Source organism: Actinacidiphila sp. bgisy167, from assembly GCF_057707665.1.
This window is the reverse complement of record NZ_JBYIQP010000037.1, coordinates 1-55,134: the sequence shown is the minus strand read 5'-3', so window position 1 is coordinate 55,134 and position 55,134 is coordinate 1. Positions and strand designations below refer to the sequence as shown.

Genomic DNA, 55,134 nt, shown 5'->3' with positions numbered 1-55,134 from the left:
CCCCCCCCCCCCCCCCCCCCCCCCCCCCCCGTCGCTCCGAGCCGATCAGGCGAGCAGTTCCACCTCCGCCAGGGTCGACTCGGCGTCCAGGACCAGGCGGTAGTGCGTGTAACCGCCCGGCGAGGCGACCGAGAAGGCCCGGGTCTGGCGGTCCCAGGTGAAGGACTCACCGGAGCGCCTGTCGAGCGTCTTCCAGTGCTCGCCGTCCGAGGAGCCCTGCAGCGTCCAGCCGGTGGGCGCCTTGGCGCGGTCCGCCGACGAGGTCAGCGTGTACTGGACGGCCTTGGTGCGCCCGGCGACCGGGAGGTCGACGGCGGTCACCGCGGCGGCCGTCGCCGAGGTGTTGTCGAACAGCGCGCCGTCGCCCGTGACGGCGTCCGCGCGGGGCGCGGGCACCTTGTCGTCCTGGGTGATCGAGACCGGCGCGTCCTTCTTGCCGGTGCCCCAGGAGGAGGGCTTGGGGCCCATGTCGAACTCCAGGACGCCGCCCTTGGCGAGCAGCGAGTGGGGCAGGGAAGTCGACTTCCAGGGGCGGCCGTCGACCTTGAGCCCCTGCACGTACACGTTGCGCGTGCTGTTCTTCGGCGCCTTGACGACCAGGTCCTCGCCGTTCTCCAGGTGGACCGTCGCCTTGGTGAACAGCGGGGAGCCGACGGCGTACTCGCCGCTGCCCATCACCAGCGGGTAGAAGCCGAGCGAGGAGAAGAGGAACCAGGCCGACTGCTCGCCGTTGTCCTCGTCGCCGTGGTAGCCCTGCCCGATGTCGCTGCCGGTGTAGAGGCGCGACAGCACCTCGCGGACGTTCTTCTGCGTCTCCCAGGGGCGGCCCGCCGCGTCATACATGTACGTCACGTGGTGGGCCACCTGGTTGGAGTGCCCGTACATGCCCATCCGCACGTCCCGCGCCTCCGTCATCTCGTGGATGACGCCGCGGTAGGAGCCGACGAACTCGGGCGAGGCGGTCTCCGGGGTGGAGAAGTAGGTGTCGAGCTTCTTCGCCAGGCCGTCACGGCCGCCGTACAGGTTGGCCAGACCGCGGCTGTCCTGCGGGGCGGTGAAGGCGTAGCCCCAGCCGTTGGTCTCGGTGTAGTCGTAGCCCCACACCCGCGGGTCGTACGTCGCGGAGTCCACCCGCCAGTTCCCCCCGGCGTCGCGCCCCTGGAAGAAACCGGCCTGCGGGTCGAAGAGGTTCACGTACTCCTGGGCGCGGTTGAGGAAGTACGCCGACTCCTCCTTGTAGCGCTTCTCGCCCGTCTTCTCGTAGAGGGCCTTGCCCATCTCGGCGATGCCGTAGTCGTTGAGGTAGCCCTCCAGCGCCCACGACAGGCCCTCATGGGTGTCGGTGCTGGTGTACCCGAGGAAGGGGGAGGTGTCCATGCCCTTACGGCCGACGCCCGACTGCGGCGGGACGACCGTCGCGTTCTTCACGGCCGCGTCGTACGCCGCCTCGGCGTCGAAGTCCACGCCCTTGACGTAGGCGTCGGCGAAGGCCACGTCCGAGGACGTGCCCGTCATCAGGTCCGCGTAGCCGGGGGACGACCAGCGCGACGTCCAGCCGCCGTCCTTGTACTGCTGCACGAAGCCGTCGACCATCTCGCCCGCCTGGCCGGGCGTCAGGAAGGAGTACGCGGGCCAGGTCGTCCGGTAGGTGTCCCAGAAGCCGTTGTTGACGTAGACCTTGCCGTCCACGATCTTCGCACCGGTGTGCGTCGGGGTGTCGGGACCGGTCATCGCGGTGAACGGGGACGCGTACTGGTACTTCCCGCCCACTTTCTCGAAGCCCGAGTTCGGGTACAGGTACAGCCGGTAGAGGCTGGAGTAGAGCGTCGTCAGCTGGTCCGGAGTGGCGCCCTCGACCTCGACGCGGCCCAGGAGATCGTCCCACTGCTTCTGCGCGCGGGACGTGACCGCCTCGAAGGAGGTGCCCTGAGGGATCTCCTGGCGCAGGTTGTCCTTCGCCTGGTCGACGCTGATCAGCGAGGTGGCCAGGCGCAGCGTCACGGTGCGGTCCTCGCCCGCGTCGAAGCGCAGGTAGCCCTTCACACCGCTCGACGTGCCCTCCGTGACCGGCGCGTCGAACTCCCCGTACACGAACAGCCGGGTGGCGCCTGTGGACAGCCCCGACTTCACGTCGGAGTAGCCGGTGAAGGTGCCGGTCTCCTTGTCGAGCGTCAGGCCGGCCTGCTCGGTGACGTTGTCGAAGAGCACGCTCGCGTCGTCACCGGGGTAGGTGAAGCGCATCGCGGCCGCGTGGTCGGTCGGCGCCATCTCCGTCTTCAGGCCGTTCTCGAACCGCACCCCGTAGTAGTAGGGGCGGGCGGTCTCGTTCTCGTGCCGGAAGGGCAGCGCCCGCGCGCGGCGGTCCGTGTCCGGCGTCCCCGAGGCGGCGGACGGCATCACCTGGAAGGTCTGCCGGTCGCCCATCCAGGGGCTGGGCTCGTGGCTGGCGCTGAACGCCTGGATCGTGGGCAGGTTGTCGGCGTTGTTCGCCTTGGCGTAGTCGTACAGCCAGTTGAGGGTGCCCGCGTTGGTGACCGGGGTCCAGAAGTTGAAACCGTGCGGCACGGCCGTGGCCGGGAAGGTGTTGCCGCGCGAGAAGTCGCCGCTGGAGTTGGTGCCGCGGGTGGTCAGCGCGTAGTCCGACAGGTGCGCCTTCCGCTTCGGCTGCGGGAGCGGCTTCAGCGCCACGTCGTCCAGCCAGCCGCGGAACTGCGACGGGCCCTTGGGGGAGTCGTACGCGAGCACGATGCGGTCGACGGTCTTGCCGGCCGCGACCGACCCGATCCGGGAGACGACGTCGTTCCACTGGTTGACGTAGAGCACCTTGGACGCGCCCTGCCCCTGCGGGGTGAGGGGGAAGCCGTGCTGGTCGGTGGCGCCCAGGCGGCTGAGCGAGGTGCCGTCGGTGAAGACCAGGTCCACCGCGACGTTGGTGGCGTCGTAGTCGAGCTCGCCGTCCGCCATCGCCGGGTAGATCCGGTACGACAGCGCGGTGTCCCGGCGGACGGGCACGTCGACGTCGAAGACCTTGTTGTACGAGTACGCACGGCCCTCGGCGGTGTGCCGGCCCGCGTAGCGCAGCGCCCGCTTGCCGGTGAAGCCGGCGCCCGACTTCGCCGTCGGCGAGCCGATCGGGCCGCGGTCGACGAGCGAGAGCATGTCCGGCGGCACGGGCACATTGTCCTTGCCCGTCGAGAACTGCAGGTCGGCGAGCTGGATGATGTTCGTCGAGCCGTTGTTCTTGGTGATGTCGATCCGGAAGTGCTGGTACTCGGCGGGCGCCGCGAGGTCGTACGAGTTGGTCTTGAACCGCTCGGAGAAGGACTCACCGGAGCGGGTGTCCAGGGTCTTCCAGTCCTTGCCGTCGGTGGAGCCCTGCAGGGTCCAGTCACGGGGGTCGCGTTCGGGGGCGTCGTTGGCCGACGTCAGCGCGTAGCTGACGACCTTCGCGGGGGCGTCGAGGTCGAACTCCACCCAGCCGGTGGTCGCGAAGACCAGCCACTTGGTGCCGGACTCCGCGTCGACGAGGTTCTCCTTCACCTCGCCCGCGTCCGTGTACTCGTCGTTGGCGCGGACGGCCTTGACGTGGTCGTTGAGGTTGCCGGGTATGCCGGTGCTGTAGCCGCCGTCCACGCCTGAGGCCCGCTTGGACCCGTCCGGCGCGGTGTCCACCGTGTCGCGCCAGTCGGGCGCGGGGTCACCCGACTCGAACGACGAGGTGAAACTGCCGACGTGCGACGGGGGTTCGGGAACGGCGACCGCCGCCTGCTGCGTGGCCGCGGCCAGAGCCAGTGCGGTCGCCAACACGACCGCCGAGGAACTCCATCTGTACCGGGCAGCTCTCTGCTGCATATGCACCCTCTCTGCGCCTGGACAACGTTGTCAAGTTCGCTGTGCAAGGGCTAGTAGGGGGTCAAGGGGCGTTTGATGTCAAGGGTGTTGATGCGATTCCCGGGCCGGCGGTGGTATATGGGCGGTTGTGAGCTCGCCACCGGGCCGCCGACGGGCCGTGGCGCGCGCCGACGTGGGCGGTTCGGTGGACCCAGGGCCGGGGTCGCGGGTGCGGCGCGGGACGCCCGGCGAACCACTCCTCCAGTGCGCGTCCACGTGGTGACGGCTGCCGCCGGCAGCCCCGAGGCGCAGACACCCGTGCCCCGCCCGCGACGGGCGCCGACTGGTAGCCTGAGGTCTTCGCCGGTCACCCGGACGGAGTCCCCGACAGGTCCTGATGTCCCGTCAACTGTCACTTCTGAGCGCGCTCGACGCCCTGGACCTCGCCTTCGCCGGCGAAGCGCCCTTCCCCGTCACCGGGTGCCTGCGCTGCTACAGCGAGCACGATCTCGCGCTGCTCTCCGGGCCACTGCACGACATACCTGACGAGCTGGTGGTTTCGGTCGCGGTGAAGACGCCCGACCACTGGGCCGACTTCCCGCGTCTGTACCGCCGTCTTGTTCCCCGGATCGTCCGCCCTCTCGTCACCGGCCGACACCACATCGATGCGGAGATCGTCGCGTCCCGGCTGCTCCATGCGGAGTGGACCATCTGGGACGCGCGTCTGACCGAAGTCCTGGGCGACGTCTGGGACGTCCGGTGGGAGACTTCCTTGCACGCCTGCCCCGGTCCCGTGCCGATCCGGGCAACGCTCGGCGTCGTCACCGTGGTCACCGGCGGGCTGTCCCCCTGGCTGGACGATGGACCGGCGTCCGCACCACGACCGCGGACGCCCAACTGACCGCGCTCCTCGACGACGTGCTGGTCGAGTCCCAGTTCGCCGACCTGAGCTTTGGCTTCTACGACGAGTACCACGCCACCGCGGAGCTCGTGGAATGGCTTGTCACCGATGTGCGCGAGCGCGTCGCCCGCGTCCGCCCCGATGCCCTGCGCCGCCTCGAGTGCTTCCGCTCCGGGTCGTGGTCCGACGCTGCTCCCCCTGCCGATGGCGAAAGCTGAAGCGGCCGGCGGACCTCGTCTCACCTCCGCCGCCCACCACGACCCGCTGATGACCACGACTCCCCACGGGCCCTGGTGACGGCGCACGCCGCCGGCGCCCGGTACGGACCGGGCCCCGGCGGCGTGCGGGGGAGCGGGGGGTGTCAGACCAGGTCGGGGCGCTGCCACTCCTCACCCAGGACGTGGTGCGCCAGGAAGTTCAGCACCGTCGTATACCACAGCCGGACGTTGTTGGGCTTGAGGATCCAGTGCCCCTCGTCGGGGAAGTACAGGAACTTCGCCGGGACCTCGAACCGCGCCAGGTCGTTCCAGAGCGCCAGGCCCTCGCCGATCGGCACGCGGTAGTCCTTGTCGCCGTGGATGACCAGCATCGGCGTGGTGATCCGTGCGGCCCGCAGGTGAGGGGACTCGCGCTCGTACCGCTCGGTGGTGACCAGCGGGTCGCCCTGGCGCCGCATCCAGTACGCCGGGAAGTCGGTGACCTGCGCGAAGCTGTACATGTTCCACAGGCTCGCGTGGGTGACGATCGCCTTGAAGCGGTCGGTGCGGGTGGCGATCCAGTTGGCCATGTAGCCGCCGTACGAACCGCCCATCATCGCGGTGCGCTCACCGTCCAGGTCGTCCCGCAGCAGTGCTGCGTCGGTCAGCGCCATCACGTCGTCGTACGGAGTGCCGCCCCAGTGCGTCCAGCCGCGCTCGTGCATGTGCTGGCCGTATCCGGTGGACAGGGCCGGGTCCGGCATCAGGACCGCGTAGCCGGCGGCCGCCGCCACCCACGGGCTCCAGCGCCAGGACCAGGCGTTCCAGCTGTTCTGCGGGCCTCCGTGCACCCACAGCAGCAGCGGCGCCGGGTTCTCGGGGCCCGCGCCGTCCGGCAGCACGAGCCAGGCCCGCAGCGCCGTCCCGTCCTCGGCGGTGGTGTGCACCTCGGTGAGGCCGCCCGGCAGGACCGTGTCCTGCCCGGGGCAGGGCAGGGCGACGGGCTGCTGCCCGGCCGCCGCGGCGTCGAGGCGCACCGGAGTCGGCGGACTGTCGACGGCGGAGCGCAGCGCGTACACGGTGCCGCCGTCCGGGCTCACCACGACGTCCGAGTACGTTCCCGAGGCGGTGAGCGCGACCAGCTCGCCGCTGCCGGCGGAGAGCCGGAACACCGGGCCGTGGCCGTTCTCGTCGGCGGTGAAGTACACCACCGGGGCGCCGTCGTCATCGGGCACCGGGGAGACGACCGGCGCGCCCGGCCACTGGTCGAAGTCGGGCAGCAGGTCGCGTCCGGCGTCCTGCTCGTCCGTGGCGCTCGCCAGCCACAGCGTGACGTCGCCTGGGGCGTCCCAGGTCACCCGCCGGCTGCGGGAGCACACCAGGTCCCGGCCGTCGGGGGTGAACGCCGGGGCGTCGAACTCCGCTTCGGGGGACTCCAGCATCCGCAGCGGCTTGCCCGTCTCGGCGTTCGCGACGACGACCACGGAGCGGATCTCGTCGGGGAGCGAGCCCACCGCCGTCGCGTACGCCACCAGGGACCCGTCGGGGGAGAGCGCGACGCCCTGGGCGATGGCGGCGCGCCGCGCGCCGCAGTCCACGGCGGCGGCCCCGCCCTCGGCGGCGTCCGCGACGGTGAACATGTGCGGGACGGCGGGACCCAGATCCTGGTCCCAGTACCTCACCGGCACCGACTCGTGCAGGATCGCCGACACCTTGGCCTTGCGGCGGGCCTCGCGCAGCCGCTCGTCGTGCTCCGCGTCCGTCGCGCCCGGCAGGAGGGAGGCCCCGAAGGCGATACGCGCGGAGCCGGTGGCCGTGGTGTACTCGCCGATCCCGCCGGCCCTGGCCAGGAGCTGAGACGCCTCGCCGCCGCCCGCCGGCAGGCTCCACAGCGCCGCCTCCTGCTTGTCCTCCTCGCCCTCACCGGGGTCGGCGACCGGACGCGAGGACAGGAAGAGCAGCGTGCCGTCGGGCAGGAACCGGGGCGCGGACTCGCCGCGCCCGGAGCGGGTGAGCCGCCGCGCCGGGCGCTGTCCGGCCGGATCCACCTCCCACAGGGCGCCGACGAACCGCGTACCGTCGGCGGACAGCTCCTGAACGGCGGTGACCAGACGCGTCCCGTCGGGTGACAGCGCCAGCGAGGAGACGCGGGGCAGCGCGAGGAACGTCGCCAGGTCGTGGAATGCAGTGGATTCGGCCATGAGGATCATCCTGCTTCTTCCAGGCGGCCCCGCACCAGTGCTTTTGCCGGCAAAACCTGGTCAAGGAGGCGGAGCGCGGCCTCTCGGGAGGGTGCGCCGCACCGAGGCCGCCCGGCGCCCGAAGGGCCGGCACGGACGAACACCTTGTGTCGCCGGCCGGACACACCTGGCCGCGGGTGACCGACGCGACCGCGAGAGACGCCGAGGGCGGCCCAGGAGGCCGAGGAGGATCTCCTGTGCGTGCGGCTTCCTGCTGAGGTTCTGCCTTTCGAGGCCACGACGGGCGCCGACCTCGTCATGGACGGCGGCCGCCGGTGTCGAACGCGGCGTCCGGGCCGGGGCCACCCCAGGCCGCTGCGTCCCTCGATCGAACGTCCCGTCGAGCGGGCCACTTCGGCGGCCGACCGCACCGGCCGCCGCAGCCCGCGCAGCGGCTAGCATCACTCCCATGCCGACACCCGAGGGGAACGGGCGCGCCGAGGGGGCGGACCCGGGTCCGTGGCGCGTCGCCGTGATGGACCGTCGCAGCGAGGTCGGGCGGCCGCCGTACCCGTCGCCGCCCGACGGGCGGCCGCTGGCGCGCCGGGACGACCTGCGCATCCAGGGGGCGACCGGGAGGATCAGCTGTGTCGACGCCTCCGGACGGACGCGCTGGACCTATGCCTTCGACGGACGCCCCAACGCCGCGCACGTCTCCGGGGGCAGGGTGCTGGTCACCACCGACTCCCTCGAGTACACGCCCTGGGGGTTCCTCGGCCCGGCCCTCCTGCTCGACCTCGCGGACGGCACCCTGATCGCCGAACTGCGCGGTGCGCGCGGCGCCGCGCTGCGGGGCGGACGCTTCCTGCTCGGGCTGGAGGGCTACGACTTCTTCGACACCTGGGAGCACGACCGCGACGGCGCCACCGTGGACTCCTGGCGCAGCTACGGCCACTACGTCGTCGGAACCGGCGTCCGTGTCGTCGAGGCCGACCGGAGGCATCCCACCGGGAGCCGCGTCGTCCGTCTGCTGCCCGGAGGCGGGATCGAGCGGGGTCCGCGGCTCACCGCCTCGGTGGTGCCGCGACCGGTGGTGCTGGAGGACGGCACGATCCTGGTGCTCGACGCGGGAGTGCTCCGCGCCGTCGACCGCGGCCTGGCGGGCACCGTCCTCGCCGAGCTGCTGCCGCTCGCCCCCGACAGGGCGTCCGGGTGCATCAGCTCGCTGCGGCGCGACGGCGACCGCCTCACCGCGGTCATCGCCGAGCCCCGGCCGGGCCACCCGACGACGCACACCGTTCACACCTGGACCCTCGCCCTGACCCGGCCCTGACCACGCGGGCCGGGAAGCGGCGTCAGCAGCGGGAGGCAGACGCGTGTCGGCCGTCACCCATGGACAGGCCCTCGAACGTCTTGAGAGGGGCACGCTCGCGCTTGCTCCGCGGTGTCGCGGGGCGCCCTGCCCCTGCGGGCGTCCGTGATCCGGGGGCGGCGGCGAAGGCGCCCGGCGGGAGCGGCGCCGGAGCCGGTCGTGGCGGCCGGCGGGTGACCGATCCCGCCGGCCGGCCTCACCCGTCGGGTTCAGAGTTCCGCCGCGCATGCCTCCAGCCTGGCGAGCAGCCGCGCCAGCGCGGCGTTCCACCGCTCGGTGCCCCGCTGTTCCTCCAGGAGGGCGCACAGCGCCCGGACCTCGTCGGCGGCGAAGGACTCGCGACCGGGGTTGTACTCGAACTGCAGGAACGCCACCCGCAGCTCGAAGTACCGGCAGGGGTCGACGTCGCGGAGCCAGCGGTGCAGCGCCAGCGCGGCGACGCCTTCCGCCCGGGCGCACCGGAGGCTGACCGACGGTTCCAGGACGAACTCGACCGTGGTGACGCCGTCGCGTGTGATGAGGCACATCCGCGCCGGGTCCGCCCCGCCGCGGTCCACGTCGAACCCGGCCGCGTACCCCGGGTCCTCCCGTCTGTCAGCCATCTCTTCCCTCGCCTCTTCCGATCCGGTGGGGGCGGGCGTGTGCCGTACTCCGGCGTGCGGCACGCGCTCTCGCACACCTCAACAACCGGGAACGCCCGGGCATACCCGATGTGGCGGAAGAGATCGCAAAATCTGCGAGGCTCCGCGGAAGCACCGTGCCGACGATTCCGTGCGGCCTCAAGCACGGGCTCCTCGCGGGCCCGCCGCGGAGACCCGGGCCCGGCGCGGACTGCCCGGGACCGCGCGGGCCCGGCGCGCTCAGGAGCCGCTGAGCCGGCCGGCGAGTGCGGTGACCTGCCGGCGCGCCGTCTCCCACGCCGCGGGGCCGAGCGCGGCGAGGTCCGTCTCCTCCAGCGCCCGCAGGGCCGCTTCCGTGTCGCCGTCGAACGGGACGCTGCCGCAGCGCACTTCGTAGCCCTCGCGGGTGGCCACGCGCAGGCCGCGTCCGCCGCCGTCGACGTGCACTGCGGAGGCGACGACCGGGGGCGGGGGTCCGCCCGCCTCGCCGGGCGCCTTGTCGTAGGCGCTGACCAGTGGCTCCCGCCAGCGGATGCCGAGCAGGAGGTGCTGTTTGGCCACGGCCTCGGACAGGTCGGTCTCCTGGGTCCGCTCCGGCTCCAGCGTGACCGCTCGGGAGTCGAGGACGAGCGCGGCGGGCAGCAGGCAGCGCAGAGTGCTGCCGACGAGGTTGCCGCCGACGGTGGCCGTCCGCCGCACGGCGCCGGTGCCCACGCCGGCGGCCGCCCGGCGCAGCGCCTCGGGAACCCGGTCGTCTATCCGGTTCAGGACCACCGCCGCGCCGAGGGCCTCGCGTTCGATCACGCCCGCCTCCGGCAGGTCGCGCAGCGACATGGCCCGTTCGGGGAACCCGTCGCGCTGCCAGGTGGCCCATACGAGCGTCGCCCCGCCGACGGGCACCGCCCCCTGGGCCATGAACTCCTGAGCTTCGGACACGGACGTGGGCAGGTGCAGCAGCACGGCGATCGCCCCGCCTTCCGGGAGCCGGTGACCGGACGGCGAGCCTTCCGGTCGCGTGGGTGTGTGGGTGGGCGCCACGCATTCTCCCCGTACGGGCGGGAGCGCGTACAGGGCTCAACCGTTCTCCTTGTGCGCCCGTTCGTGCGGGGAACCGCCGGATCCGCGCGTGGGACGGCGGGGGAGCCGCCCTGACCCGTGGCGGCGGTCAGGCGCCCTCGTGGCGTGCTTCGTGGCGTGCTTCGTGGCGCCAGAAGCCGGAGAAGGTGATGCGGTCCTTGGGCAGGCCCGCGCGGTGCAGGTGCCGGCGGCCCTTGGTGGCGAGGCTCTGCTCGCCGACGACGAAGGCGTATCCGCTGGGCTTCGCCGGTGTGTGCCGCCGCAGTTCGGCGAGGGCGGCCGCGCCGGGAACGGCGTGCGGGTCCTCGCGCACGACCCAGGTGACGGCCATTCCGGCGGGGGCGTCGAGCTCGCGCCGGTCGTCGGGGGTGGGCACCTCCTGGATCAGCCGGCCCACGGTGGCGCGGGGGAGGGAGCGCAGGATGCCGGTGGCGGCGGGCATCCCGCTCTCGTCGGCCACGACGAGGACATCCGAGGCGTCCTGCGGGCAGTCGAACATCACGCCCTGGTCGAGGAGCGCCAGCGCGTCCCCGGGCCGGGCGTCGCAGGCCCATAGCGCGGCGCGGCCCTCGAGTTGGCCGTTCGGGGCGCGGTGCACGACGAACTCGATGTCCATTTCAGGGGTTTCGGGCCGGAACGCGGCGACGGTGTAGTTCGAGTAGTGCGGGCGCTCAGCCGTGGGGATGGCGAGGTAGGGCTGCCACCACCGCGCTCCGGAGAACTCGGGCAGCCTCAGGGTGTCCTGGTGGGGGAGCTGCATGAAGAGGCGGAACCAGTGGTCGTAGCCCTTCCACGGGAAATCGGCGAGGTCCGGGCCCGTGACCGTCACGCGGTGAAGGGAGGGGGTGACGCGCTCGGTCCTGACGACCTCGGCGCGGAACATCCTGGGGTTCTGCGGCATGAGCCGCGGGGTCTTCGCCATGTAGGAAGGTTAGCCTAACTTAACGTATGCGGGAGGGGTGGTTCATGGAGTTAGTTAGGTTAGGCTAACCTTCCTTCCGTGAGTTCTTCGGAAGAGACCGCCACGGTCCGCGTCCCGCGCGGACTCGGGCTGGCGGCACACGGCGTGACCGCGGCGTACGACGGGACCGACGTGGTCCACGACGCGTCGATCACCCTGCGGCCCGGCCAGGTGACCGCCCTCGTGGGCCCCAACGGCAGCGGCAAGTCGACGCTCCTGCGTACGGTGGCGCGCCTGCAGGGCGCCCGCCGCGCCACGCTGACCCTCCACGCGCACGACGGGACGACCGCCGACGGCCTCGCCCTGACGGCGCGCGAGTTCTCCCGCCGCGTGGCCATGCTGACGCAGGGTCGCCCCACGCCGAGCGGGCTGACGGTACGTGACGTCGTGGACTTCGGCCGCTACCCCCACCGAGGCCGCTGGGGACGCCCCGACCCGGGCGGCCCGGCCGCGGTGGACCGGGCGCTGGCGATGACCGGTGTCGCGGACCTCGCCGACCGCGGCGCCGAGCACCTCTCCGGCGGACAGCTCCAGCGCGTCTGGCTGGCGAGCTGCCTCGCCCAGGAGACCGGCGTGCTCCTTCTCGACGAGCCCACCACCTACCTCGACCTGCGCTACCAGGTCGAACTCCTGGACCTGGTCCGGGACCTGGCCGACCGGCACGGCATCGCCGTCGGCGTCGTCCTGCACGACCTGGACCAGGCGGCCGCCGTGGCCGACCGGATCGCCCTGCTGCGGGCCGGCCGGATCGTCGCCGACGGCCGCCCCGAGGACGTGCTGACACCGCGACTCCTCACCGACGCCTACGGGATACGGGTCGACGTCGACACCGACCCCCTGACCGGCCTGCTGCGCACCCGCGCCGTCGGCCGCCACCACGCACGCAACGAAAGGCCCCTGACCACCCCATGAGCCGCTCCATCGCCATCACCGCCGCGGCGTCCGCTGCCGCCGTCCTCGTCCTCGCCGGCTGCGGCACGACCGAGCCGGCCGCGGACAGCGCCGCCAAGGACACCCGGCGCATCACCCTCACCGACGCGAGCGGAACGAAGGTCACCCTCGACAAGCCGGCCGAGAAGGTCGTCGGCACCGAGTGGAACGTCGTCGAGTCCCTGGTGACGCTGGGCGTCGACCCGGTCGGCGTCGCCGACGTCAAGGGCTATAGCGCGTGGGACTCCGCCGTCCCCCTGAAGAACCAGCCGAAGGACATCGGCACCCGCGGCGAGCCGAGCATGGACACCATCGCCTCGCTCTCCCCGGACCTGATCGTCGCCACCACCGACCTGCCGACCGCCGCCGTCAAGCAGTTGAAGAGGATCGCCCCGGTCCTGGAGGTCCGCTCCGCCGACGCCTCCGACCCCGTCGGGCAGATGAAGGAGAACCTCGACCTCATCGCCGAGGCGACCGGCACCGCCGCCGCAGCCGACGCGGCGAAGAAGGCCTACGACACCAAGGTCGCCGAGGGCCGCAAGGCCCTCGCCGACGCGGGGCTGGCCGGTGCGCGGATCGCCTTCGCCGACGGCTACGCCGCTTCCCACCAGGTCTCCGTCCGCCCCTTCACCAGCGGCTCCCTCATCGGCGGCGTCAACACGGCGCTCGGCCTGGAGAACGCCTGGACGGTCAAGGGGGACAAGGACTACGGTCTGGCCACCACCGATGTCGAGGGGCTCACCGAGCTCGGCGACGCGCGGTTCGCCTACATCGGCAACGACATCGAGGGCCGCGACGTCTTCACCGACGACCTCGCGAAGAACTCCGTGTGGAAGTCGCTGCCCTTCGTCAAGAAGGGCGAGGTGCACCGACTGCCCGACGGGATCTGGATGTTCGGCGGTCCGCGGTCGATGGAGGCGTACGTCGACGCCCTCGTCGGCGCCCTGACGAAGTAGCGCACCGTGGCCGTCACCGCTACGACCCCCGCCACCCGTCCGCACACGGCCGCCTCCCGGACGGGAGCGGCCGCGGTGACGGCCGCGCTCGTGCTCCTGGTCGCCGCCCTCGCGGTCGCCGACATCACCCAGGGCACCGCGGCCGTCGGCCCCGCCGAGGTCTGGAAAGCTCTCACGGGCGGGGCCGCCCCGGGCGACGCGTCCGTCGTGATCGCCTCCCGCCTGCCCCGCATGACCGCCGGACTGCTGGTCGGCGCGGCCCTCGGCATCGCCGGGGCGTCCCTGCAGGCCGTCACCCGCAATGTGCTGGCCGCGCCCGACACGCTCGCGGTGAACGCCGGTTCGTACCTGGCCCTGGGCGTCCTCATGGTCACCGGGACGTCCCTGCCGCTGCTCGCCTCCTCCGGTGTGGCGTTCGCCGGCGCACTCGCGGCGGCGGCCGTCGTCCTGTCGCTGTCCGGACCGGCCGCCGGCACCGTACGCCTCGTCCTGGCCGGCAGCGCGCTGACCCTGGGCCTGACCTCCGTCACCGAGGGGCTGATCCTGCTCTTCCCGCAGCAGACCGACGGCCTCTACCAGTGGAGCCAGGGCAGCATCAGCCAGAACGGCTTCGACGGCGTGGCGCAGATGGCACCCGTCGCCACTGTCGCTGTCGCCGGACTGCTCCTGGTGGCGCCCCGCGTGGACGCCCTCGCCCTGGGCGACGACGCCGCCCGCGGGCTCGGCGTCCCCGTCCGCGGCACCCGGATCACCGTCGTGGTCCTCGCGTCGCTGCTGTCCGCGGCGGCCGTGACCCTCGCCGGCCCCGTCGGCTTCGTCGGCCTGTGCGCGCCGGCCCTCGTACGACCGCTGGCCCGGCGCCTGCGACCGCTGACGCGCGGCCGCTCCGCACTGCCCGTCATGGGCCTGGCGGGCGCCGGTCTGGTGCTCGGCGCGGACGTCCTGCTGCGCGCCGTGATCCCGGCGCAGACCGCCGTCGCCGTGCCCACCGGAGTCGTCACCGGCCTGCTTGGCGCGGTGTTCCTGGTGGTGATGGCGCTGCGCGCCCCGGACCCGGCGGGGGTGAGCGCGCCGGAGCGGACGCGCATCCCCGGACGCGCCGCCTTCCTGACGACCGTGGGCCTCCTGGTCGCCGCCCTGGTGGGGGTGACCGCCGCCGGAGTGCTGCTGGGGGACACCGCGCTGCTCCTCGGCGACGTTTTCAACTGGGCGCGGGGCACGGCCGGCCGGACGGTCTCCTTCGTCCTCGACACGCGGGTGCCCCGGGTGCTCGCCGCGCTCCTCGCGGGGGCGGCCCTCGCCCTGGCCGGCACGCTGGTGCAGGCCGTCACGCGCAACCCCCTCGCGGAGCCCGGTGTCCTCGGCGTGTCGGGCGGCGCGGCGCTCGGCGCGGTGCTGTTCGTCACGACCGTCCCGGCCGCGGGGGCGTGGAGCGTGGCGGGCGCCGCGTTCGCGGGCGCCGCGGTGACCGCCGGCCTCGTGTTCGGGCTCGCGGCGCGCGGCGGCTTCCGGCAGACCCGACTCGTCCTCGTCGGCGTCGGCGTGTCCACGGCCGCGGCGGCCCTGATCAGCCTGCTGATCGTGCTCACCGACCCGTTCAACGCGACGAAGGCCCTCACCTGGCTGTCCGGTTCCACCTACGGGCGGACCGTGCCCGACGCGCTGCCCGTGGCGGCCGCCCTCGTGCTGGGTCTGGCTGTCGCGGTCGCCCGCCGCACCGAACTCGACCTGCTGGCGCTCGACGACGACACCCCGGCACTGCTCGGGCTGCGCCGAGGGCCGGCCCGGCTCGGATTCCTCCTCACGAGCGTGCTGCTCACAGCGACCGCCGTGGCCGCCGCGGGCACCATCGGTTTCGTGGGGCTGGTCGCCCCGCACGCCGCCCGGGCTCTGGTCGGGCGCCGGCACGTCAGGGTCGTCCCGGTCGCGGTGCTCCTGGGCGCCGCGCTGGTCTGCACGGCGGACCTCCTCGGGCGCACCGTCATCGCCCCGGCCCAGCTCGGCGCGGGACTGATGACCGCGGTCGTCGGCACGCCGTACTTCCTGCACCTGCTGCTGCGCACCCGGCGCGCGGCCTCGCCGGGGAAGTAGCGCCGGGACGCGGGGAGGAGAGACGCCCGAACCGGGGGCGCCTCCTGCCGGCGCGGGGGGCGGCGCGGAGCCGTCGGGCGGGCTCCTCCATGCCCCCGGGCGTCATCAGGATGCGGCGGCGCAGCACATGCGACCGGTCGCGGGCGCCGGCCAGTGTCTCGACGAGGAAGCTCTGGTCGGCCGGCTCGATGACGGTGTCGCGGTACGGGTCGACGGCGGCGATTCGATGCCGTTCTCGGCGGCCTCGTCAAGGCCGCCCTCGTCTGATGCCGCGGGCAGAGCGGCGCGGACCGAGGGGCGCGGGCAGGAAGAGCGCTACGCCCTGGGGGCCGCCGGCCGACCGGCGGCCCCCGAAGCCGTTTCAGACGCGGGCCGCGGCCGCCGCGGCCGCCTCGTCCAGGCGGGCGGCGAGCGAGGCCAGGATCTCGCCGGCCCGGACCGCGGTGGTCGACAGCAGCGTGGAGGACAGCCCGTGCGTGTGCTCGGTGCCGCCCTGCACATAGATGCCGGCCCGCACCTCGGGGGCGACCTCGACGCGGTGGTCGCGGCCCACGCGCAGCGCGTCGCCGTCGTCGCGCAGGCAGAGCTTGGCGGACTCCCCGAGGAGCGAGCCGACGTCCTGCGAACGGTAGCCGGTGGCGTGCACGAGCACGTCCGCCTCCAGGACCTGCCGCTCGCCGGTGGGCAGGAACTCCACCGTCACCTCGAGGCCCTTGTCGGAGACGTCCACGTCACGTATGCGGGAGACGTTGAGGAAGCGCAGCCGTTCGCGGCCCTGCACCTTCTCGCGGTAGGAGGTCGCGTACAAAGCCTCGATGAGGTCCATGTCGACCACCGAGTAGTTGGTGCCGCGGTGGTAGTCGTAGAGGGACTGCTTCACCTCCGACGGGGAGCCGAAGTAGAGGTCCACCGCCTCGGGGTCGAAGATCCGGTTGGCGAAGGGGCTGTCGTCGGCGGGCGTGTAGCCGTACTTGGCGAACACCGCGCAGACCTCCGCCTCGGTGAAGGCGCGGTGCAGGAAGTCGACCGCCTCGGCCGCGCTCTGCCCCGCGCCGAGGACGACGGCCCGGCGCACCGGGGCGCCGGACGCGGTGAGTTCGGCGGTCCTGGGCAGCAGCTGGCTGGTGTGCCAGACGCGGTCCGACAGCTCGGTGCCCGGAGGCAGGTGCGGCTCCAGGCCGACGGCCACGCTGATGTTGCGGGCCCGGTGCGTCACCGTCCGCGCCGGGTCCTCCGGGTCCCGGCAGGTCACGTCGAGGTGGTCGACGCCGCCGCCGGCGCCGCGGACCGGGGCGACCGACAGCACGTGCGAGGAGTAGTCGACGACGTCCGCGACGCGGGCGGCGGCCCACTCGAAGTAGTCGTGGAACTCCACGCGGAGCGGGAAGAGCGTCTTCTGGTTCAGGAAGTCGACCAGCCGTCCCCGCTCGCGCAGATAGCACAGGAAGGAGAAGTCGCTGGTCGGATTCCGCATGGTGACCAGGTCCTTGAGGAAGGACACCTGCATCGTCGCGTCGTCGATGAGCATCCCCCGGTGCCACCCGAAACGCGGCTGGCGTTCCAGGAACCGGGCGTTGATCCGCCGGGAGGCGGGGACCCGGGCGTTGTGCTCCCCGATGGCTATGGCCAGCGCGAGATTTGACGGCCCGAAACCGATTCCCAGGATGTCGTGGATGGTGTCCGGACCAGTGCGCGGTGCTGTCACCGTTGCATCGCCTCCCTCAGCGCGGCACATCTTAGATAAGGTAAGGCTAACCTTGCAATCATCGCTGAAGGGAAGACCGCCATGCGGGTCGTCATGTTCGGTTATCAGACCTGGGGACACCGGACGCTGCAGGCCCTGCTGGAGTCGGAGCACGAGGTCGCCCTCGTCGTGACGCACTTCAGGAGCGAGCACGCGTACGAGAAGATCTGGGACGACTCGGTCGCCGAACTGGCGGAGAAACACGGCGTGCCCGTGCTGCTGCGCACCCGCCCGGACGACGCCGAACTGCTGGAGGCGATCAAGGCGGCGGCCCCCGACCTCATCGTCGCCAACAACTGGCGCACCTGGCTGCCGCCGGAGATCTTCGACCTCCCTCCGCACGGCGCCCTCAACGTGCACGACTCGCTGCTCCCCGCCTACGCGGGCTTCTCCCCGATCATCTGGGCGCTCATCAACGGCGAGGAGCGGGTCGGCGTCACCGCGCACCGCATGAACGGCGAACTGGACGCGGGCGACATCCTGTTGCAGCGCTCGGTCCCCGTCGGCCCGGAGGACACCGCCACCGACCTCTTCCACCGCACCTGCGACCTGATCGCGCCCCTGGTGCGCGAGTCCCTGGATCTGATCGCCTCCGGCCGCGCCGAGTGGACGCCCCAGGACCGCTCCCGCGCGAGCTTCTTCCACAAGCGCTCCGTCGAGGACAGCCGCATCGACTGGAACTGGCCGGCGCAGGACCTGGAGCGGCTCGTGCGGGCGCAGTCCGACCCGTACCCCAACGCCTTCACCTACCACCGCGGCGAACGCATCCGGATCGTCTCCGCCGCCGTCTCGCAGGCCCGGTACGGCGGCACGCCCGGCCGCGTCTTCATCCGCGAGGGCGACGGGGTCGTCGTCGTCGCCGGCGCGGACGCGCGCGGCGGCCACCGCGAGGGGCTGCTGGTGCGCACGATCCGCACGGACGACGGCGCCGAACACGCTGCCACCGACTGGTTCCGCACCATGGGCGGCTGCCTGACGGACCGCCCGTGACGACGGCACCGGTCACCCCGGGGACGCCGGCCGCCCTGCGCGCGTTCGCGGACCGCACCGTCGTCGTGAAGGTGGGCGGGCACGCCATGGGCGGGGAGCCGCTGCTGCGCGATGTCGCCCGGGACGTCGTGCGCCTCCGGGAGGCCGGCGTGCGGATCGTGGTGGTCCACGGCGGCGGCCCGCAGATCAGCGCCCAGCTCGACCGCGAGGGCATCGAGGACCGCTTCGTCGGCGGGCTGCGGGTCACCACCGCCGAGGTGCTGGACGTGGCGCGCATGGTGCTGGCCGGCCGGGTGCAGCGGGACCTCGTCGGGCTGCTCAACGAGCACGGCCCGTACGCCGTGGGGCTCACCGGCGAGGACGCGCGCACGCTGACCGCGCGGCGCCGCTACGCCGACGTCGGCGGCGAGCGTGTGGACATCGGCCTCGTCGGCGAGGTGACCGAGGTCAACACGGCGGCCGTGGACGTCCTCCTGGACCACGGCCACATCCCCGTCGTCTCCTCCCTCGGCCGGGGCGCGGACGGCCAGGTCTACAACGTCAACGCGGACGCGGCGGCCGGCGCCCTGGCCGCCGCGCTCGACGCGGAGGCGCTGGTCGTCCTCACCGACGTGCCCGGGCTGTACGCCGACTGGCCGCGCCGCTCGCGGGTCGTGGAGCGGATCACCGCGACCGAACTGGCGGCGGTGCTGCCGGCGCTCGACGGTGGTATGGCGCCGAAGATGGAGAGCTGCCTGCGCGCCGTCCGGGCGGGCGTCCGCGCGGCGCGGGTGCTGGACGGCCGCGTCCCGCACGCCCTGCTGCGCGCGCTGACCGCGGGACCGGGGGGCGCCGGCACGACCGTTCTGCCGGGGTAGTCCGGTCGGTGCGCCGGGGGCGCCTCATGAGTGGCCGACGGACGGTTCCGACAGAGGATGAGGCGTCCGGTCGCGCCGGGGCAGCAGGAGCGGGGTGGCGAGGGCGAGCACTCCCGCGACCGCGAGAGCGGTGCGCGGGCCGGTGGCGTCGGCGAGCAGCCCGCCGAGCGCGGTGAGGACGGCGACGGCCGCCTGCTGGCCGATCGCCCAGGCCGTCAGGGTGCGGGAGACGAGGTGCGCGGGGGTGTGTTCGAGCCGGTAAGCGGCGAGCACCGGGCTGTACAGGCTCATGGTGACGATGATCGCCGACTCGACGGCCATCACGGTGGCGAGGCCGAGGACGCCGGGACGGACGAGGGCCAGACCGACCAGCCAGCAGGCGCGCAGCGTGCCGGCGGTCCGCAGGACCCGGTCGCGGCCGAAGCGGGCCACGGCGCGGCGGGCCAGCCGGGAGCCGATGAGTCCGCCGAGACAGGGCGCTGCGAAGGCGAGGCCGTACTGCCAGGGCGGGAGACCGAGCCGGCGCAGCAGGAGCACGGCCAGCAGGGGCTCGGTGGCCATGACCAGACCGGCGACGGCCATCTGGTTGAGCCACAGCGGCCGCAGAGCGGGGTGGCCCAGGATGTGCCGCCAGCCGTCGAGCAGCGCGCCCGCCCGGACCGGGCTCCCGCCGGTTTTTCGCGGCACGTCCTCCTGGCCGCGGATCGCGGTGAGGCCCAGCGCGGAGAGCAGGTAACTGACCGCGTCGGCCGCCACGGTGACGACCGGCCCGAACAGGCCGATCGCCGCCCCGCCGAGCGGCGGCCCCACCACGATGGAGCTCCAGTTCGTTGACTCCAGCCGCGCGTTGGCGACGAGCATGTCGTCCGGCCGGAGAAGGGCCTTGAGGTAGGCGCCGCTTGCCGCGTTGAACGCGATCTTGGCCGCGGCGACCACGGCCGAGACCGCGAGCAACTGGACGAAACCCAGCAGGCCGAGGGCGTAGGCGACCGGGATGGACGCCATGGCCGCGCAGCGGGCCAGGTCCATCGTGATCATGACCCGGCGCTTGCGCCGGAACTCCACCCACGGCGCGAGCGGCACCGCGATCAGCGCACCCACCGCGGGCCCCACCGCGGACAGCGCGGACACCTCGGCGGGGCCGGCGTGCGCCACCAGCACGGCGACCAGCGGCAGAGCTCCGAACCCCAGACCGGACCCGTACGCGCTCACCGCGTAGGCCGCCCGCAGCCAGCCGAACGACCGGCCCAGCGGTCTCCTGCCCACCATGCCCGGCGTCTCCCTTGACGTGCACCCGCACAAACCGACGTTGACCGACCAGAGCCAAGTCGGCAGGTGGGCTGCACGTCAAACAACCGACCTGGCCGTACGCCACAACCATCGGTTGTTCCGTAAGGTGGCCGGCGTGGATCTCGAAGCAGTACGGACCTTCGTCGCCGTCGCGGAGTCGGGCCAGTTCCAGAGGGCCGCCGTCGACCTGTCGGTCACCCAGCAGGCCGTCTCCAAGCGCGTCGCCGCGTTGGAGAGCGACCTCGGCGTGCGCCTGTTCACCCGCGCCGCCCGCGGCGCGGAGCTCACCATCGACGGGCAGGCGTTCCTGCCCCACGCACGCGAGCTGCTGCGCGTCGCCGAGCGCGCGGGCGAGTCCGTGCGCCCCGGCCGCCGTCCGCTGCGCGTCGACGTGATCGCCTCGCGCAGCGCGCAGTCGAGGCTGATGCGCGCATTCCACCGGGCCTTCCCCGAGATCGCCCTCGACGTGGTGATGCTGTTCGACATCGACAAGGCCGTCAGTGCGCTGCGCTCCGGCGCGATCGACGCGTCCTTCCGCGCCGTCGCCGCGCCCGGCCGTCCCCTTCCCGAGGACATCGAGGCCGTCCGCGTGCTCGACGAGCCGCTGCAACTCCTCACCGGTCCCGGGCACGCGCTGGCGGACGCCCGGTCGGTGACCCTCGCCGAGCTCACCGGGCACCGGATCTGGATGCCCGGCATCGCGCCCGGCACCGAGTGGGGCGCCTACTACGACGACCTCGTCGCCGCGTTCGGCCTCACCATCGAGGCGACCGGCCCCAACTTCGGCTCCGACGCACTCCTCGACACCATCGCCGACACCCCGGCCCTGGCCACCTTCATGGGCGAGCACACCCGGCTCATCTGGCCCGCCGACCACGGTCTGCGCCGCATCCCGGTCACCGACCCGACGCCCGTCTACCCCCACTCACTCCTCTGGCACCGCGACAACCCCCACCCGGCACTGGCCACCCTCCGCACCCACCTCGCCGCCGTGACGGCCGGCAGCGACGCCGTCGGGACGTGGACACCCGCCTGGACGCTTCCCGGCGACGTCCGTTGAGAGGACTCCGACGGCTGCGGTTCCGGCTGTTCTCGACCGCCGCCCCATGCGTCACCGCCGAACGGGGCCGCGTCCTCCCCTCGGCTCTTCATCCGCTGTGATGACTCGCCGGCTTCAGTGAGGGTGGTTCCCGGTGCCGCCCGGCCGATGTCAGACCGCCGACAGGGCTTGCGTCGGGGGCAGCCGTGAGGCGCGCACTGCCGGGTAGACGCCGGCGACGGCTCCCACGACGATCGCGCCGGCCAGACCGCTGCCGAGCGCGAGGGGTGGCAGGACCGGCGGCCACGACTGCCAGAGTGCGTAACCGACCGTGCCCGCCGCGCCCAGCGCGGTGCCGCTCAGCCCGCCCAGGACGGACAGCATGACGGATTCGGTCAGGAACTGGCCCCGTATCTGGCGGCGGTTGGCGCCGAGAGCGCGGCGCAGGCCGATCTCGCGGCGTCGTTCGAGGACGGAGACGAACATGGTGTTGGCCACTCCGATGCCGCCGACCAGCAGGGCGACCCCGGCGAGGCCGAGGAACAGGGAGGAGAAGGTGTGCTCGGTGGCGCGCTTGGCGGCCAGGGCGTCCGAGGGCCGGCTGACCTGGACGAGTCCCGGCAGTTCGGGGTTGACGGTGGCGGGCAGGACGGCGCGTACCGCCTCGATCTGCGACTCGCGCGCCTTCACGTAGACCACGGTGGGGTGGCCGTCGAAGGCGAGGCCGTCGCGTGCCGCGGGCCAGCCGACCAGTACGGAGCTCTCCAGGTCGGGAGTGAGGGGCGTCGGCCCGAGGATGCCGATCACGGTGAACGATCGGGTGCCGATCGTCACCAGCGGCTCCCGTCCCGGGGTGACGCGGTCGATGCCGAGTCGCGCCGCGGAACGTGGGCCGAGGACGGCCGCGGGGAAGCGCTCGGTGGCGCGGTCGAGGAACCGGCCGGAGCGGACGGTGCCGCCGACGGTGGCCAGCAGGTTGGTCCTGGCGGCCAGCACGCTCAGCCCGATCGAGTCGTTGGGGTCGGCCAGGTCGGAACGCCGCACGGTGGTGTGGACGTTGGCCACCGCGGTGGTGCTGGTGACGGGGCCGATCCGGGCCGCCATGACGTCGGCGGCCTCGGGGAGCAGCGCCTTCTGTCCGGCGTCGGGCTGCGGCTGGGCGCGGAGCATGTTGGTGCCGAGCGCGGACAGCTCGTCCATGAGGGCCCGTTGGCTGGACGCGGGGATGCCGGTGACGACGACCAGGGTGGCGATGCCGATCGCGATGCCCAGTGCGGACAGCGCGGCACGCGTCCTGCGGGTGTGCAGACCGAGCACGCCGAGTCGCAGGACGTCGAGGGGGGACAGTCTGATCGGTCGGTTCATGCCGGGCTCCAGGCGTCCGCGCGGGTGGCGCTGTCCGAGGCGATGCGGCCGTCGCGCAGTCGGATCCTGCGCGGCATCCGGGCGGCGATGTCCAGGTCGTGGGTGATGACCGCGATGGTGGTGCCCTCCTCGTTCAGTCCCGTGAGCAGGTCGAGCACGGCGCGGCCGTTGGCGCTGTCGAGCGCCCCGGTCGGTTCGTCGGCGAGGACGAGTGCGGGTTCGTTGACCAGTGCGCGGGCGATGGCGACACGTTGCCGTTCGCCGCCGGACAGTTGCTGGGGGAGGTGGCGGACGCGGTGCGCGAGGCCGACCCGGGCGAGCGCCTCTTCGGCGCGGGGGCGGCGCAGCCGCCGTGGCACGCCCGCGTAGAGCAGGCCGGTCGCGACGTTGTCGGTCGCGTCGAGGCCGTCCGTGAGGTGGAAGTGCTGGAAGACGAAGCCCAGCAGCCGGGCGCGCAGGGCGGACAGCCGCCGGTCGGGCAGTCCGGCGGCGGCGTGGCCGGCGATCTCCACCGTGCCGCTGGTCGGCCTGTCGAGGGTGCCCATGATGTGCAGCAGCGTGGACTTACCGGAGCCGGAGGGCCCCACGATCGCCAGGAGCTCGCCTTCCATGACGGTGAGCGACACCTCGCCCAGGGCGGTGACGTCGCCCGCGTAGGTCTTGGTGACCTTGTCGACCACGAGGGCGGGGGCCGGGCCTGCGGTGTTCACGAGGCGGTCACCACCGTCATGCCCTCGTTGACACCCGTGCCGCTCACTTCGACCATTCCGTCGGCGAACACCCCCGTCTCCACCGGGACCAGAGTGGAGTCGGGGCGCTGCAGCGCGTAGCCGCCCTCCCTCAGGGCGAGGAGCGCGGTGACCGGGACGGCCAGGACGCCCTTGCGGTCGGTGGCGGAGAAGCGGACCTGGACGGAGGCGGAGTCCAGCCCCTTCACGTCGCCGGCGTGCCGCGGGGTGACGGTGACGGCGACCGTGGGAGGTCCTGCCTGCGCGGTCTGGTCGTCGGCGGAACCACCCTGGACGGCGCCTGCGACGGAGGCGACGGTGCCGGGGATCTCCCGGCTGTCGGGAAGGGTGATCGTCACGCTCTGCCCCGTGTGGAGGGCGCCGACCTCGGCGGCGTCCACGCTCACGGCCACCGACTTCGCGGTGGTGGTGTAGGTCAGCACTTCTCCTTCGGCCGGGTCGCCCGGGGCGGCGGTCACGGTGTTGACCCTCACCGGGCCCGGCAGGACGAGCGCCCGGCCGGGTGTGAGCGTGCCGGTCGCCTCCTGGCCGGTGTCGCGCTGCCACCGCTTCAGGGCCGCGCCGAGCTCGACGGTGAACTCGGTGCCGCCCGGCGCGTGGCGCGTGGGCGCGCGGTCCGTGGTGGGCCCGATGTCGTAGCCGAGGGCCCGCAGATTGTCCGCCAGGACCGTGACGTCCCGCCCGCGCAGCCCCGGCTTGTCCAGCGCTCTGAAGAAGGGCGTGTCACCGAGGAAGACGGTCACTGGCTGGTCGTTCACCCAGTACAGGGGCTTGCCCCGGACGGCTGTCGCACCGGGCGACGGCAGCTTGGTGAGCACTCCGGGGCCCGTGCCCTTGAGGGCGCGCAGCGGGCCGTAGCCGAGTGTGCCGGGCAGGGTCCTGTCGGTGGACAGGTCGGTTTTGGTGACCTTGACGGTGTCGAGCCGGATCGGGTGTTCCGGCGCGGTCTGCCCGCCGCCCTGCCGCGCGCTCCAGGCGGCGGTGGCGCCTCCCGCGCCGCCGGCGGTCAGGAGGACGGCCAGGGCCACGGTGAGCCGGCGCCGGCGCCGCCTGGGGAGGCGGTGATCAGCGGTTCTTGTCACCGAAGGCCTCCATCGTGCAGCTCTTGTCGAGCTTGGCCTGCTCGGCCTCGCTCATCGCGGGCTGGCCGTCGAAGGTCCACCCGGAGTTGTCGGGCAGCGCGGTGACCTTGAGTCCGTGCGAGTTCAGGCACGTGATGTAGACGCGGTAGTCGTCGTCGTAGTGCGGGTTCGATTCGCGGCGCAACTCGGGCGGCTGGAGGGGGAGTTTGCCGGCGCACGTCTTCTGTGCGGCCTTGGCGGTGGGGCTGTTGTCGTGCTGGTCGACGGAGTAGGGGCCGCGGGCCAGGATCATCTTGTGGCCGTGGTCCTTCAGACAGGCGGCGTAGGCGTTCCAGTAGCGGTCGCGCTCGGCGTCGGAGCTGTCCAGGCGCAGCTGCGGACGGCCCTGCTCGCTGTCGGCGGACGGCGTCGTGGACGACGGCACCGGCGCGGCCGAGGGGGCGCCGGTCGCCAGCGAGGCGACGTCCTGGTCCCCGGACTGCTTGCCGGACGTCGTGCCGGCGCCCCCGGTGGAGCCGCCGCAACCGGTGAGCAGGACGGCGCAGACGAGCGCGGCGGCCGCGCCGGCCGCGCGGAGCGGGAGGTGTGGGTAGGTCATGCCGACCGATGGTGGCCGGTGAATGTCGGAATCCTGTCAGGAAGCCATCGGCATCCCGTGGTCCCGCGCGGACGGAGCCCCGATGTCGGAATTGCGAAACTTGGCGTACTTATACTTCCGGCCATGAGCGCACACATACTGGTCGCCGAGGACGACGAGAAGCAGGCCCAACTGGTGCGGGTGTACCTCGAGCACGAGGGGCACTCGGTCACTGTCGTCCACGACGGCCGCGCCGCACTGGAGGAGCTGCGCCGCGACCCTCCGCAGCTGCTCGTGCTGGACGTGATGATGCCGAAGGTCGACGGGCTCGACGTCTGCCGCATCCTGCGCCGCGAATCCGACCTGCCGGTGCTGATGCTCACCGCCCGCTGCACCGAGGACGACCTCCTGCTCGGCCTGGACCTGGGCGCCGACGACTACATGACGAAGCCGTACAGCCCCCGGGAGCTGACCGCCCGAGTGCGCACCCTGCTGCGCCGCGCCCGGCCCTCGGGTCCGCCCGCCCCGGAACCCGACCCGACGCTGACCGTCGGCGGCCTGAGCATCGACCCCTCCCGGCACGAGGTGGTCTGCGACGGCAGCAGCGTGGACTGCACCCCCGGGGAGTTCCGGCTGCTGGAGACGCTCGCCGCCGAGCCGGGGCGGGTCTTCACCCGCGAGCAGATCCTCGGGCAGCTCCACGGCACGGGGCGCTACTTCACCGTACGGACGGTGGACACCCATGTCATGAACCTGCGCCGAAAGATCGAACCCGATCCCGCCCGCCCGGTGCGGCTGCTCACCGTCTACGGCGTCGGCTACGTCCTGTCCGACACCGCATGAGCCGCCGCTTCCACAGCAGCCTGGTGGTGCGGCTGCTCGCCCTGTCGGTGCTGGTCTCGGTGTGCTCGATCGCCGCCACCGCCTGGCTCGCGGCCCGTACGACCACCCGGGCGATCCGGCAGGAGCAGGGGCAGGCGATCTCCGACGACGCCCGGATCTACAAAGCCCTCCTGGGCCGGGCCGCCACGCACACGGACTGGCGGGGCGTGCAACCGCTGGTGGACCGCCTCGCCCGGGAGACCGGGCACCGCGTGGTCCTCACCACGCAGGACCGCCGTCCGATCGCCGACTCCGCCGACGCCCGCCACCGGACCCCGCTGCCGGACCGGGCGTCGGCGACCGTGGACCCGCTCGCCGTCGACACCGGGATCTCGGGGGCCGACGGCGGCGACCGCATCGACCCCCGTGCCGTCGGCCCCTTCCGACTGACAGGGGCGGAACGGACGCGGCTGACCGCCCTCGCGCAGCGCCGCGTCAGCTGCCTTCGCAGCCTCGGCCTGCCCGCCGCCTCCACCACTGCTCCCGGCGGACGTCCGCACGTGGACCCGCCGGGCTACACCGGCGGCCGCTGCGCCGACGGGGTACTGGACCAGCCCACCCGAACCGAGTCCCGTGCCCTCGCCCGGCTCGACTCCCTGGTCGACGCGTGCCTCGGCCGCCGGGGCAGCGGTCCCGTACAGCTCGCGCTGGACCTGACATGGACGCCCACGCGGAGCCGCGACCCGGTGGACGGGGCACTGGTCGCCTCGTGCCTGGACAGCGCCCGCCGCGAGCAACTCGCTCCGTACGTCGCCCCGGCCGCGCTGCTGTTCATCGGCTCCCCGGAGAACGCCGCCGCCGCGTCCCCGTTCGACCTCTCCGCACCCAACCGCCTCCGCATGGCCGGGGTCGTGGCGAGCGTGCTCCTGCTGACCGTCATGGTCACCATCGGCCTCGGCCTGCAACTGGTCAGACCACTGCGCGCCCTCACGGCGGCCGCTCAGCGCGTGAAGGCGGGCGATGTCGCCGCGCGCGTGCAGGTGAGCGGCAGGGACGAGATCGGGCGCCTCGCGGAGGTGTTCAACGAGATGTCTCAGCAGCGGGCGAAGCTGGAACGGCTGCGCACCGAGATGGTGGGCGACATCGCCCACGAGCTCCGCACCCCGCTCAGCAACATCCGCGGCTGGCTTGAAGCCGCCGACGACGGCGTCGTCCCGGCCGATCGCGCCCTCGTCGGTTCGCTGCTCGAAGAGGCGCTCCTGCTGCAGCACATCGTCGACGACCTCCAGGACCTCGCCGCCGCCGACGCGGGCGCGTTGCGCCTGCACAAAGTGCGGTGCGACGTCGGTGAACTCCTGCGGCAGGTCGCCGCCGCCCACGGCGGACGCGCCGACCACGCCGGCGTCGCGCTGTCCGTCGACGTTCCCGCCGACACCGGCACCGTGGTCGCCGACCCGGTCCGTCTCCGCCAGGCCGTCTCCAACCTCGTGTCCAACGCCGTCCGCCACACCCCGCCCGGTGGCACGGTCATGGTCACGGCACGCCGCGAGGACGGCGCGCTCGCCATCGCCGTCGCCGACACGGGCGCCGGTATCCGGCCGGAGGATCTGCCGCGGGTTTTCGACCGCTTCTGGCGCGCGGAGAAGTCCCGCAGCCGCAGCACGGGCGGCAGCGGTCTCGGCCTCGCCATCGTCCGCAACCTCGCGCAGGCCCACGGAGGCACCGTCACCGTCGAGAGCACCCACGGCAAGGGATCGCTGTTCACCTTGCGGCTGCCCGGCGACGGACCGGAAGGGCAGGACGTCCGCTGAGCACCCCCGCCGGAGGCGGGAGGTACCTGTACCGGGGGTCCGTCATCGACCCCGTCTCGCGCCGCCTGGCGAGCTGAGCGATCTCGGTCGCATGCGCACCGACCTCGTCACCGACGTTCCGGCCGCTGCTGAACACACCCGCGGCAGCCTGGCCGGAGCGGTCCTGCACATGGGTCACGGTCGCCGCGACATCCCGACTGCGGAGGTGCCTATGGCGCGGCGCCGGCGCCAGGCAACGCCATCACCCGGCCTGGTCACCGAACATGCACATCATGTGACGGGCAGTCATTCTTGCTGTGGGTCTGCTGCTGTCGATGACAGCTTTCCTCAGTCGGTAGCGGCGCGTGCCGCAACGCGGGCCCCTTCCCTGGAGGTGACGTGTTGTCCCGAAGAGCCGTACCTCGGGCGTGGTGGGCAGTGGGCGCGATCGTGGCACTGGCGTCCGGCTCCCTGACAGGTGCCGCGTACGCGGGCAGCGTTGACAGCGGCCGAACTGGTGTCGTGACATCGGGCGCACAGGCCGGTCTCGCCGACCCATGCTTCCGGATCCCGTACGTGCTGGGATATTGCCCCAGTCGCCCCGGGTACCACTGGCCGGGCCGCCCCGGCATCCCGGGCCCTCCGGGGCCTCCCGGGCCGCCGGGACCACAAGGCGACCCCGGCCAACAGGGGGCTCCCGGCCTGCAAGGCCCTCCTGGCGAACAGGGGCCTGCCGGTCAGCCGGGGCCTGCCGGTGAGCAGGGACCGCCGGGTCTGCAGGGGCCTGCCGGTGAGCCGGGGCCGCCCGGAGTCTCTCCCGCTCACGGCCTGGTGGACTTCACCGCCGACGGTCAATTCGCACCGCCCGACGGGGTCACCACGGTCTTCGTCCAGGCATGGGGCTCCGGCGGGGGCGGTTCGGGAAGTGATGGCAGCCTCTTCACCGGATCCGGCGGCGGTGCCGGGGGCTTCGCCTGGTGCGTCCTTCCCGTCCAACCGGGCACACCGGTGACGGTGGACATCGGCGCCGGAGGAGCGGGCGGAGCCGAGCTCGGGAACGGCCAGCCAGGCACACCCACAACGGTGACCAACGGTCTCGGCGGCGTCGCGATCGCGAACGGTGGCAGCGGCGGGCGGTTCGCCTCGTCCGGCGGCACGGGTGGTACCGGCGGCTGTCCCGCTCAGGGCACGGCCCGCCAGGGCGCGGTCGGTGGGGCCGGGTCCAGTGGCGTCAACGCTTCACCGGGTCTGGGAGGCCGTCCGGCCGTGGACGGCGTCACCCAGCCGGCACCACCGACTGCCGGCATCGGCGGCAACGGCGGCCCTCATCCGCCCCCCGACAACTACAGCGGCCTGCCCGGCGGACCCGGATATGTCGTCATCTGGTGGTGAAGCGGCGCGCCCGGTTTGCGCCCCGCCGCAACGCGGCGGTCCGGGACCCCGGGAGGGTCCGGACCGCCGCGCTGCGCCACCGCTTGACTGCGCCGCCGGAGGCGGCGTGATCGCCGCCGCGTCACTCGGCGGCCGGGACCGCCTCGTGGTGGCGGCCCATGGGGATCACCAGCGGGGTGCCGCTGACCGGGTCCGTGGTGACCTGGCAGCGCAGGTCGAAGACGTCCTCGACCGTCTTCGCGGTGATCACCTCGGCCGGCGGCCCCTCCGCGGCGATCCGCCCCGCCTTCATCGCGATGACGTGGTCGGCGTAGCGGCAGGCCTGGTTGAGGTCGTGCAGGACCATCACCACCGTGCGGTGCTCACGGCGGTTGAGGTCGGTGACGAGGTCCAGCACGTCGATCTGGTGGGCCAGGTCGAGGTAGGTGGTCGGCTCGTCCAGCAGCAGGACGGGGGTGCCCTGGGCCACGGCCATGGCGATCCAGGCCCGCTGCCGCTGGCCGCCGGACAGTTCGTCCACGGCCCGGTCGGCGAGTTCGGTCAGGCCGGTCGCCGCCAGCGCCTCGTGGACGGCCCGCTCGTCGGCCTCGGACCACTGCCGCCACCACGTCTGGTGGGGTGAACGGCCGCGGCTGACCAGGTCGATGACGGTCAGTCCCTCCGGGGCCACCGGCGTCTGCGGCAGGATGCCCAGCCGCTGGGCGAGTTCCCGGGTCGGTACCGACCGCAGGGCCCGGCCGTCGAGCTCGACGGCGCCCTGCCGGGGCGCGAGAAGCCGGGCCAGGGCCCGCAGCAGGGTGGACTTGCCGCAGGCGTTGGCGCCCACGACGGCCGTGATCCGGCCGGAGGGTATGACGAGGTCGAGGTCCTCGACGACCAGCCGGTTGTCGTACGCCAGGTGCAGCCCGCGCGCCCGCAGGTCGGGGCCCGCGACGGCGCTGGGGGTGGGGGTCGTGGTCGCCATGGTTCAGCCTCCTGAGCCCGCGCGGTTGGCACGGATGAGCAGCCAGAGCAGGACCGGCGCGCCGATGACGCCGGTGACGATCCCGACCGGGAGTTCCGTGCCGGGGATCGCCTCACGCGCGATGAGGTCGGACCCCAGGACGACCAGTGCGCCGGTCAGTCCCGAGGCGGTGAGCGGCGGCCACGCCGTGCCGGCCAGCCGCTGGGCGATCTGCGGGGCGGCCAGGGCCACGAAGGCGACCGGGCCCGCGGCGGCCGTGCCGAAGGCGATCAGCCCGACGCCGACCAGCAGCAGGGCGAGGCGCACCGGTTGCACGGGGGTGCCGAGGCCGGCCGCCACGTCGTCGCCGAGTTGCAGGGTCCGCGTCCAACGGCCCATCCCGAGGGCCAGGGGGACGAGCACGCCCGTGGCGACCGCGAGGTGTGCGACCTGGTCCCAGGTGCGGCCGTTGAGGTTGCCCACCAGCCAGCCCAGGGCGGCCTGCGCCTCGAACCGCTCGCCGCGCGCGACCAGGTAGTCGGTGGCGCTGGTGCACATCCAGGACACGCCGATGCCGACGAGGATGATGCGGTAGCCGCTGGCGCCGCCCTTCCAGGCCAGGGCGTACACCAGCAGCGCCGTGAGCAGCGCCCCGAGCAGGCCGAGGCCCTGGGCGCCCAGGCCGCCGTCCCAGCCCAGCACGACGCCGGCGACGACGGCGGTCCCCGCTCCCGCGGTCAGGCCGATCATGTCGGGGCTGGCCAGGGGGTTGCGGGTCATGGTCTGGTACAGCGCGCCGGAGACGCCGAAGGCGATGCCGACGAGCAGTCCCACGAGGACGCGCGGCAGCCGCAACTCCCGGACGACCAGCACCGTTCCGGGGTCGCCGGTGCCGGTCAGCGCCCGGACGACGTCGGCGTACCCGAGGGGGTAGTCGCCGATGGCCACACCCCGGCAGAAGAGCAGGAACACCGCGGCCACCAGGGCGGCGCACAGCACGACCAGGCGGGGCCGGACCACTCCGGAGACCGGTGGGACGGCCAGCCGGAAGGGCCGGCGGCGGCGCGGCGGGGCGAGCGCGGTCATGCCGGGACCTCCGCGAGTCTGCGCCGGCGGACCAGGGCGATGAAGAACGGACCGCCGATGAAGGCGACGAGGACGCCTGCCTGTATCTCGACGGGCCGGGCGACGATCCGGCCGAGGATGTCCGCGGTGAGCAGCAGGCAGGGGGCGAGCAGCGCGGACAGCGGCAGGAGCCGGCGGTGGTCCGGGCCGATGCCCGCGTACTGGGCGAGCACCCGGGCGGCATGGGGCACCACCAGCCCGAGGAAGACCACCGGGCCGATCACGGCGACCGACGCGCCGGTCAGCAGCATCACCGCGACGACCCCCTGCAGGCGTACGAGGCCGAGCCGGCGTCCGAGGGAGGCGGCCACGTCGTCGCCGAGGGCCAGGCTGTTGAGCGCGGGCGCGGTGGCCAGCGCCAGCACCGCGCCGACCGCCAGGAAGGGCAGCAGGCCGCGGACGACGGCCCCGTCCTGGTCGGCGAGGGTGCCCGCGGACCAGAAGCGGTAGCGGTCCAGGGCCTCGGGATCGGTGAGGACGATCGCGTTGGTGAGCGAGAACAGCAGGAAGGTGACGGCGACTCCGGCCAGCGCGAGCTTGACCGGCGTCGTGCCCGAGCGGCCCGTCCCGCCGAGCAGGAAGACGAGCACGCTGGTGCAGAGCGCACCGGCGAAGGCGAACCAGATCGCGCCGTACAGCGAGCCGATCCCGAACAGGGCGACGGCGACCACGATCCCGAAGGACGCGCCCGCGCTGACGCCGAGGATGCCGGGGTCGGCCAGCGGATTACGTGTCAGGGCCTGCATGAGCGCTCCGGACAGTCCCAGAGCCGCGCCCGCGCTGACGCCGAGGACGGTGCGCGGCACGCGGACGGTCCAGACGATGTTGTCGACGAGACGGTTCGGGGGGTGGCCCAGCAGCGTCCGGACGACCTGGTCCGGGGGGACGTCGACGGCGCCCAGCCCGATCGACAGCACGCACAGCGCCGCGAGTACGGCCGCGAGCAACACGCTGATCAGAGCTGGGCGCAGGCTTCTGCGCGGGGTCACCGGCCTGGCTCCACGGCCACCATCCTTAGGTTAGGCATACCTTAACCCTAAGGCCGCGGGTTGTGTGTGTGCCCCGCGGGAAGGGCTATCGAGTTAGGTAATGCTTACCTTAGTATGGCGGGCGGTCACGGCTCGGCCGAGTCGGTTCCGCACGTCTGGGGAGGCACGGGCACCTGTGTCGGGTAACGAAGAACTGATGGCGAAGGCAAGGGACTTCTGGCGCGAACGGCTTATTCCGCTCGCACAGGAGACCGTCCTCCCCCTCGACCGCCCGTATCCGCAGCGTTCCGGGGAACCGGCCGCCGTCCGCACCCGCTCCCGCGTCCTGCCCGGCGCCGGGGCGGGGGAGGCGGAGCACCTCGCGGCGTATGTCGCCCTGCTCCACCACTACGGCGGCGGCGCCACCGACCTGCTCCTCGCGCACGACGGGCTGCCGCTGCGCGTCGCCCTCACCGCGGACACCACCTTCGCCGACCTCACCGCGCGGGTGGCCGGCGCCGCGGAGCAGGCCCGCGCCCACCGCGTCCCCGCCACCGCCCTCGCCGCCGAACTGGGCGCGCGCCAGGGGGGAGAGGCGGCCGCCGCGGTCACCCGCGGCGGCGGACTGCTCTGCGCCACCGGCTTCGCCGCCGGGGACTGGGCCGGCGGCCCCCTCGACCTCGAGCTGCGGGTGACCCCCGGCGAGGTCCACGCCGCCTACCGCCGCGACCTCTTCGAGGCCGCGACCGTCGACCGGATCCTCGGCCACTACGCCACCCTGCTCGCCGACGCCGTCGCGCGCCCCGGCCGCGCCGTCGGCGACCTCGAACTGCTGGACGACGACGAGCGGCACCGCCTCCTGCGCGAGTGGAACGACACCGCCCACGACGTTCCGCTCGCCACCTGGCCGCAGATGTTCGCCGCGCAGGTCCGCGCCCGGCCCGAGGCGACCGCCCTCGTCTTCGAGGACGCCCGGCTGACCTACGCCGAACTCGACGCCCGCGCCAACCGTCTGGCCCACGCCCTGATCGCCCGGGGCGCCGGACCCGAGACGGTGGTGGCGCTCGCGGTGCCGCGTTCGGCCGAGCTCATCGTCGCCGAGGTGGCCGTGCTCAAGTCCGGCGCCGCCTACCTGCCGGTGGACACCGACTACCCGGCCGACCGCGTCGGCTACATGCTCGCCGACGCCGCGCCGGTCTGCCTCCTCACCACCTCCGAGGCCGCCGCCGACCTCCCCGGCGAGGTCCCCACCGTCGTCCTGGACGCCCCCGGCACCGCCGCCGAGCTCGCCGGGCTGCCGGACCACGCCCCCGACCTCGACGGGCGGCTGACGCCGGCGAACGCCGCCTACGTCATCTACACCTCAGGCTCCACCGGCCGGCCCAAGGGCGTCGTCCTCACCCACGCCGGCGTCGCGAAGCTCGTCGCCACCCAGAGCGAGCGCTTCGGCATCGGCCCGCACAGCAGGGTGCTGCAGTTCGCCTCCCCGAGCTTCGACGTGGCCTTCTGGGACCTGTGCCTCGGCCTGCTCTCCGGCGGACGGCTCGTCGTCGTACCCTCGCAGCGGCGTGTCCCCGGGCCGCCGCTCGCCGACTACGCGCTCGCCCATGGCATCACCTTCATGATCCTGCCGCCCGCGCTGCTCGCCGCCCTGCCCGACGGCGTGCACCTGCCCGAGAAGGCGACGCTGCTCGCCGGCACCGAGCGCGTCTCACCCGAACTCGTCGGCCGCTACGCGCGCGGGCGCATGATGTTCAACGCCTACGGCCCGACCGAGGCGACCACCAACTCCACCCTCGGCCTGTGCGATCCCGACACCCCGGCCGGCGCCATCGTGCCCATCGGCGTGCCCGACCCCGGCACCCGCGCCTATGTGCTCGACGCCCGGCTGCGGCCGGTGCCCGCCGGTGTCGCGGGAGAGCTCTACCTCGGCGGCGCCGGGCTCGCCCGCGGCTACCTCGGGCGGCCCGGCCTGACGGCCGAACGCTTCGTCGCCGATCCCTTCGGCGCGCCGGGGGAGCGGCTGTACCGCACCGGCGACCTCGTGCGCTGGAGGTCCGACGGGCGGCTGGAGTTCCTCGGCCGCGTCGACAGCCAGGTCAAGATCCGCGGCTTCCGCATCGAACCCGGCGAGATCGAGTCCGTGCTGCGCGCCCACCCCGCCGTCGCCCAGGCGGCCGTCGTCGTCCGCGAGGACCGGCCCGGCGACCGGCGGCTGGCCGCCTACGTCGTGCCCTCGCTCGACGGCGAGGCCGAGGTCGGCGAGTGGAAGGACCTGCACGAACTCCTCTACTCCGCCGCGGGCTCCGAGGGCTTCCAGGAGAACTTCGCGGGTTGGAACAGCATGTACGACGGGCTGCCCATCCCCCTCGAGGACCTGCGCGAGTGGCGGGCGGCCACCGTCGACCGCATCGCCGCGCTCGCCCCGCGCCGGGTCCTGGAGATCGGCGTCGGCAGCGGCCTGCTGCTGTCCCGCCTGGCGCCCGGCCGCGAGACGTACTGGGGCACGGACGTCTCGGAGGAGGCTGTCGCCGCCCTGCGCGAGCAGATCCGCGACGTACCGGAACTCGCCGGGCGTGTGGAGCTCCAGGCCCGCCCCGCGCACGACACCGCCGGGCTGCCGGAGGGCTTCTTCGACGTCGTCGTCGTCAACTCCGTCGCCCAGTACTTCCCGAGCGTGGACTACCTCGAGGACGTGCTGCGCAAGGCCGCCGCGCTGCTCGCGCCCGGCGGCGCCCTCTTCGTCGGCGACGTGCGCAACCTGCGGCTGCTGCGCACCCTGCGCGCGGCCGTGGAGAGCCGCCGTGTCGCCTCCGGCGTCTCCGCTGCCGACTCCGGCGACAAGGAGGGGCTGCGCGCCGCCGTCGACCGCTCGGTGGCATGGGAGGGCGAACTCCTTCTCGACCCCGACTGGTTCGCGGGCCTCGACGGCCTCACCGCGCAGGTGCGGATCAAGCGCGGCACCCGCCAGAACGAGTTGACCCGCTACCGTTACGACGTCGTCCTGCGCCCGGCGGCGGACACCGCTGCCGACGCGGGCGAGGAGATCGCCTGGGCCGCCCTCGGCGGAGCGGACGCCCTCGCCGCCCGGCTCGCCTCCCGCCCGCGGCGGCTGCGCGTCACCGCCGTTCCCAACGCCCGGCTCACCGAGGACCTCGAGACCCTCGCCGCACTCGACGACAGCAGCCGCCCCGGCGCCGACGGCGGAGTCGACCGTGTCGATCCTGAGTCCCTGCACGAACTCGCCGCGCGGCACGGCATGTCCGCCGCCCTGACGTGGACCGGCGACGCCGACGACGGAAGCCTCGACGCCGTGTTCGTCCCCGAGGGCGCCGACCCCGGCCCGCTGTACCGGCCCGGCGGCGGCCGCCCGCTCGCCAACCGGCCCGCGCCCTTCCGCGACGTCACCGCACTGATGCGCACCCTGCGCGCGCACGCCGCCGAGTTGCTGCCCGAGTACATGGTCCCCGCGGCCCTCGTGCCCCTGGAGCGCTTGCCCGTGACGCCCAGCGGCAAGCTCGACGGCGCCGCGCTGCCCGTCCCCGACTACGCCGCCCTCAGCTCTGGCCGCGCCCCGCGCGACGCCCGCGAGGAACTGCTCTGCGCCCTGTACGCGCAGGCCCTCGGCGTGCGGACCGTCACGGTCGACGACGACTTCTTCGCCCTCGGCGGCGACAGCATCGTGGCGATCCAGTTGCTCGTGCTCGCCCGCCGCGCCGGCCTGCGCCTCACCCCGCGCGACGTCTTCCGGCACCGCACCGTCGCCGCGCTCGCCGAGGTCGCCCAGAGAGGCGGTCCGGACGACGGCCTCGACGGAGCTCCGGACGAGCCCCTGATGACCCTCACGCAGAACGAACTCACCTCGCTGGGGGGAGAGTCCGCGGTCACCGTCGACGAGGTCCTGCCGCTCGGCCCGCTGCAGGAGGGCTTCTTCTTCCATGCCCTCCTCGACGGCGCCGACCGTGACGCCTACGTCGTCCAGCAGGCCGTCGAGCTGTCGGGTCCCGTCGACGGCGCCGCCCTGCGCCGTGCCATGGAGCGGCTTCTGGAGCGGCACGGGTCGCTGCGCGCCTGCTTCCGCCAGCTCCCGGACGGCCGGCCCGTCCAGCTCGTCACCAGCGGCACCGTGCTGCCCTGGCGAGAGGTCGACCTGTCCGCACAGGCCGATGCCGTCCGGCGCGGCCTCGCGGACGCTGTCGCCGCCGACGAGCGGGGCCGCCCCTTCGACCTCGCGCGGCCGCCCCTGCTGCGGTGCGCCCTCGTCCGGCTCGGCGCGGACCGCAGCCGCCTGCTGCTGACCTTCCATCACATCATCGCCGACGGCTGGTCCCTGCCGGTCCTGCACCGCGAGCTGATGGCCCTGTACGCCCCCGACCCGGCGCCCCTTCCCGAGGCGCCGGCCCTCGCCGCCTACCTGCGCCGCGTCGCCGCCGCCGACCGGGACGCCGCCCGCGCCGCGTGGCGCACCGCGCTCGCCGGCGTCGAGGGCCCGACCCGCCTGGTGGACACGCCCGCCGACGGCGGCCCGATCGAGCCCGCGCAGATCCGCGTCGAGCTCTCCGAGCGCCTCACCGCCCGCCTCGCGGCCCGCGCCCGGGAACTCGGCGTCACTCTCGGCACCGTGGTGCAGGGCGCATGGGGCCTGCTGCTTGGCCGGCTGACCGGGCAGCAGGACGTCGTGTTCGGCACCACCGTCTCCGGACGCGACGTCGCCGTCGACGGCGTCGACTCCATGGTGGGCCTGTTCATCAACACCCTGCCGACCCGGCTCGTGTGGACTCCGTCCGCCGGCCTCGGCACGCTGCTGCGCCGGCTGCAGGACGACCAGAGCGCCCTGCTGGGCCACCAGCACCTCGGCCTCGCCGAGATCCAGCGCGCCGCCGGGCACGCGGGTGGCGGCGAACTCTTCGACACCCTCGTCGTCGTCGAGAACTACCCCTCCGCGACCGGCCTCGCCGACGCCTCGGGCACCGTGCGCGTCACCGGGCACGCCTTCCACGACACCGTGCACTATCCGCTCGCGCTCATCGTCAAGCCCGGCCGCCGGCTGGACCTGAGGCTCAAGCACCACGCGCGCAGGATCGACGCCGGCGCCGTCCGCGCCCTCGGTGGCCGGCTGCTGCTGCTGCTGGAGGCGGTCGCCGACGACCCGGGCCGCCCGGTGGCCTCCGTGGATCTGCTCAGCCCACGCGAGCACGACACCGCCCACATCGAAGGCGCCGTCCGCGACGTCCCCGCCACCACCCTGCCCGCCGCCATCGCCGCGCAGACCGCCCGCACGCCCGGTGCCGCCGCCGTCGTGTACGACGGCACCACCCTGACGTACGCCGAACTCGACGCGCGCGCCGAGGCGCTGGCCGCACGGCTGCGCACCCGCGGCGCCGGCCCCGAGCGCATCGTCGCCGTCGCCGTGCCGCGCTCCGCCGAGCTGATGGTGGCGCTGCTCGGCGTCCTCAAGTCCGGCGCGGTGTATCTGCCCGTCGACCTGGACTACCCGGCCGAACGCGTCGCCTACATGCTCGCCGACTCCGGCGCGACCGTCGTCGTCACCACGGCGGCCGACGGGCCCCGGCTGCCCGCGGTGGAGGGCCTGACGCCGCTGCTGGTCGACGCCCCCGCCGAAGACGCCCCCGAAGACACCGCGGAGGAGCGCACGCAGACCTCCGCGGACGAGGCGGCCGGGCCGGAGCACCCGGCGTACCTGATCTACACCTCCGGCTCCACCGGCCGCCCCAAGGGCGTCGTCGTCACCCACCGCGCCATCGTCAACCGCCTCGCCTGGGCCCAAAGCGCCCACGGCCTGACGACCGACGACCGCGTCCTGCAGAAGACCCCGTCGAGCTTCGACGTCAGCGTGTGGGAGTTCTTCTGGCCGCTGTGCGAGGGCGCCGCCGTCGTCCTCTCCCGGCCCGACGGGCACCGCGACCCCGCCTACCTCGCCGGGCTCGTCCGCGACCAGCGGATCACCACCCTGCACTTCGTGCCCTCCATGCTGGAGGCGTTCCTCGCCACCCCGGAGGTGATCGCCGACGCGTCGTGGGCGGCGAGCCTGCGCCGTGTCCTGACCAGCGGGGAGGCCCTGCCGGGCAGTGCTGCCGCGCGCTGGCAGGCGCTCACCGGAGTGCCGCTGCACAACCTCTACGGCCCCACCGAGGCCGCCGTCGACGTCACCCACCACCCCTTCGACGGCGTCCCGGACACCACTGTCCCCATCGGCCGCCCGGTATGGAACACGGGCCTGCGGGTGCTGGACGCCTGCCTGCGCCCTGTGCCGCACGGCGTGCCCGGCGAGCTCTATCTGACGGGTGCGCAGCTCGCCCGCGGCTACCACGGACGCTTCGCGCTCACCGCCGAGCGCTTCGTCGCCGACCCGTACGGCGCCCCCGGCAGCCGCATGTACCGCACCGGCGACCTGGTGCGGCGTGGAACCGACGGCGCCGTGGAATACCTGGGCCGCACCGACCGCCAGGTCAAGCTGCGCGGCAACCGCGTCGAACCCGGCGAGACCGAGGCCGCCCTCGTACGGCTCCCCGAGGTCGCCCAGGCCGCGGTGACGGTGCGCGGGCAGCGCCTCGTCGCGTACGTCGTCCCGGCGCGCGCGGCCCGCCCCGACACCGGCGCCCTGCGCGCCGCCGTGGCCGGCGTGCTTCCCGCGCCGCAAGTCCCCGACGCCGTCGTCGTGCTGGACGCGCTTCCGCTGACCCCCAGCGGCAAGCTCGACCGGGCCGCGCTGCCCACCCCCGAGGCCGAGCGCGCCCCGGCCCGCGCCCCCAGCACCGACCGCGAGCGGACCCTGACGGAGGTCTTCGCGGCCGTCCTCGGGCTGCCGGACGCCGGCCCCGACGACGACTTCTTCCTCCTCGGCGGTGACAGCATCAGCTCCATCGGCGTGGCCGGCCGCGCCCGCGCCGCCGGTCTCCAGCTGACCCCGCGCGACGTCTTCGAGCACCGCACCCCCGCCGCCCTCGCCCGGGCCGCCCGCGCCACCGGCGCCGCCCCGGCCGACCGCACCGGGCCCGCCCGTCCTCCGCTGACGCCCGAGGAGACCGAGCGCGTCCACCGCGCCGCCGGGGAAGCGGTCGCCGAGATCTGGCCGCTCGCCCCGCTCCAGGAGGGCCTGTTCTTCCACTCCGCGTACGACGACGGCGCCCTGGACGTCTACACCGTCCACGAGTCCTTCGACTTCGCCGAGCGCCTGGACGAGGACCGGCTGCGCGCCGCCGCCCGCACCCTGCTCGACCGCAACCCCGCCCTGCGCGCCGGGTTCACCAGCGACGGGCTGCGCCGGCCGGTGCAGTTCGTCGTCGCCGAGCCCGAAGTGCCGCTGGAGACGGTCGACCTGTCGGGGCTGCCCGCCGCCGAGCAGGAGGCGCGGCTGCGCGACCTGATGGACGAGCAGCGCGTCCGCCGCTTCGACCTGTCCGCGCCGCCCCTGTTCCGCATGCTGCTCGTGCGCCGCGGCGCGGAACTCGGCGACCGCCTCGTCATCGGCCGCCACCTGGTCCTGTGGGACGGCTGGTCCGCCTGGCTCCTGCTCGACCAGCTCTTCGCCCTCTACACGGGCGGCGGCGACGACACCGGCCTGCCGCGCCCGGTCTCCTACGGGGACTACCTGGCCTGGCTCGGCACCCAGGACGACGCCGCCGCGACCGCCGCCTGGCGTGCCGCGCTGACGGGCCTGGAGGAGCCCACCCTGCTGGTGCCGGCCGCGGCTGACGCGGGCCTGCAACCTGTCGTACCCGAGCAGTTGGACACTCTGCTCCCCGCGGAGCTCGGCGACCGCGTCCGCGAGCAGGCCCGTGCCCACGGCCTGACCCTCAACACGGTGCTCAACGCCGCCTGGGGCCTGAGCCTGGCCTCCGCGACCGGCCGCACCGACGTGGTGTTCGGCACCACCGTCGCCGGCCGGCCGGCCGAGGTGCCGGGCGTGGGGCAGATCATCGGCATGTTCCTCAACACCGTGCCCGCCCGCGTCCGCCTGGAGCCGGCGGAGCCCGTCCTCGACCTGCTGCGGCGTCTGCAGGGCGAGCGCCTGGAGCTCATGCCGTACGAGTACCTGGGCCTCGGCGTGCTGCAGGCCGAGAGCGGCCACCGCAGGCTGTTCGACACCCTCTTCGTGCTGCGTGACAACGACACCGAGGACCGACTGGAGCGGCTGCGCACCGAGCACGGCGCCACCGCCGTCGCCAACGTCGACGCCACCCATTACCCCGTCAACCTGATCGTGACCCCCGGGCGGCGCGTCCGGGTCACCCTCGCCCACCGCCCCGACGTCGTCCCGCACGACGCCGCCCGCGCCCTGCTGGACCGCTTCACCCTGCTGCTGGAGCGCATGGCGGCGGACCTGACCGCGCCCGTCGGCCGGCTCGACCCGCTGCTGCCCGCCGAGCGCGCCGCCCTGCGGCGGGAGTGGACCGGCAGCCGCGTGCCCGCGCCGACCGAGACCATCGCCGACCTCCTCGCCGCGCAGGCGGCCCGCACACCGGACGCCACCGCCCTCGTCTTCGGCGAGCGCACCCTCACCTACGCCGAACTCGACGCGGCCGTGAACCGCACGGCCCGGCTGCTGCTCGCCCGCGGCGCGGGCCCGGAGAAGGTCGTCGCGCTCGGTCTGCCGCGTTCCGCCGAGATGGTCGTCGCCCTCTTCGCGGTGCTGCGCACCGGCGCGGCCTACCTGCCGCTGGAGCTCGACCACCCGGCCGGCCGGCTCTCCCTGATGCTGGAGGACGCCCGGCCGCTGCTGCTGCTGACGAACGCCGCCGTCTCGGCGACCCTGGACGCCGGCACGCAGCGCCTGCTCCTCGACGACCCGGCCGTCGCCGCCGAACTCACCGGACTCTCCGACGCCCCGGTCGAGGTCGAGTTCAGCCTGGAGCACCCGGCGTACGTCATCTACACCTCCGGCTCCACCGGCCGCCCCAAGGGCGTCGTCACCCCCTACCGGGGACTGACGAACATGCGGCTCAACCACCAGAAGGAGATCTTCGCCCCGGCGATCGCGTCGGCGGGCGGGCGGCGGCTGCGAGTCGCGCACACCGTCTCCTTCGCCTTCGACATGTCCTGGGAGGAGCTGCTATGGCTCGTCGAGGGCCACGAAGTGCACGTCTGCGACGAGGAGTTGCGGCGTGACGCGCAGGCCCTGACCGCCTACTGCGAGCGGCACCGCATCGACGTCGTCAACGTCACGCCGACCTACGCCCGGCTGCTCATCGAGGAGGGGCTGCTCGAAGGGCACGTCCCGCCGCTGGTGCTGCTCGGCGGCGAGGCCGTCCCCGAGACGGTCTGGACGCGGCTGCGCGACACGGAGGGCACCTACGGCTACAACCTGTACGGCCCGACCGAGTACACCATCAACACCCTCGGCGGCGGCACCCGCGACAGCGCGACCCCCACCGTCGGCCGCCCCATCCGCGGCACCCGCGCCCACATCCTCGACTCCTGGCTGCGCCCGGTGCCGGACGGCGTCCCCGGCGAGCTGTACATCGCGGGCATCGGCCTGGCCCGCGGCTACCTCGACCGGCCGGGGCTCACGGCCGAGCGCTTCGTCGCCGACCCCTTCGGCGAGCCCGGCGAGCGGATGTACCGCACCGGCGACCTGGTGCGGCGGGGCCCGGAGGGCAACCTGGACTTCCTCGGCCGCACCGACGACCAGGTCAAGATCCGCGGCCACCGCGTCGAGCCCGGCGAGATCGAGAGCGCCCTCAGCCGCCACCCGCGCGTCGCCCAGGCCGCCGTCGTCGTCCGCGACGACCGGCTGACCGGCTACGTCGTACCCGCCCCCGCCGGCGCCGCCGAACGCGCCATGACCGAGCACGCCCAGGTCGGCGAATGGCAGGAGATCTACTGCGACGAGTACGAGGAGATCTCCACCGCCGTCCTCACCGAGGAGTACGCGGGCTGGGACAGCTCCTACGACGGGCGGCCCATCCCCTTCGACGAGATGCACGCATGGCGCGAGGCCACCGTCGCCCGCATCCGCGAACTGCGCCCGCGCCGCATCCTGGAGATCGGCGTCGGCTCCGGCCTGCTGCTGTCCCGGCTGGCGCCGGACGCCGAGGCGTACTGGGCGACCGACTTCGCCGCCCCCGTCATCCGCAAGATCGGCGAGGAGCTGCGGCGCGCCCCGGACCTCGCCGCCAAGGTCGAGCTGCGCTGCCGCCCCGCCGACGACCTGGAGGGGCTGCCCACCGGCTCCTTCGACACCGTCGTCGTCAACTCCGTGATCCAGTACTTCCCGAGCGCTGCCTACCTGGAGACGGTCCTGCGCGGCGCCATGGACCTGCTCGCCCCCGGTGGCGCGCTCTTCGTCGGCGACGTCCGCAATCTGCGGCTCGCCCGCACCTTCCACACCGAGATCCAGCGCGCCCGCGGCGCCGCCGGCGCGGAGCTCGAGCGGGCCGTGGAGCGCGGCCTGCGCCTGGAGAAGGAACTCCTGGTGGATCCGGACTTCTTCGCGGGCCTCGGCTACGGCCTCGACCTGCGCACCAAGCGCGGACGCCACCACAACGAGCTGACCCGGCACCGCTATGACGCCGTGCTCTACCGCGGAGAGCCAGCTCTCCGGCTCGGCGACGAGCCCGAGGCGGCATGGTCGCCCGGTCTGCCCGACCGGCTGCGTGAAGAGCGGCCGGAGCGGCTGCGCGTCACCGGCGTGCCGGACGGCCGGCTGCGGCCCGACGGCGTCGACCCGGAGGCCCTGCACGACCTGGGCGCCGGTCTCGGCTACCGCGTGCTCACCACCTGGGGCGCGGAGACGGGCACCTACGAGGCCGTGTTCGTGCCCTCCGGCACCACGGGGACCACCGCCGGGCTGTACCGGCCGGGCGGCGGCAGCGCCCCGTACACCAACGACCCGGCGGCGGCCCGCGACGCGAGCGCCCTCGTCCGCGTGCTGCGCGAGGACCTCAAGCGCGTCCTGCCCGAGTACATGGTCCCCTCGGCCTTCGTCACCGTCGAGCGGCTGCCGATGAACGCCAACGGCAAGCTCGACGTGCGGGCGCTGCCCGACGCCGAGCCGGCCGGGGCCCTCGGCGGCGGGCGCGGGCCGTGCACCCCCCGGGAAGAGGTGCTGTGCCGCCTGTTCGCCGAGGTGCTCGGACTGGCGTCGGTGGGCGCCGAGGACGACTTCTTCGACCTCGGCGGCCACTCGCTGCTCGCCACCCGCCTGGTCAGCCGGGCCCGCGCCGAGCTCGGCGCCGAACTCGCCGTCCGCGACCTGTTCGAGGCCCCGACGCCCGCCCGCCTCGCGGACCGCGCGGACCCGGCCAGGACCGCCCGTCCCGCGCTCACCGCGGCCGCCGAACGGTCCGGGCACGTGCCGCTGTCCGCCGCGCAGCGCCGCCTGTGGCTCGTGGAACGCCTCACCGGCGGTGGCGCCGCCTACACCTTCCCGCTCGTCTTCCGGCTGCGTGGCGCCCTTGACACCGACGCGCTCCGCCAGGCCCTGGCCGACGTCGCGGGCCGCCACGAGGCGCTGCGCACCCTCGTCGGGGAGGCGGAGGGCGAGCCGTACCAGCGGATCGTCCCCGCCGGCGACGCCGTGCCCGCGTTCACCGTCGCCGACTGCGCCGAGGCCGACCTCGCGGGGCTCATCGAGGCCGCCCAGCGGCGCCCCTTCGACCTGGCGCGGCAACTGCCCCTGCGGTGCGAGGTGTTCCGGGTCGGCGCCGACGACCACGTGGTGGCCGTCGTGCTGCACCACATCACCACCGACGAGTGGTCCGACCGCCCCTTCCTGGCGGACCTGTCGGGCGCCTACGCCGCCCGTGCCGCGGGCTCCGCCCCCCACTGGCGGCCGCTGCCGGTCCAGTACGCGGACTACACGCTCTGGCAGGAGCGCCTGCTCGGCGCGGTCGGCGACGCACAGCTCGCCTACTGGACCGAGCGGCTGCGCGACCTGCCCGAGGAACTGGCGCTGCCGCTGGACCGGCCGCGTCCCGCCGCGCCCACCGGCTCCGGGGCGGTCGTGCGCGGCGCGCTCCCGGCCGACCTGGGCCGGGAACTGCGGGAGCTGGCCGCGGCGAGCGGCACGAGCATGTTCATGCTCTTCCAGGCCGCGACCGCCGCGCTGCTCCACCGGCTCGGCGCGGGTACGGACATCCCGCTGGGCGCGCCCATCGCCGGCCGCACCGACAGCGGCCTGGACGACCTCGTCGGCTTCTTCGTCAACACCCTCGTGCTGCGCACCGACCTGTCGGGCACGGACCTGACCTTTCGCCAGCTTCTCGCCCGAGTGCGAGAGTCGGCTCTGGAGGCCTTCGAGCACCAGGACCTGCCCTTCGACCGGGTCGTGGAGGCGGTGAACCCGCCGCGCGCGGCCGGCCGCAACCCGCTGTTCCAGGTGATGCTCGGCTACCACCACCGCCCCGACGGCGACCCCGACGTCCTCGGCCTGCCCACCGAGTGGCACGACACGCACACCGGTACGGCCAAGTTCGACCTCGACTTCACCTTCGTCGACCACGGCGAACGGCGCCCGCCGGCCCTCCTTCTGGAGTACGCCACCGACCTCGCCGACGAGGCCACGGCCGCCCTGCTCGTGGAGCGGCTCGTCCTGCTGCTGCGGCAGGCCGCTGCCCGTCCCGACCTCCCGCTGGCCGCGTATGATTTGCTCACCTCCGCCGAGCACGAGGCCGCCGCCGTCACCTGGAACGACACCGCGCGGTATCCCGCGGAGGACCGCGCGGTGCCCGAGATCCTCGCCGACACCGTCCGGGCGCACCCGGAGCGCACCGCCCTGGTGACCGCCTCCGGCGCGCTGACCTTCGCCGAACTGGGCGAGCGGGTCACCGCCCTCGCCGCCCTGGTGCGCCGTCACGGCGCCGCCGAGGGCGCCGTGGTCGGCCTCGCGCTGCCGCGGCACGCCATGGTTCCCGCGATCCTCGGCGTCCTCGCCTCCGGCGCCGCCTATCTGCCGCTGGACAGCGCCCTGCCCGCCGAGCGCCTGGAGTTCATGCTGCGTGACGCGGGTGCGGTCTGCCTGCTGACCACCGCCGACCTCGCCGGACGCCTCCCGGCCGCCCCCGGCACCGCGCGGGTGCTGCTGCCGGACGGGCCGCAGCCCGGGGCCGGCTTCGCGCATCCGGACCGATACCCGGCCCTGGGCGCCGCGTACACGATCTACACCTCCGGTTCCACCGGCACCCCCAAGGGCGTCGTCGGCACCCACCGGGGCCTGTCCAACCTCTACGGGGCGCACCTGCGCGACATGATCGCGCCGGCCGTCCGCGCCACCGGCCGCGAGGTGCTGAAAGCCGCGCACACCGCGTCGTTCGGTTTCGACGCCTCCTGGGACCCGCTGCTGTGGCTGCTCGCCGGGCACGAACTGCACGTCGTGGACGAGACGGCGATGACCGACCCGGCCGCGCTCCTCACGCACCTGGCAGCGATCGGCGCCGACTACGTCGACCTCACCCCGACCTACCTCGCCGAGCTCACGCACCACGGCTTTCTCGCCCCGGGCGGTTACGCGCCCGCCGTCCTCACCGTCGGCGGCGAGGCCGCCCCGCCCGCCCTGTGGCGGCGGCTGGCCGCGCTCCCCGGCACCCAGGCGCACGACCTGTACGGGCCCACCGAGTGCTCCGTCGACGCCTACGGGCGGCACAGCGGCTCCCCCGAGTCAGCGGCGCCGCTGGACAACACCCGCGCGTACGTCCTCGACGAGCGGCTGCGCCCGGTGCCGCCCGGCGTGCCCGGCGAGGTCTACCTCGCGGGACCGGGCCTGGCCCGCGGCTACCTGGGCCGGCCGGACCTGACGGCCGAGCGCTTCGTCGCCGACCCCTTCGGGGAGCCCGGCGAGCGGATGTACCGCACCGGTGACCTGGCGCGGCGGGACGCGGCAGGGGCCCTGCACTTCCTGGGCCGCACCGACGACCAGGTGAAGATCCGCGGCTTCCGTGTGGAGCCCGGGGAGATCGAGTCCGTGCTGACCGCCGCACCGGGCGTGTCGGCGGCCGCCGTCGTCGTCCGCGAGGACACCCCGAGCGTGCCGCGCCTCGTCGCCTACCTCGTCCCCGTCTCCGGCCACGCCCTGGAACCGGCAGCGCTGCGCGCGCACGTCGCCGCCGCCGTGCCCGAGCACATGGTGCCCACGGCGTTCGTCACGCTGTCGGCCCTGCCGCGCACCGTCAACGGCAAGCTGGACCATGCCGCGCTGCCCGCGCCGGACCTGTCACCGGTGGCCGGGGGGCGCCTGCCCCGCACACCGCGCGAAGAGCTGCTGGCCGGGGAGTTCGCCGCCGTGCTGGGGCTGGACCGGGTCGGCGTCGACGAGGACTTCTTCGCACTCGGCGGCCACTCGCTGCTCGCGATGCGCCTGGCCGGCCGCATCCGCACCGCGCTCGGCGCCGAGGTGACGCCGCGCGCCGTGTTCGACGCCCCCACCGCCGCCCGGCTCGACGCCCTCCTGGACGGTCCCGGCGCCGAGGAGCGTCCGGCCCTGACCCCGGGCCGCGCCCTGCCCGAGCGGCTGCCGCTGTCCTCGGCCCAGCGCCGCCTGTGGCTGCTGCACCAGGTCGACCCCGCCGATCCCTCGTACCACCTCCCGTCAGCCTGGCGCCTGACCGGCGCCCTCGACCGCGCCGCGCTGGAAGCCGCGCTGAACGACCTCGTCGCCCGCCACCCCGCCCTGCGCACGGTCTTCCCGGCCGTGGACGGCGTTCCCCATCAGCACGTGCTCGCCCCGCAGCAGGCGCGTGTGACGCTCGGCACCGCCGCGCCCGGTGAGCTGTCCGCCCTCGCCGCCCGGCCCTTCGCCCTGGAGCGGGAACTCCCGCTGCGCGCGGCCCTGTCCGCGACCGGTCCGGACGAGCATGTGCTGCTGCTGGTCCTGCACCACATCGCCACCGACGAGTGGTCCGACCGGGCCCTGCTCGCCGACCTCGGCGCCGCCTACGCCGCACGCACCGCCGGCCGCGCCCCCGACTGGGCGCCGCTGCCGGTGACCTACGCCGACTACACCCTCTGGCAGCGCGAGCTCCTGGAGCACTCCGGCGACGACCTGCTCGCCCACTGGACGCGCACCCTGCGCGACCTCCCGGTCGAGCTGGCGCTGCCCACCGACTGGCCGCGCCCCCAGGAGCCCTCGCACACCGGCGGCACCGTGGGCTTCACCGTCCGGCCCGAGCAGGAACGCGCCCTGCGCGCGCTCGCCCGCCGCGAGGGCGCCACCCTGTTCATGGTCTGCCAGGCCGCCGTCGCCGCCCTGCTCCACCGGCTCGGCGCGGGCGACGACATCCCGCTCGGCGCGCCCGTCTCCGGACGCGCCGACGAGCGCCTGGAGGGGGTGGTCGGCTTCTTCGTCAACTCCCTCGTGCTGCGCACCGACCTGTCCGGCGACCCGGGCTTCGCGGAGCTGCTGCGCCGCGTCCGGACGGCCGACCTGGCCGCGTACGAACACCAGGAACTGCCCTTCGAGCGGCTGGTCGAAGCGATCAACCCGGACCGCTCCCTGGCCCGTCACCCGCTGTTCCAGGTGATGGTCGTCCACCTCGCCGAGCGGTCCGGCGTGCCCGTGCTGCCGGGCCTTGCGGTGCGGCCGGAGCCGCTCCCCGAGGGCACCGCCAAGTTCGACCTCGGCTTCGACTTCGCCGAGCAGGGCGAAGGCCACGGCATCCAGGGGTGGATCGAGTACAGCGCCGACCTCTTCGACCGCCCGACCGCCGAACTCCTCGCCCGCCGCATGGAACGGCTGCTGGAGCAGGTCGCGGCCGAGCCGGAGCTGCCGGCCGGCCGGATCGACGTCCTCGGCGAGGAGGAGCGCGCCCGCGTGCTGGAGGAGTGGAACGCCACCCACCACGCCCTGCCCGTCCGCACCCTGCCCGAGCTGTTCCGCGCCCAAGTCGCCGCCACCCCGTCCGCGGTCGCGCTGGTCGTCGAGGACACCGCCGTCACCTACGCGGAGCTGGACGCCCGGGTCGAACGGCTCGCCCGCGTCCTCGCGGGCGCGGGCGTCGGGCCGCAGTCCACGGTGGCCGTCGCCCTGCCGCGCTCGGCGGCCCTGGTCGTCGCCCTGCTCGCCGTGCACCGCGCGGGCGGCGCCTACCTCCCGCTGGACACCGAATACCCCGCCGAGCGGCTGGCGTTCATGCTCGCCGACGCCCGCCCGGTGTGCGTGGTCACCACCGACGGCGTCGCCCTGCCGGACACCGGCGCGCCGCGCCTGCCCGTCGACGCCGACGGCGCTCCGGCGGCGGACGCCCCCACCGGCGCGCTCCCGCAGGCGTACGACCCGCGCCACCCGGCGTACGTCATCTACACCTCCGGCTCGACCGGCCGCCCCAAGGGCGTCGTCGTACCCCAGGAAGGCATCGCCAACCGCCTGCTGTGGATGCAGGACGCCTACGGCCTGACCGCCGATGACCGCGTGCTGCAGAAGACGCCGTCGAGCTTCGACGTGTCGGTGTGGGAGTTCTTCTGGCCGCTGACCACCGGCGCGACACTGGTCGTGGCCCGCCCCGAAGGCCACAAGGACCCGGCCTACCTGGCGCGGCTGATCCAGGACGGCGGCGTCACCACGGCCCACTTCGTGCCGTCGATGCTGCGCGCCTTCCTCGACGAGCCCGCCGCGGCCGGCTGCACGGGCCTGCGCCGCGTGATCTGCAGCGGCGAGGCGCTGCCCGCCGCGCTGGCCGGCCGCTTCCACGAGGTGCTGGGCGCCGCCGCGCTGCACAACCTGTACGGCCCGACGGAGGCGTCCGTCGACGTCACCGCCCACCGCGTCGCGCCGGGCGCGGCCACGGTGCCGATCGGCCGCCCGGTGTGGAACACCCGCGCCTATGTGCTGGACGCCTCGCTGCGCCCGGTCCCCCCGGGCGTCCCGGGGGAGCTGTACCTCGCCGGGGTCCAGCTCGCGCACGGCTACCTCGGCCGCCCCGGCCTGACCGGTGAACGTTTCGTCGCCGACCCCTTCGGGGAACCCGGCAGCCGCATGTACCGCACCGGCGACCGCGCCCGCTGGACCCGCGACGGCGAGCTGGAGTACCTGGGCCGCGTCGACGACCAGGTCAAGCTGCGCGGCTTCCGCGTCGAACCGGGCGAGATCGAAGCCGTCCTGGCCCGGCACCCCGCGGTCGCCTCGGCCGTCGTCGTGCCCCGCGAAGGTCGCCTGGTGGCCTACGCCGTCCCCACCCCGCGGCAGCAGCCCGACCCGGCGGAGCTGCGCGCCCACACGGCCGCCGCGCTGCCGGAGCACATGGTGCCCGCCGCCTTCGTCGCCTTGGACGCCCTCCCGCTCACGCCGAACGGCAAGCTCGACCGTGCCGCGCTGCCCGCGCCCGACTTCGCCGCCGAGGTCGGGACGGCCGAGCCGCGCACCGCCCGCGAGGAGCGCATGTGCGAGCTCGTCGCCGCCGTCCTGGGCCTCGAGCGGGTCGGTGCGGACGACGACTTCTTCCGGCTGGGCGGGGACAGCATCGTCGCCATGCAGCTCGTCGTCAGGGCCCGCGCCGCCGGCCTGACGATCACCCCCCGCGACGTCTTCCGCCACAAGACCCCCGCGGGCCTGGCCGCCGTCGCCGTGGACACCGTCCGCCCGGACACCGCCGACGACGCCGTGCCGCTGCCGGACCTCACCGACGCCGAACGCACCGAACTCGCCCGTTTCGGGGCCGTCGAGCCTCTGCCGCTCACCCCGCTCCAGACCGGTCTGCTCTTCCACGCCTCCTTCGACTCCGGCGCCTCCTTCGACTCCGGCGACCAGCAGCACCCCGACGTCTACACCGTCCAGGTGTCCTACGACATCGAGGGCGCGCTCGACCCCGAGCGGCTGCGGGCCGCCGGACAGGCCCTGCTCGAGCGGCACGAGAACCTGCGCGCGGGCTTCCGCCACCTGTCCTCCGGCCGCCCCGTGGCCGTCGTGCCGCGCTCCGCGCCGCTGCCGTGGCGGCACATCGACCTCACGACGGCCACCGACCCCGACGAGGAGTGGGAGCGCCTGCTGCTGCAGGAGCGGCGCCGCTTCGACCCCGCGGAACCGCCGCTGCTGCGGCTGCTGCTGGCGCGGACCGGCGACGGCGACCACCGCCTCGTCCTCTCGCACCAGCATCTGCTGCTCGACGGCTGGTCGGTGCCGCTGCTGGCGGCGGAACTCACCGCCCTCCACGACGGGACCGCGCCGCCCCCCACCGCCCCCTACCGCGACTACCTGCGCTGGCTGTCCCGCCAGGACAAGGACGCCGCCGCCGCGGCCTGGTCCGCCGCACTGGCCGGGCTCGACGAGCCCACCCGCCTGGCGCCCGCCGACTCCGGCCGGTCCCCGGTCGTCCCGCACACCCGCACCGTTGAGGCCGGGGAGGAGCTGACGGAGGCGCTCCGCGCGCTCGCCCGCCGCCGCGGGCTCACCGTCAACACCCTCGTACAGGCCGCCTGGGCGGTCGTGCTGTCCCGGCTCACGGGCCGCGACGACGTGGTGTTCGGCGCGACGGTCGCGGGCCGGCCACCGGAGCTGGACGGCGTCGAGGCCATGATCGGCCTGTTCATCAACACCGTGCCGGTACGCGTCCGGCTCAGCGACCGGGAGCCGGTCGGCGCCCTCCTGGACCGGCTGCAGGACGAGCAGGCACGGCTGCTGCCGCACCAGCACCTGGGCCTCGCCGACATCCAGCGCGGCGCCGGGCTCGGCGACCTCTTCGACACGCTGATGGTCTTCGAGTCCTACCCGGTCGCGGAGGACGCCGACGAGGCGGGCCTGCGCCTGCGCGTGCGCGAGCACGACGACGCCACCCACTACCCCTTCGCGTGGGCTGTCGAGCCCGCCGAACGCCTGCGTCTGACCGCCGAGTTCCGCCCCGACCTGATCGCCGCCGCGGCGGCCGGGCGCATCACGTCGGCCATGCTCGCCGTCCTTGCCGCGATGGCCGCCGACCCGGACACCCCCGTCGGCGGCATCGACATCCTCACCGGCGCCGACCGGCGCCTGCTGCTGGAGACCTGGAACGGCACGGACCTGCCCCAGCGGTCCGGCGAGGGCACCGTCCCCGCCCTGTTCACCGCGCAGGCAGCCGCCTCCCCGGACGCGGTCGCCGTCACCGACGCCTCCGTCACGTGGACCTTCGCGGAACTGGCCGCACGTGTCGGCAGGCTGGCGCGCGTGCTGGCCGGTGCGGGCGCGGGCCCCGAGGAGTTCGTGGCCCTGGCGCTGCCGCGTACCGCCGACCACATCACGGCGATCCTGGCCGTCCTGGCGGCGGGCGCCGCCTATCTGCCGATCGACGCCGACCTGCCCGCCGACCGTGTGCGCGACATGCTCGCCGACGCCCGCCCTCGGCTGATCCTCACCGCGACCGGACTCGCCGCTTCGCTGCCGGACACGGGCGTGCCCGTGCTCCACCTGGACGCCCTCGACGGGCTTCCCGAAGCGGAGCCGCAGGCCCCGGAGCCCGACCACCCGGCGTACGTCATCCACACCTCGGGCTCGACGGGCCGTCCCAAGGGCGTCGTCGTCACCCACCGCGGCCTCGCCGACCTCTTCCACAGCCACCGCCACGACCTCCACGACCGCGCCAAGGAGCTGACGGGCCGCCGCCGGCTGCGGGTCGGGCACGCCTGGTCGTTCTCCTTCGACGCCTCATGGCAGCCGCAGCTGTGGCTGCTCGACGGGCACGCGCTGCACCTCGTGGACGACGAGACGCGCCGCGACGCGGAGCGGCTCGCCGCCCTCGTCCGGGCCGATGAGCTGGACTTCATCGAGGTCACCCCCTCGCTGCTCGCGCAGATGGCGGACGCCGGCCTGTTCCAGGACGGCCACCGCCCGCCCGCCGTGGTCGGCGTCGGCGGTGAGGCCGTGCCGGACGCCCTCTGGGCGCGCCTGGCGGCACTGGAGTCCACCGAGGCCTTCAACCTGTACGGGCCGACCGAGGCCACCGTCGACGCCCTCGTCGGGCGGGTCCGCGACAGCGAACGCCCGGTGGTCGGCCGCCCGGTGCACGGCACGCGGGCGTACGTCCTCGACGCGTCGCTGCGCCTGGTCCCGCCCGGCGCCACCGGCGAGCTCCACCTGTCCGGCCCCGGGCTGGCCCGCGGCTACCTTGGCCGACCGGACCTGACGGCCGAGCGCTTCGTCGCCGACCCCTACGGTCCGCCCGGCGCGCGCATGTACCGCACCGGCGACCTCGCCCGGTGGACCGAGCAGGGGCATCTGGAGTACGCCGGCCGCTCGGACGACCAGGTCAAGATCCGCGGCTACCGGGTCGAGCTCGGCGAGGTCGAGACCGCCCTTGCCGCGCACGGCACCGTCGCACAGGTCGTCGTGACCGCCCGCGAGGACCGGCCCCGCCTCCGGCAGCTCGTCGGCTACGTCGTCCCCGCCGCAAGCCGGACGGCCGACCCCGCCGCGCTGCGCGCCCACGTGGCGGCCACCCTGCCCGAGTACATGGTCCCCGCGGCCGTGGTCGTCCTGGAGCGGCTGCCGCTGCTGCCGAACGGCAAACTGGACCGCGGGGCGCTGCCTGCCCCGGACTTCACCGCCGGCACCGGCGGCCGCAGGCCAGTCAACGCCACCGAACGCACCCTGTGCGGCCTCGTCGCCGAGGTACTCGGCCTGCCCGCGGCGGCCGTCGGCACCGACGACGACTTCTTCGCCCTCGGCGGCGACAGCATCGTGGCGATGCAACTCGTCAGCCGGGCCCGCGCGGCAGGGCTGCGGATCACCCCCCGCCAGGTCTTCCGGCACCGCGACGTGGCCTCGCTCGCCGAGGCCGCCGTCCCGGTCGCAGGCGACGCACGCGTACGCGCCCACGACGACGGCACCGGCCTCGTCCCGCTCACCCCGATCATGCACGCCCTGCGCGAGCGCGGCGGCCCGATCTGGGGCTACCACCAGGCCGCCCTCCTGCGCACTCCGGCCACGCTGGACGAGGACGGCCTGCTGGCGGTCCTGCGCGCCGTGGCCGACCGGCACGACATGCTCCGCGCCCGCCTGGAACGCACACGCACCAGGCCGTGCCATGAGGGCGAGCGCGGCGAGCAGTGGGCGCTGCGCGTACCCGCCCCGGACGCCGTCGACGTGGCGACCTGGCTCGCCCGCGCCGATGTCGCGGGCATGGACGACACCGGCCTGAGGGAGGCGGTCTCCGCCCACGCCCGCACCGCGCGGGCCGGACTCGACCCGGACACCGGCGCCATGGTGCGCGCCGTGTGGTTCGACTCCGGCCCCGGGCAGCCCGGACGGCTGCTGCTGCTCCTGCACCACCTCGTGGTCGACGGCGTGTCCTGGCGCACCCTCCTTCCCGACCTGGAGGCCGCCTGGGCGGCCGTAGCGGCGGGCCGCCCCCCGCAGTTGCCGCCCGTGGACGTCTCCTTCCGGCGCTGGAGCGAACTGCTCGCCGCCCGCGCCCTCGAGCCCGCCCGCGAGGACGAACTGCCCCGCTGGGCCTCGGTCCTCGCCGACGGGGCGCGCCTGCCGCTGGCCCGCCCGCTGGACACGGAACGCGACACCGTGGAGAGCACCCGCTACCTGACGCTGACCCTGCCCGCCGACATCACCGGACCCCTGCTCGGGCGGGTGCCCGCCGCGTACGGCGCGAGCGTCAACGACGTGCTGCTGACCGCCTTCGCGCGGGCCGTCGCCGACTGGCGGACCAGGGTGCTCGGCGCGCAGCCCGGCAGCGCCGTCCTCGTCGACCTCGAAGGCCACGGCCGCGAGGAGGAACTAGCGGGAGACGCCGATCTGTCCCGCACCGTCGGCTGGTTCACCAGCGTCGTCCCCGTCCGCCTCGACCCGGGCCCCGCGGGCCTCGACCCCGACGAGGCCGTCGCCCGCGTCCGCGAGCACCTGACCGCCCTGCCGGCGGGCGGCGTCGGACACGGCCTGCTGCGGCACCTCAACCCGGTCACCGGCCCCGAACTGGCCCGGCTCGCCGAACCGCAGATCGAGTTCAACTACATGGGCCGCTTCGACGTCCCCGAGGCCGCCGACTGGTCGTACGCGCCGGAGGGCGACGCCGCCGACCTCGACGCCGACCCCGGGATGCCGATGTCCCACGCCCTCACCCTCAACGCCCTCACCGAGGACCGCCCCGGCGGCCCCGAACTGAGCGCCCACTGGGCCTACGCCGGCGAACTCCTCACCGAGGAGGCCGTCCGGGATCTGGCGCAGACCTGGTTCCGGGCCCTCGAGGCCCTGGTCACACGGAAGGAAACCACCTGATGAGCACCAACCCCTTCGAGAACCCCGACGGCGTCTACTCCGTCCTGGTCAACGCCGAGGGCCAGCACAGCCTGTGGCCGGACTTCGTCGCCGTCCCGGCGGGCTGGACGGTCGCCCACGGGCCGGCCGCCCGCCAGGAGTGCATGGAGTACATCGAGACCCACTGGACGGACCTGCGCCCGAAGAGCCTCGTCGAGGGCCGCTGAGAAGGCGCCCGCGGCACAAGGGGGCCGACCCGCGCCATGCGGGCCGGCCCCCTTGTGCCGCAGCGAGTCCACCGACGTCACGGCAAGAGCGCCGGCCGCGAGGAAAACCAGTGGAGCGGAACCGGGGACCGCCCTTATGGTGCTGCCGGACCGAGCCGCCCAGGAAAGGACGTCCGTTGTACACCGTGTGAGACCTCCCCGAGTGCTGATCTGTCGCGCGTCGCACCTGTGCTCCGCGCTGCTTTCTGCTGCGGACTCTCACTGAAAACGGTGTACTTCTGTGCTCGACAACTGGGTGGTCGTTCCCACCTGCCTGCCACTCGTTCTCCGGCGTTGCCACGCGTGCCCGTCCGGACGATTCCGGCCGAACGGCAAGTTCCGCGTCAACGCCAACCACAAACTCCTCGACGCCTGGCTCCTGATGCTCTGCACCGGGTGCGGGGAGACGGCGAAGCTCACGGTCTTCGAGCGGGCGCATGTGCGCTCCGTCCGCTCCGGACTGCTGGACCGGCTGCACGACAACGACGCCGGTCTGGCAGCCGTACTGCTCCAGGACGCGGTCGTGCGGCGCCGCAACCGCATCGCCCTCGACTGGGACGGCGCCTGGCGTCTCGACACGGGCGGATCGGATCGTGCGGACCGCGAGGTGCTCGAGGTCTCGGTCCGCTTCGCGGCGCGGATCCCCGTCCGGCCGCTCCGTCTGATCGCCGAGGGGTGCGGTCTTTCGCGGGCCGGGGTCGAGAGACTGGCGGAAGAGGGGAAGATCGTCTCGGCGGCCCGGCTGAGCGGCAAGCGCTCCGGTGACTTCACCTTCCTGCTCAAGCGCTGAGCTCCCTGGCGCCTGAGGGCCTGTCCGGCGCCTCTGTGCCGGTGACCGACCGGGACACGTCGCACAGGAGGCCGGGCGGTGTGCGCGACAGCGCACACCCCCCGGC

At 74.1% G+C, this 55,134-nt stretch carries 29 protein-coding genes; 15 read left to right on the top strand and 14 right to left on the bottom strand.

All coding sequences use genetic code 11. The features are described from left to right. Positions 1–45 precede the first annotated feature (45 nt). Entirely contained in the window at positions 46–3,852 is a 3,807-nt protein-coding gene (locus tag AC3ET4_RS16420; RefSeq protein ID WP_431949907.1) for a GH92 family glycosyl hydrolase, read from the bottom strand. Positions 3,853–4,228: 376 nt separating this feature from the next. Here AC3ET4_RS16420 and AC3ET4_RS16415 point away from each other — a divergent pair, with 376 nt between their 5' ends. Beyond that, entirely contained in the window at positions 4,229–4,732 is a 504-nt protein-coding gene (locus AC3ET4_RS16415; RefSeq protein WP_431949905.1) for a hypothetical protein, read from the top strand. Between the two features lie 17 nt (positions 4,733–4,749). Continuing rightward, a complete protein-coding gene (locus tag AC3ET4_RS16410) occupies positions 4,750–4,950 on the top strand; it encodes a hypothetical protein (protein ID WP_431949903.1) in 201 nt (66 codons plus the stop codon). A 143-nt stretch (positions 4,951–5,093) separates the two neighbouring features. Here the strand turns inward: AC3ET4_RS16410 and AC3ET4_RS16405 are convergent, their stop codons facing one another. After that, on the bottom strand, positions 5,094–7,130 hold the full coding sequence (locus AC3ET4_RS16405) for a S9 family peptidase (RefSeq protein ID WP_431949901.1): 2,037 nt from the start codon (positions 7,128–7,130) through the stop codon (positions 5,094–5,096). A gap of 448 nt (positions 7,131–7,578) precedes the next feature. Between AC3ET4_RS16405 and AC3ET4_RS16400 the strand changes: the two genes are divergently transcribed. Beyond that, positions 7,579–8,442 carry a hypothetical protein gene (locus tag AC3ET4_RS16400; protein WP_431949899.1) on the top strand — a complete coding sequence of 288 codons (864 nt, stop codon included), beginning with the start codon at positions 7,579–7,581 and terminating at the stop codon, positions 8,440–8,442. A 248-nt stretch (positions 8,443–8,690) separates the two neighbouring features. Here AC3ET4_RS16400 and AC3ET4_RS16395 read toward each other — a convergent pair whose 3' ends face one another. The 3 genes from AC3ET4_RS16395 to AC3ET4_RS16385 form a co-directional block, all read right to left on the bottom strand. Next, positions 8,691–9,083, bottom strand: coding sequence for a hypothetical protein (locus AC3ET4_RS16395; RefSeq protein ID WP_431949897.1), 393 nt, complete (start codon positions 9,081–9,083; stop codon positions 8,691–8,693). Positions 9,084–9,341: 258 nt separating this feature from the next. Next, on the bottom strand, positions 9,342–10,061 hold the full coding sequence (locus tag AC3ET4_RS16390) for an FAD binding domain-containing protein (protein WP_431949913.1): 720 nt from the start codon (positions 10,059–10,061) through the stop codon (positions 9,342–9,344). A gap of 205 nt (positions 10,062–10,266) precedes the next feature. After that, entirely contained in the window at positions 10,267–11,100 is an 834-nt protein-coding gene (locus AC3ET4_RS16385; RefSeq protein WP_431949895.1) for a siderophore-interacting protein, read from the bottom strand. A 78-nt stretch (positions 11,101–11,178) separates the two neighbouring features. On the opposite strand from AC3ET4_RS16385, the gene AC3ET4_RS16380 reads away from it, so the two are divergent. From AC3ET4_RS16380 to AC3ET4_RS16370, 3 genes are read left to right on the top strand one after another with little or no spacing between them, the layout of a single operon-like run. Then, positions 11,179–12,051 (top strand): ABC transporter ATP-binding protein, encoded by an 873-nt coding sequence (locus AC3ET4_RS16380; RefSeq protein WP_431949893.1) that lies wholly within the window; start codon positions 11,179–11,181, stop codon positions 12,049–12,051. Beyond that, positions 12,048–13,025, top strand: coding sequence for an ABC transporter substrate-binding protein (locus AC3ET4_RS16375; protein WP_431949891.1), 978 nt, complete (start codon positions 12,048–12,050; stop codon positions 13,023–13,025). Before AC3ET4_RS16380 ends, AC3ET4_RS16375 begins: the two co-directional genes overlap by 4 nt. A gap of 6 nt (positions 13,026–13,031) precedes the next feature. Next, positions 13,032–15,116 carry an iron ABC transporter permease gene (locus AC3ET4_RS16370; protein ID WP_431949889.1) on the top strand — a complete coding sequence of 695 codons (2,085 nt, stop codon included), beginning with the start codon at positions 13,032–13,034 and terminating at the stop codon, positions 15,114–15,116. A 361-nt stretch (positions 15,117–15,477) separates the two neighbouring features. On the opposite strand, the gene AC3ET4_RS16365 is transcribed toward AC3ET4_RS16370, so the two are convergent. After that, positions 15,478–16,821 (bottom strand): lysine N(6)-hydroxylase/L-ornithine N(5)-oxygenase family protein, encoded by a 1,344-nt coding sequence (locus AC3ET4_RS16365; RefSeq protein ID WP_431949887.1) that lies wholly within the window; start codon positions 16,819–16,821, stop codon positions 15,478–15,480. Positions 16,822–16,902: 81 nt separating this feature from the next. Between AC3ET4_RS16365 and AC3ET4_RS16360 the strand changes: the two genes are divergently transcribed. Beyond that, positions 16,903–17,850: a methionyl-tRNA formyltransferase gene (locus AC3ET4_RS16360; protein ID WP_431949886.1), complete on the top strand. Its 948-nt coding sequence runs from the start codon at positions 16,903–16,905 to the stop codon at positions 17,848–17,850. A gap of 86 nt (positions 17,851–17,936) precedes the next feature. Next, a complete protein-coding gene (gene argB / locus AC3ET4_RS16355) occupies positions 17,937–18,707 on the top strand; it encodes an acetylglutamate kinase (RefSeq protein ID WP_431949911.1) in 771 nt (256 codons plus the stop codon). A gap of 24 nt (positions 18,708–18,731) precedes the next feature. Here the strand turns inward: argB and AC3ET4_RS16350 are convergent, their stop codons facing one another. Beyond that, positions 18,732–19,976: an MFS transporter gene (locus AC3ET4_RS16350; RefSeq protein WP_431949884.1), complete on the bottom strand. Its 1,245-nt coding sequence runs from the start codon at positions 19,974–19,976 to the stop codon at positions 18,732–18,734. Between the two features lie 136 nt (positions 19,977–20,112). On the opposite strand from AC3ET4_RS16350, the gene AC3ET4_RS16345 reads away from it, so the two are divergent. After that, complete coding sequence (locus AC3ET4_RS16345; RefSeq protein ID WP_431949882.1) at positions 20,113–21,057, top strand: LysR family transcriptional regulator; 945 nt, start codon at positions 20,113–20,115, stop codon at positions 21,055–21,057. Between the two features lie 150 nt (positions 21,058–21,207). On the opposite strand, the gene AC3ET4_RS16340 is transcribed toward AC3ET4_RS16345, so the two are convergent. From AC3ET4_RS16340 to AC3ET4_RS16325, 4 genes are read right to left on the bottom strand one after another with little or no spacing between them, the layout of a single operon-like run. Beyond that, the gene (locus AC3ET4_RS16340) at positions 21,208–22,401 is read right to left on the bottom strand and encodes an ABC transporter permease (protein ID WP_431949880.1); all 1,194 of its coding nucleotides are present in this window, start codon (positions 22,399–22,401) and stop codon (positions 21,208–21,210) included. Continuing rightward, positions 22,398–23,111, bottom strand: coding sequence for an ABC transporter ATP-binding protein (locus AC3ET4_RS16335; RefSeq protein ID WP_431949878.1), 714 nt, complete (start codon positions 23,109–23,111; stop codon positions 22,398–22,400). The genes AC3ET4_RS16340 and AC3ET4_RS16335 overlap by 4 nt, the downstream gene beginning before the upstream one ends. Beyond that, positions 23,108–24,232, bottom strand: coding sequence for a hypothetical protein (locus tag AC3ET4_RS16330; protein WP_431949876.1), 1,125 nt, complete (start codon positions 24,230–24,232; stop codon positions 23,108–23,110). Before AC3ET4_RS16330 ends, AC3ET4_RS16335 begins: the two co-directional genes overlap by 4 nt. Then, positions 24,216–24,830 (bottom strand): hypothetical protein, encoded by a 615-nt coding sequence (locus tag AC3ET4_RS16325; protein ID WP_431949874.1) that lies wholly within the window; start codon positions 24,828–24,830, stop codon positions 24,216–24,218. Before AC3ET4_RS16325 ends, AC3ET4_RS16330 begins: the two co-directional genes overlap by 17 nt. Before the next feature lie 123 nt (positions 24,831–24,953). Here AC3ET4_RS16325 and AC3ET4_RS16320 point away from each other — a divergent pair, with 123 nt between their 5' ends. The 3 genes from AC3ET4_RS16320 to AC3ET4_RS16310 all read left to right on the top strand — a co-directional run bounded on the left by AC3ET4_RS16320 (position 24,954) and on the right by AC3ET4_RS16310 (position 28,813). Then, a complete protein-coding gene (locus AC3ET4_RS16320) occupies positions 24,954–25,652 on the top strand; it encodes a response regulator transcription factor (protein WP_431949872.1) in 699 nt (232 codons plus the stop codon). Continuing rightward, positions 25,649–27,442, top strand: a complete 1,794-nt coding sequence (locus tag AC3ET4_RS16315) for a sensor histidine kinase (RefSeq protein ID WP_431949870.1) — start codon at positions 25,649–25,651, stop codon at positions 27,440–27,442. Before AC3ET4_RS16320 ends, AC3ET4_RS16315 begins: the two co-directional genes overlap by 4 nt. Positions 27,443–28,252: 810 nt before the next feature. Beyond that, positions 28,253–28,813 carry a glycine-rich domain-containing protein gene (locus tag AC3ET4_RS16310; protein ID WP_431949868.1) on the top strand — a complete coding sequence of 187 codons (561 nt, stop codon included), beginning with the start codon at positions 28,253–28,255 and terminating at the stop codon, positions 28,811–28,813. Positions 28,814–28,934: 121 nt separating this feature from the next. On the opposite strand, the gene AC3ET4_RS16305 is transcribed toward AC3ET4_RS16310, so the two are convergent. The 3 genes from AC3ET4_RS16305 to AC3ET4_RS16295 are packed head-to-tail and all read right to left on the bottom strand — an operon-like array spanning position 28,935 to position 31,840. Continuing rightward, positions 28,935–29,777, bottom strand: a complete 843-nt coding sequence (locus AC3ET4_RS16305; protein ID WP_431949866.1) for an ABC transporter ATP-binding protein — start codon at positions 29,775–29,777, stop codon at positions 28,935–28,937. A gap of 3 nt (positions 29,778–29,780) precedes the next feature. After that, positions 29,781–30,842: a FecCD family ABC transporter permease gene (locus AC3ET4_RS16300; RefSeq protein WP_431949864.1), complete on the bottom strand. Its 1,062-nt coding sequence runs from the start codon at positions 30,840–30,842 to the stop codon at positions 29,781–29,783. Beyond that, the gene (locus AC3ET4_RS16295; protein WP_431949909.1) at positions 30,839–31,840 is read right to left on the bottom strand and encodes a FecCD family ABC transporter permease; all 1,002 of its coding nucleotides are present in this window, start codon (positions 31,838–31,840) and stop codon (positions 30,839–30,841) included. The genes AC3ET4_RS16300 and AC3ET4_RS16295 overlap by 4 nt, the downstream gene beginning before the upstream one ends. A 226-nt stretch (positions 31,841–32,066) precedes the next feature. On the opposite strand from AC3ET4_RS16295, the gene AC3ET4_RS16290 reads away from it, so the two are divergent. From AC3ET4_RS16290 to AC3ET4_RS16280, 3 genes are all read left to right on the top strand, one after another. Then, positions 32,067–53,993: a non-ribosomal peptide synthase/polyketide synthase gene (locus tag AC3ET4_RS16290; protein WP_431949862.1), complete on the top strand. Its 21,927-nt coding sequence runs from the start codon at positions 32,067–32,069 to the stop codon at positions 53,991–53,993. Next, a complete protein-coding gene (locus tag AC3ET4_RS16285) occupies positions 53,993–54,199 on the top strand; it encodes an MbtH family protein (RefSeq protein ID WP_431949860.1) in 207 nt (68 codons plus the stop codon). Before AC3ET4_RS16290 ends, AC3ET4_RS16285 begins: the two co-directional genes overlap by 1 nt. A gap of 280 nt (positions 54,200–54,479) precedes the next feature. Then, positions 54,480–55,028, top strand: a complete 549-nt coding sequence (locus AC3ET4_RS16280) for a DUF1062 domain-containing protein (RefSeq protein ID WP_431949858.1) — start codon at positions 54,480–54,482, stop codon at positions 55,026–55,028. Positions 55,029–55,134: the final 106 nt, after the last annotated feature.

What these genes read in the sequence shown, in the direction of transcription:
- AC3ET4_RS16290 (WP_431949862.1), top strand. Translation starts at nt 32,067, where the DNA reads ATGGCGAAGGCAAGGGACTTCTGGCGCGAACGGCTTATTCCGCTCGCA.
- AC3ET4_RS16375 (WP_431949891.1), top strand. Translation starts at nt 12,048, where the DNA reads ATGAGCCGCTCCATCGCCATCACCGCCGCGGCGTCCGCTGCCGCCGTC.
- AC3ET4_RS16420 (WP_431949907.1), bottom strand. Translation starts at nt 3,852, where the DNA reads ATGCAGCAGAGAGCTGCCCGGTACAGATGGAGTTCCTCGGCGGTCGTG.
- AC3ET4_RS16395 (WP_431949897.1), bottom strand. Translation starts at nt 9,083, where the DNA reads ATGGCTGACAGACGGGAGGACCCGGGGTACGCGGCCGGGTTCGACGTG.
- AC3ET4_RS16340 (WP_431949880.1), bottom strand. Translation starts at nt 22,401, where the DNA reads ATGAACCGACCGATCAGACTGTCCCCCCTCGACGTCCTGCGACTCGGC.
- AC3ET4_RS16325 (WP_431949874.1), bottom strand. Translation starts at nt 24,830, where the DNA reads ATGACCTACCCACACCTCCCGCTCCGCGCGGCCGGCGCGGCCGCCGCG.
- argB (WP_431949911.1), top strand. Translation starts at nt 17,937, where the DNA reads ATGGGCGGGGAGCCGCTGCTGCGCGATGTCGCCCGGGACGTCGTGCGC.
- AC3ET4_RS16285 (WP_431949860.1), top strand. Translation starts at nt 53,993, where the DNA reads ATGAGCACCAACCCCTTCGAGAACCCCGACGGCGTCTACTCCGTCCTG.
- AC3ET4_RS16315 (WP_431949870.1), top strand. Translation starts at nt 25,649, where the DNA reads ATGAGCCGCCGCTTCCACAGCAGCCTGGTGGTGCGGCTGCTCGCCCTG.
- AC3ET4_RS16300 (WP_431949864.1), bottom strand. Translation starts at nt 30,842, where the DNA reads ATGACCGCGCTCGCCCCGCCGCGCCGCCGCCGGCCCTTCCGGCTGGCC.
- AC3ET4_RS16385 (WP_431949895.1), bottom strand. Translation starts at nt 11,100, where the DNA reads ATGGCGAAGACCCCGCGGCTCATGCCGCAGAACCCCAGGATGTTCCGC.
- AC3ET4_RS16305 (WP_431949866.1), bottom strand. Translation starts at nt 29,777, where the DNA reads ATGGCGACCACGACCCCCACCCCCAGCGCCGTCGCGGGCCCCGACCTG.
- AC3ET4_RS16360 (WP_431949886.1), top strand. Translation starts at nt 16,903, where the DNA reads ATGCGGGTCGTCATGTTCGGTTATCAGACCTGGGGACACCGGACGCTG.
- AC3ET4_RS16400 (WP_431949899.1), top strand. Translation starts at nt 7,579, where the DNA reads ATGCCGACACCCGAGGGGAACGGGCGCGCCGAGGGGGCGGACCCGGGT.
- AC3ET4_RS16415 (WP_431949905.1), top strand. Translation starts at nt 4,229, where the DNA reads ATGTCCCGTCAACTGTCACTTCTGAGCGCGCTCGACGCCCTGGACCTC.
- AC3ET4_RS16350 (WP_431949884.1), bottom strand. Translation starts at nt 19,976, where the DNA reads ATGGTGGGCAGGAGACCGCTGGGCCGGTCGTTCGGCTGGCTGCGGGCG.
- AC3ET4_RS16320 (WP_431949872.1), top strand. Translation starts at nt 24,954, where the DNA reads ATGAGCGCACACATACTGGTCGCCGAGGACGACGAGAAGCAGGCCCAA.
- AC3ET4_RS16405 (WP_431949901.1), bottom strand. Translation starts at nt 7,130, where the DNA reads ATGGCCGAATCCACTGCATTCCACGACCTGGCGACGTTCCTCGCGCTG.